The sequence below is a fragment of the Microvirga sp. jy35 genome, assembly GCF_056148915.1.
In genome coordinates this window covers 111,844-169,514 of sequence record NZ_JBWBEW010000001.1, presented here as the reverse complement: position 1 = coordinate 169,514, position 57,671 = coordinate 111,844, and the positions used below count along the sequence as shown (strand labels likewise).

The 57,671-nt window shown below is 64.9% G+C and carries 48 protein-coding genes and 1 other RNA gene (2 of these 49 only partly in view); 43 read left to right on the top strand and 6 right to left on the bottom strand.

Features of this window, described 5'->3' with window-relative positions; all coding sequences use genetic code 11:
• The 25 genes from AC0QTX_RS00775 to metH form a co-directional block, all read left to right on the top strand.
• Window positions 1-36, top strand: the 3' portion of a protein-coding gene (locus AC0QTX_RS00775; protein WP_474601905.1) for a hypothetical protein. It extends 840 nt beyond the left edge of the window; the window shows 36 of its 876 coding nt (coding positions 841-876); its start codon lies beyond the left edge, outside the window; its stop codon occupies window positions 34-36.
• 78 nt (window positions 37-114) lie between these two features.
• Window positions 115-1,365, top strand: a complete 1,251-nt coding sequence (locus tag AC0QTX_RS00770; RefSeq protein WP_474601904.1) for an extracellular solute-binding protein — start codon at window positions 115-117, stop codon at window positions 1,363-1,365.
• A 217-nt stretch (window positions 1,366-1,582) separates the two neighbouring features.
• Window positions 1,583-2,515 carry a carbohydrate ABC transporter permease gene (locus tag AC0QTX_RS00765; RefSeq protein WP_474601903.1) on the top strand — a complete coding sequence of 311 codons (933 nt, stop codon included), beginning with the start codon at window positions 1,583-1,585 and terminating at the stop codon, window positions 2,513-2,515.
• Window positions 2,512-3,366 carry a carbohydrate ABC transporter permease gene (locus AC0QTX_RS00760; protein WP_329796966.1) on the top strand — a complete coding sequence of 285 codons (855 nt, stop codon included), beginning with the start codon at window positions 2,512-2,514 and terminating at the stop codon, window positions 3,364-3,366. The genes AC0QTX_RS00765 and AC0QTX_RS00760 overlap by 4 nt, the downstream gene beginning before the upstream one ends.
• 1 nt (window position 3,367) lies before the next feature.
• On the top strand, window positions 3,368-4,036 hold the full coding sequence (locus AC0QTX_RS00755; RefSeq protein ID WP_474601902.1) for an N-acetylmannosamine-6-phosphate 2-epimerase: 669 nt from the start codon (window positions 3,368-3,370) through the stop codon (window positions 4,034-4,036).
• 94 nt (window positions 4,037-4,130) lie between these two features.
• Window positions 4,131-5,075: a protein-methionine-sulfoxide reductase catalytic subunit MsrP gene (msrP, locus tag AC0QTX_RS00750; protein WP_474601901.1), complete on the top strand. Its 945-nt coding sequence runs from the start codon at window positions 4,131-4,133 to the stop codon at window positions 5,073-5,075.
• The gene (msrQ, locus tag AC0QTX_RS00745; protein WP_474601900.1) at window positions 5,075-5,716 is read left to right on the top strand and encodes a protein-methionine-sulfoxide reductase heme-binding subunit MsrQ; all 642 of its coding nucleotides are present in this window, start codon (window positions 5,075-5,077) and stop codon (window positions 5,714-5,716) included. Before msrP ends, msrQ begins: the two co-directional genes overlap by 1 nt.
• A 51-nt stretch (window positions 5,717-5,767) precedes the next feature.
• A complete protein-coding gene (modA, locus tag AC0QTX_RS00740; RefSeq protein WP_474601899.1) occupies window positions 5,768-6,598 on the top strand; it encodes a molybdate ABC transporter substrate-binding protein in 831 nt (276 codons plus the stop codon).
• Complete coding sequence (gene modB, locus AC0QTX_RS00735) at window positions 6,598-7,290, top strand: molybdate ABC transporter permease subunit (RefSeq protein WP_474601898.1); 693 nt, start codon at window positions 6,598-6,600, stop codon at window positions 7,288-7,290. The genes modA and modB overlap by 1 nt, the downstream gene beginning before the upstream one ends.
• Complete coding sequence (modC, locus tag AC0QTX_RS00730; RefSeq protein WP_474601897.1) at window positions 7,290-8,396, top strand: molybdenum ABC transporter ATP-binding protein; 1,107 nt, start codon at window positions 7,290-7,292, stop codon at window positions 8,394-8,396. Before modB ends, modC begins: the two co-directional genes overlap by 1 nt.
• An 83-nt stretch (window positions 8,397-8,479) precedes the next feature.
• A complete protein-coding gene (locus tag AC0QTX_RS00725; RefSeq protein ID WP_474601896.1) occupies window positions 8,480-9,745 on the top strand; it encodes an aminopeptidase in 1,266 nt (421 codons plus the stop codon).
• 169 nt (window positions 9,746-9,914) lie between these two features.
• Window positions 9,915-11,789 (top strand): ABC transporter ATP-binding protein, encoded by a 1,875-nt coding sequence (locus AC0QTX_RS00720; RefSeq protein ID WP_474601895.1) that lies wholly within the window; start codon window positions 9,915-9,917, stop codon window positions 11,787-11,789.
• A 27-nt stretch (window positions 11,790-11,816) separates the two neighbouring features.
• A complete protein-coding gene (locus tag AC0QTX_RS00715; protein WP_474601894.1) occupies window positions 11,817-13,343 on the top strand; it encodes an ABC transporter substrate-binding protein in 1,527 nt (508 codons plus the stop codon).
• 100 nt (window positions 13,344-13,443) lie between these two features.
• On the top strand, window positions 13,444-14,367 hold the full coding sequence (locus AC0QTX_RS00710) for an ABC transporter permease (RefSeq protein WP_474601893.1): 924 nt from the start codon (window positions 13,444-13,446) through the stop codon (window positions 14,365-14,367).
• A gap of 5 nt (window positions 14,368-14,372) precedes the next feature.
• Window positions 14,373-15,230, top strand: a complete 858-nt coding sequence (locus AC0QTX_RS00705; protein WP_474601892.1) for an ABC transporter permease — start codon at window positions 14,373-14,375, stop codon at window positions 15,228-15,230.
• Window positions 15,227-16,975 (top strand): M14 family zinc carboxypeptidase, encoded by a 1,749-nt coding sequence (locus AC0QTX_RS00700; RefSeq protein WP_474601891.1) that lies wholly within the window; start codon window positions 15,227-15,229, stop codon window positions 16,973-16,975. Before AC0QTX_RS00705 ends, AC0QTX_RS00700 begins: the two co-directional genes overlap by 4 nt.
• Window positions 16,976-17,211: 236 nt before the next feature.
• Window positions 17,212-19,569 carry a glycoside hydrolase family 113 gene (locus AC0QTX_RS00695; RefSeq protein WP_474601890.1) on the top strand — a complete coding sequence of 786 codons (2,358 nt, stop codon included), beginning with the start codon at window positions 17,212-17,214 and terminating at the stop codon, window positions 19,567-19,569.
• Window positions 19,570-19,722: 153 nt separating this feature from the next.
• A complete protein-coding gene (locus AC0QTX_RS00690) occupies window positions 19,723-21,066 on the top strand; it encodes an erythromycin esterase family protein (RefSeq protein ID WP_474601889.1) in 1,344 nt (447 codons plus the stop codon).
• Between the two features lie 907 nt (window positions 21,067-21,973).
• Window positions 21,974-23,626: an energy-dependent translational throttle protein EttA gene (ettA, locus tag AC0QTX_RS00685; RefSeq protein ID WP_474601888.1), complete on the top strand. Its 1,653-nt coding sequence runs from the start codon at window positions 21,974-21,976 to the stop codon at window positions 23,624-23,626.
• Between the two features lie 46 nt (window positions 23,627-23,672).
• Window positions 23,673-24,359: an SDR family oxidoreductase gene (locus tag AC0QTX_RS00680; RefSeq protein WP_474601887.1), complete on the top strand. Its 687-nt coding sequence runs from the start codon at window positions 23,673-23,675 to the stop codon at window positions 24,357-24,359.
• A gap of 78 nt (window positions 24,360-24,437) precedes the next feature.
• Entirely contained in the window at window positions 24,438-25,916 is a 1,479-nt protein-coding gene (locus AC0QTX_RS00675; protein WP_474601886.1) for an AMP nucleosidase, read from the top strand.
• 11 nt (window positions 25,917-25,927) lie between these two features.
• Window positions 25,928-26,809 carry a DMT family transporter gene (locus AC0QTX_RS00670; RefSeq protein WP_474601885.1) on the top strand — a complete coding sequence of 294 codons (882 nt, stop codon included), beginning with the start codon at window positions 25,928-25,930 and terminating at the stop codon, window positions 26,807-26,809.
• A gap of 67 nt (window positions 26,810-26,876) precedes the next feature.
• On the top strand, window positions 26,877-27,890 hold the full coding sequence (locus AC0QTX_RS00665; RefSeq protein WP_474601884.1) for an ArsR/SmtB family transcription factor: 1,014 nt from the start codon (window positions 26,877-26,879) through the stop codon (window positions 27,888-27,890).
• Window positions 27,890-28,795, top strand: a complete 906-nt coding sequence (gene metF / locus AC0QTX_RS00660) for a methylenetetrahydrofolate reductase [NAD(P)H] (protein WP_474601883.1) — start codon at window positions 27,890-27,892, stop codon at window positions 28,793-28,795. Before AC0QTX_RS00665 ends, metF begins: the two co-directional genes overlap by 1 nt.
• A gap of 104 nt (window positions 28,796-28,899) precedes the next feature.
• Window positions 28,900-32,655: a methionine synthase gene (gene metH / locus AC0QTX_RS00655; protein ID WP_474601882.1), complete on the top strand. Its 3,756-nt coding sequence runs from the start codon at window positions 28,900-28,902 to the stop codon at window positions 32,653-32,655.
• 271 nt (window positions 32,656-32,926) lie between these two features.
• Here the strand turns inward: metH and AC0QTX_RS00650 are convergent, their stop codons facing one another.
• The 6 genes from AC0QTX_RS00650 to AC0QTX_RS00625 form a co-directional block, all read right to left on the bottom strand.
• Entirely contained in the window at window positions 32,927-34,159 is a 1,233-nt protein-coding gene (locus AC0QTX_RS00650; RefSeq protein ID WP_474601881.1) for an ABC transporter permease, read from the bottom strand.
• A complete protein-coding gene (locus tag AC0QTX_RS00645) occupies window positions 34,156-34,878 on the bottom strand; it encodes an ABC transporter ATP-binding protein (protein ID WP_474601880.1) in 723 nt (240 codons plus the stop codon). The genes AC0QTX_RS00650 and AC0QTX_RS00645 overlap by 4 nt, the downstream gene beginning before the upstream one ends.
• Window positions 34,879-34,889: 11 nt before the next feature.
• Entirely contained in the window at window positions 34,890-36,407 is a 1,518-nt protein-coding gene (locus AC0QTX_RS00640; RefSeq protein ID WP_474601879.1) for an efflux RND transporter periplasmic adaptor subunit, read from the bottom strand.
• An 81-nt stretch (window positions 36,408-36,488) separates the two neighbouring features.
• Window positions 36,489-37,256 carry an N-acetylmuramoyl-L-alanine amidase gene (locus AC0QTX_RS00635; protein ID WP_474601878.1) on the bottom strand — a complete coding sequence of 256 codons (768 nt, stop codon included), beginning with the start codon at window positions 37,254-37,256 and terminating at the stop codon, window positions 36,489-36,491.
• Window positions 37,257-37,260: 4 nt separating this feature from the next.
• Window positions 37,261-37,986 (bottom strand): TerB family tellurite resistance protein, encoded by a 726-nt coding sequence (locus AC0QTX_RS00630; protein ID WP_474601877.1) that lies wholly within the window; start codon window positions 37,984-37,986, stop codon window positions 37,261-37,263.
• A gap of 84 nt (window positions 37,987-38,070) precedes the next feature.
• Window positions 38,071-38,349 carry a glycine zipper domain-containing protein gene (locus AC0QTX_RS00625; RefSeq protein ID WP_474601876.1) on the bottom strand — a complete coding sequence of 93 codons (279 nt, stop codon included), beginning with the start codon at window positions 38,347-38,349 and terminating at the stop codon, window positions 38,071-38,073.
• A gap of 308 nt (window positions 38,350-38,657) precedes the next feature.
• Here AC0QTX_RS00625 and AC0QTX_RS00620 point away from each other — a divergent pair, with 308 nt between their 5' ends.
• The 18 genes from AC0QTX_RS00620 to ftsZ all read left to right on the top strand — a co-directional run.
• Complete coding sequence (locus AC0QTX_RS00620) at window positions 38,658-39,437, top strand: transglycosylase SLT domain-containing protein (RefSeq protein WP_474601875.1); 780 nt, start codon at window positions 38,658-38,660, stop codon at window positions 39,435-39,437.
• A 47-nt stretch (window positions 39,438-39,484) separates the two neighbouring features.
• Window positions 39,485-39,877: RNase P RNA component class A (gene rnpB / locus AC0QTX_RS00615), an RNA gene on the top strand.
• A 310-nt stretch (window positions 39,878-40,187) separates the two neighbouring features.
• A complete protein-coding gene (gene mraZ / locus AC0QTX_RS00610; RefSeq protein ID WP_474601874.1) occupies window positions 40,188-40,685 on the top strand; it encodes a division/cell wall cluster transcriptional repressor MraZ in 498 nt (165 codons plus the stop codon).
• Complete coding sequence (rsmH, locus tag AC0QTX_RS00605) at window positions 40,682-41,731, top strand: 16S rRNA (cytosine(1402)-N(4))-methyltransferase RsmH (RefSeq protein WP_474601873.1); 1,050 nt, start codon at window positions 40,682-40,684, stop codon at window positions 41,729-41,731. The genes mraZ and rsmH overlap by 4 nt, the downstream gene beginning before the upstream one ends.
• The gene (ftsL, locus tag AC0QTX_RS00600) at window positions 41,728-42,123 is read left to right on the top strand and encodes a cell division protein FtsL (RefSeq protein ID WP_474601872.1); all 396 of its coding nucleotides are present in this window, start codon (window positions 41,728-41,730) and stop codon (window positions 42,121-42,123) included. Before rsmH ends, ftsL begins: the two co-directional genes overlap by 4 nt.
• A gap of 95 nt (window positions 42,124-42,218) precedes the next feature.
• The gene (locus AC0QTX_RS00595) at window positions 42,219-44,006 is read left to right on the top strand and encodes a peptidoglycan D,D-transpeptidase FtsI family protein (RefSeq protein ID WP_474601871.1); all 1,788 of its coding nucleotides are present in this window, start codon (window positions 42,219-42,221) and stop codon (window positions 44,004-44,006) included.
• On the top strand, window positions 44,003-45,472 hold the full coding sequence (locus tag AC0QTX_RS00590; RefSeq protein WP_474601870.1) for a UDP-N-acetylmuramoyl-L-alanyl-D-glutamate--2,6-diaminopimelate ligase: 1,470 nt from the start codon (window positions 44,003-44,005) through the stop codon (window positions 45,470-45,472). The genes AC0QTX_RS00595 and AC0QTX_RS00590 overlap by 4 nt, the downstream gene beginning before the upstream one ends.
• Window positions 45,469-46,902, top strand: a complete 1,434-nt coding sequence (locus AC0QTX_RS00585; protein ID WP_474601869.1) for a UDP-N-acetylmuramoylalanyl-D-glutamyl-2,6-diaminopimelate--D-alanyl-D-alanine ligase — start codon at window positions 45,469-45,471, stop codon at window positions 46,900-46,902. The genes AC0QTX_RS00590 and AC0QTX_RS00585 overlap by 4 nt, the downstream gene beginning before the upstream one ends.
• Before the next feature lie 3 nt (window positions 46,903-46,905).
• On the top strand, window positions 46,906-47,991 hold the full coding sequence (mraY, locus tag AC0QTX_RS00580; protein WP_474601868.1) for a phospho-N-acetylmuramoyl-pentapeptide-transferase: 1,086 nt from the start codon (window positions 46,906-46,908) through the stop codon (window positions 47,989-47,991).
• 5 nt (window positions 47,992-47,996) lie between these two features.
• Window positions 47,997-49,388, top strand: a complete 1,392-nt coding sequence (gene murD / locus AC0QTX_RS00575; RefSeq protein WP_474601867.1) for a UDP-N-acetylmuramoyl-L-alanine--D-glutamate ligase — start codon at window positions 47,997-47,999, stop codon at window positions 49,386-49,388.
• Between the two features lie 2 nt (window positions 49,389-49,390).
• The gene (locus AC0QTX_RS00570) at window positions 49,391-50,530 is read left to right on the top strand and encodes an FtsW/RodA/SpoVE family cell cycle protein (RefSeq protein ID WP_474601866.1); all 1,140 of its coding nucleotides are present in this window, start codon (window positions 49,391-49,393) and stop codon (window positions 50,528-50,530) included.
• Complete coding sequence (gene murG / locus AC0QTX_RS00565; protein WP_474601865.1) at window positions 50,527-51,651, top strand: undecaprenyldiphospho-muramoylpentapeptide beta-N-acetylglucosaminyltransferase; 1,125 nt, start codon at window positions 50,527-50,529, stop codon at window positions 51,649-51,651. Before AC0QTX_RS00570 ends, murG begins: the two co-directional genes overlap by 4 nt.
• Window positions 51,648-53,063 carry a UDP-N-acetylmuramate--L-alanine ligase gene (gene murC, locus AC0QTX_RS00560; RefSeq protein WP_474601864.1) on the top strand — a complete coding sequence of 472 codons (1,416 nt, stop codon included), beginning with the start codon at window positions 51,648-51,650 and terminating at the stop codon, window positions 53,061-53,063. The genes murG and murC overlap by 4 nt, the downstream gene beginning before the upstream one ends.
• Window positions 53,060-53,983 carry a UDP-N-acetylmuramate dehydrogenase gene (murB, locus tag AC0QTX_RS00555; protein WP_474602077.1) on the top strand — a complete coding sequence of 308 codons (924 nt, stop codon included), beginning with the start codon at window positions 53,060-53,062 and terminating at the stop codon, window positions 53,981-53,983. Before murC ends, murB begins: the two co-directional genes overlap by 4 nt.
• A 165-nt stretch (window positions 53,984-54,148) precedes the next feature.
• Complete coding sequence (locus tag AC0QTX_RS00550; RefSeq protein WP_474601863.1) at window positions 54,149-55,072, top strand: D-alanine--D-alanine ligase; 924 nt, start codon at window positions 54,149-54,151, stop codon at window positions 55,070-55,072.
• Window positions 55,039-56,025, top strand: coding sequence for a cell division protein FtsQ/DivIB (locus AC0QTX_RS00545; protein WP_474601862.1), 987 nt, complete (start codon window positions 55,039-55,041; stop codon window positions 56,023-56,025). The genes AC0QTX_RS00550 and AC0QTX_RS00545 overlap by 34 nt, the downstream gene beginning before the upstream one ends.
• On the top strand, window positions 56,022-57,344 hold the full coding sequence (ftsA, locus tag AC0QTX_RS00540; RefSeq protein ID WP_474601861.1) for a cell division protein FtsA: 1,323 nt from the start codon (window positions 56,022-56,024) through the stop codon (window positions 57,342-57,344). Before AC0QTX_RS00545 ends, ftsA begins: the two co-directional genes overlap by 4 nt.
• A gap of 105 nt (window positions 57,345-57,449) precedes the next feature.
• Window positions 57,450-57,671, top strand: the 5' end (the start) of a protein-coding gene (gene ftsZ / locus AC0QTX_RS00535) for a cell division protein FtsZ (protein ID WP_474601860.1). The gene runs 1,458 nt beyond the window's last position; only the first 222 of its 1,680 coding nucleotides appear in the window; it begins with the start codon at window positions 57,450-57,452; its stop codon lies off the right edge, out of view.

Sequence of the window (57,671 nt, the reverse complement as noted above, 5' to 3'; positions counted from 1 at the left end):
ACCTTTCTCGTCATTGCAGCCGAGCAATCGGGCTGAACGAGTTCCGCAAGGTCTGTTCGAAGAGCGGGCCCTGCGGTGGGAGGAAAAAGGACTTCAACAATGAGGGAAACGACAATGAAACTGACCCGACGCATTCTGATGGGCGCTGCCGCCGGCAGCCTCCTGTTCTCGTCCGGCGCCGCCATGGCCCAGCAGACCGAGCTGACCTTCTGGAGCTGGCGCCAGGAAGACCGGGCCTTCTATCAGGACACCATCAAGAAGTTCCAGGCGAAGGAACCCGGCATCACGGTCAAGTTCGAGACCTATGCGCCTGAGAACTACCAGACGATCCTCTCCACGGCGCTCGCCGCCGGCCGCGGCCCGGACGTGATCCAGGTGCGCGCCTACGGCAACCTGGAGACGATCGCGACCCCGGGCTACCTGCTCGCCCTCGACCAGCAGAACGTTCCGGAGCTGGCGAACTTCCCCGAACCGGCGCTCGCGGCCGAGACCCTGCGCGCCGACGGCAAGGTCTATGCCGTGCCCTTCGCCATGCAGGCCCAGCTCGTGGTCTACAACAAGAAGATCTTCACGGATAACGGCGTGAACCCGCCGAAGACTTGGGACGAGCTGATGACCCTCGCCCAGGCCCTGAAGGCCAAGAACATCACGCCGTTCGCCAACGGCACGGCCACCGCCTGGCAGAACGAGACCATCGTCGGCGGCCTGCTGTCGTCCATGATGGGCAAGCAGTTCGAGGCCGATATCGTCGCCGGCAAGGCGAACTTCACCGATCCGCGCTTCGTCGGCGCGCTCGCCAAGCTGAAGGACGTGAGCCAGTACTTCTCGCCGAACTTCACCGGCGTCGACTATCCGTCCTCGCAGCAGCTCTTCGTGGCTGGCCGTGCGGCCATGTTCGCGGGCGGTTCCTACGAGGTGGCGAACTTCAAGAACCAGAACCCGACCCTCGATCTCGGCGTGTTCCCGGCTCCCGTCCTGAAGGCCGGCGATCAGCACCTGATCGCCACCTATTACGATGGTGGCTATGCGGTGAACGCCAAGACCGAGAAGAAGGACGCGGCGCTCAAGTTCGTGCGCTTCCTCGCCACGCCGGAATACGGCACGGCCTTCACCAATACGCTCAAGAACCTGTCGCCGATCAAGGGCATCAAGATCGAGGATGCGATCACCCAGGAGGTGGCGAAGCTCGCCGAGAACTCCATGTCGTACCTGATGCTCGTACGCTTCCGCTATCAGGAGCCGAGCGGCTCGGTGCTGCTGCAGTCGAACGTGCAGAAGATGCTCGCCGGCCAGCAGACCCCGGAGCAGGCCGCGGCCGAGATCAACAAGGGCATCGCGACCTACTACAAGCCGTTCCAGAAGTAAGCTTGTGACACAGGGGCGGCGGGCTCACCCGTTCGCCGCCCCTTGAGTTCTGACAAACGTATCCAAAAGCCCTCATCCTGAGGAGGACCGTCAGGTCCGTCTCGAAGGATCGGGGCGTCTCCAGTGCCCGCTGGAGCCTCCATCGAGACGCAGCCTGAAGGCTGCTCCTCAGGATGAAGGCGGTGTTTGTTGCGAACGTTGAAAAGGTTTTGAGTGGATGCTCGTCTCGCGCAAACAGGCCCCGTCGCTGAAGCGGCAATTATGGGTGGCGTTTCTCGTCGTTCCGCCCATCGTGTTCATGTCGCTGTTCGTGGTCTATCCGATCCTATCGGCCTTCGCCTATGCCTTCTATGACTGGCAGGGGCTGGCGCGCGGCGAGTTCGTGGGCCTGAAGAATTTCAAGGAAGTGCTGTTCGGCGCCACCATGGCGCCCGTGGTGTGGAACGCCTTCCTGCACAATGTCTATGCGCTGGTTGCGCTAATGATCATCCAGAACGGCGGCGGTTTCGTCCTCGCCTGGCTGCTCTACAAGGAGCCCTTCGGCTTCCGCTTCCACCGGATCGCCGTATTCGTTCCGGTGGTGCTCTCAACCATCATTGTGGGCTTTCTCTGGAAACTCTTCCTCAATCCGAATTTCGGCATCATCAATCAGGCTCTCTATTCGCTGGGCCTGGATTCTTTAGCCAAGCCCTGGCTCGGAGACTCATCGACGGCCCTGGGCGCGCTCATCCTCGCCAATGCCTGGCACTTCGTGGGCTTCCCGACCCTCGTCTATCTTGCCGGCATGCAGCGCATTCCCCCTGAGATCATAGAGGCGGCGCGGCTCGACGGCACCAATGAGTGGCAGTTGTTGAAGAACATCGTGTGGCCCCTGGTGGCGCCGAGCACCACCATTCTGTTCACGCTGCTCTTCATCGGCGCGTTCAACTGGTTCGAGATCCCGTACGTGATGGTGGGCCTCGACGGCTCGCCCTTCGGCACCACGGACGTGCTGGGTCTTGTCTTCTACCGCACGGCCTTCGGCAACCAGAGCGCCAGCATCCAGAACTTCGGGTTGGGCTCGGCGCTCGCCACGCTCCTGTTCCTCTTCATCGTCGTCTTCGCGTCCATGCTGACCCTGTGGCTGCGCCGTCGGGAGATCCAGTTTTGACCGCCATTGCGTCCGATACCCGCGCCTCGCGCCAGCCGATCTCCTTCGCGCTGCTGGCGCAGGTCATCCTGATCGCCAACTCCTTCATCATGCTCTATCCGGTCGTGGTGATGGTGCTCTCCGCCTTCAAGACCACGGGCGAAATCTTCGAGCATCCCTTCGCGCTGCCCGATTTCACGCAAGTGGGGAACTTCGCCAAGGTGCTCGGCGAAACCGCGATGCCGACCTACTTTATGAACTCGATCCTGGTGACGGGCACGTCGGTTCTCCTCATCCTCGTGCTCGGCACCATGGCGGGCTATGCGGTGGCGCGCTACGAGTCGCGCACCAACACCTTCATCCTGCTGTTCTTCCTCGCGGGCCTGATGCTGCCCCTGAAGCTCGCCGTCATTCCGCTCTTCATCCTGCTGCGCGATCTCGGCCTCCTCGACAGCCGCTGGAGCCTGATCGTCACCTATACGGCCATCGGCCTGCCGTCCGCCGTCTTCATCATGGCGGGGTTTCTGCGCACGCTGCCGTCGGAGCTTGAGGATGCGGCCCGCATCGACGGCGCCTCGGAGCCCCGGATCATGTGGTCCGTGATGCTGCCGCTGGCCCGCCCGCCCATGGCCATCGCGGCGATCCAGAACGCGGTGCCGATCTGGAACGACTTCTTCTTCCCGCTGGTCTTCATCCAGACCGACGCGCGCAAAACCCTGCCGCAGGGGCTCACCACCTTCATGGGCGAGTACACCACCGACTGGGGCATGCTGTTCGCCGGCCTCACCATCGCGGCGGCGCCCATCACGCTCCTCTACATCGCCCTCTCGCGCCAGTTCATTCAGGGCATGACGGCCGGCGCGGTGAAGTAGCATGCTGATCCCGAAGGGCGCGCTCGTCGTCTCCTGTCAGGCGCGAGCCGACAATCCGCTCCACGGGCCGCTCCACATGGCCGCCATGGCACAGGCGGCGGAGGCGGGGGGCGCGAGGGGCATACGCGCCAACGGCGCAGACGATATTGCAGCGATCCGCGCCGTGACGGCGCTCCCGATCATCGGCATCGCCAAGGTCTGGGACGACCGCTTCCCGGTCTACATCACGCCGGGCTTCGCGCAGGCTGCCGAGATCGCCAGGGCCGGTGCCGACATCATCGGGCTCGATGCCACTCCGCGCCACCGCGATGGTGAGCCCGTGGAGCATCTCATCGGGCGGATCCGCGGGGAACTCAACAAAGAGGTCTTTGCCGACATCGCCACGCTGGAGGAGGGAAGGGCGGCCCATGCCGCCGGCGCGACCTATGTGGCGACCACGCTCGCCGGCTACACGGAGGAGACGGCATCCCGCAAGACGGCTGGTCCCGATCTGGAACTCCTGTCCGCCCTTGTGGCCGAGCTGCCTGTGCCCGTCATAGCGGAAGGGCGCTTCGACACGCCCGACCTCGTTTCGGAAGCGTTCGAACGCGGGGCCCATGCGGTCGTGGTCGGCACCGCGATCACCAATCCGCGCGAGATCACGAGAAAGTTTGTTCGGGCAGCATCCTGAGCGCCCACAAGGCAAGTTTGTAACGGAAACGTGAGAGCATCTCTGGCGTTCTCGGGTGTACCCCTTCACAATGGGTTCCAACCGAGGTGATGCCGTGCTGATCCGCCGCCCTTCCGATATCCTGCCATCCGAGATCACGCCTCGTGAGGTCTACTTCAATCGCCGCCAGTGGATGGCCGGTGCCGCCGGGCTTTCCCTCGCGGCGGCGCTGCCGAGGGGCTCGGTGGCGGCCCCGCTGCCGGCGGTCAAGAGCCCGTTCTCGACCGACGAGAAGCTGACGAGCCGCGAGGACGTCACGAGCTACAACAACTTCTACGAGTTCGGCACCGGCAAGGACGACCCGGCCGCCAAGGCCAAGTCGTTGAAGACCTCGCCCTGGACCGTCAAGGTGGACGGCATGGTCGGCAAGCCCGCCGAGTTCGCCATCGAGGATTTGATCAAGTCCTCGGCGCTCGAGGAGCGCATCTACCGCATGCGCTGCGTCGAGGGCTGGTCCATGGTGATCCCCTGGGTGGGCTTCCCGCTGGCGGACCTCATCAAGCGTGTGGAGCCTCTTGGCAGCGCGAAGTACGTGGCCTTCGAGACGGCCTACCGGCCCGAGGAGATGCCGGGGATGGACTCCATCTTCCCTGTGCTTGAATGGCCTTATGTGGAGGGGCTGCGCCTGGACGAGGCCATGAACCCGCTGACCATCCTGGCGGTCGGGCTCTACGGGGAAACGCTGCCGAACCAGAACGGCGCGCCCATCCGCCTCGTGGTGCCGTGGAAATACGGCTTCAAGGGCATCAAGTCGATCACCCGCATCAGCTTCGTCGACAAGCAGCCGGCAACCGCCTGGAACAAGCAGGCACCCAGCGAATACGGCTTCTACGCCAACGTGAATCCGAGCGTGGACCATCCCCGCTGGAGCCAGGCGACCGAGCGGCGCATCGGCGAGGGCGGTCTGTTCGTGAAGCGCCGCCCGACCCTGATGTTCAACGGCTATGCCGAGCAGGTGGCGAGCCTCTATACGGGCATGGACCTGCGGAAGCTCTACTGATGGCCGGAAGAGCCACTGCGCCTGCCGCTAAGGGCTTCACCCTGCCTCAGGTGCCCAAGATCCTTGTCTACATCGTCGGCTTCATCCCGGCCGTGTGGCTGTTCTATGCCGGCATCATGGATCAGCTCGGCGCTGACCCCATGCGGTATCTGGAGCAGGCGCTCGGCCTCTGGGCATTGCGCTTCCTCATCGCGTCGCTGGCGGTCACCCCGCTGCGGCAGCTCTTCAACGTCAACCTGCTGCGCTACCGCCGGGCCATCGGGCTGCTGGCGTTCTATTATGCCGCCCTGCACCTCACCACCTATCTGGTGCTCGACCAGGGGCTCGACGTGGCGGCCATCGTGGCCGACATCGTCAAGCGGCCCTACATCACCATCGGCATGGCCACCTTCGTCATCCTGGTGCCGCTAGCCGCCACCTCCAACAATGCAGCGATCCGGCGCATGGGCGGGCAGGCCTGGGCCAAACTGCATAAGCTTGTCTATGTGGCGGCCGTCGGCGCGGTGCTCCACTACATCCTCGTGGTGAAGTCCTGGCCGACCGAGCCCCTGGTCTATGCGGCCATCGTGGCCGTGCTCCTCGGCTACCGGCTGTTTCGTTCCGTGGTGAAGAAGCCGTCGCCCCGGCGGCGCCCCGCTTGAAGAGCCCGCCCACTCGGCTAGGATGCGCCGGATAGCAGCAGGGCTTCTCCTTTGAGCAACAGGACCATCCAACGAACGAGCCTCATCGTCCGCGCAGCCGTGCGGACGCTCCTGGCAGGACTCGTGTGGGCAGGCCTTGCATTGCCGGCTGGAGCTTCGGCCAAGACCCGGGATGTGGTGGTCTTCGCTGCGGCCAGCCTGAAGAACGCGCTCGATGAGGCCGGCGCTGCCTGGACGCGCGACACCGGCAAGCGGGTCGTCATGTCCTACGCGGCGAGCAACGCGCTCGCCAAGCAGATCGAGTCCGGAGCGCCAGCCGACCTCTTCTTCTCCGCCGATCTCGATTGGATGGATTACGCGGCCGCCAAGGGGCTCATCAGAACCGAAAGCCGCGTCAGCCTCCTGGGCAATTCCCTCGTGCTCATTGCGCCGAAGAATGCGACGGTACAGGTGGAGCTCAAGCCCGGTCTCGATCTCGCAGGGATCCTCGGCGGCAATCGCCTGGCCATGGGCCATGTGGATGCGGTGCCGGCAGGCAAATACGGCAAGGCTGCGCTCGAACATCTCGGCGCGTGGGCGGGCGTGAAGGACAGGGTCGCCCAGACGGAGAACGTGCGGGCCGCGCTCCTGCTCGTCTCGCGCGGCGAGGCGCCCCTCGGGATCGTCTACAGGACCGATGCCGCATCCGATCCGAACGTGACGATCGTTGCCACCTTTCCGGAAGGCAGCCATCCACCGATCACCTATCCGGCGGCATTGACGAAGGACTCGAGCCATCCTGATGCTCAGCCCTTCCTCGCCTTCCTGCGCTCGGATAGAGCCAGACCGTTCTTCGAGAAGCAGGGTTTCACCCTGTTGACCAGGGCGGGCTCGGGCTCGTGATGGAGGGGCTTTCTCCGGAAGAATGGACGGCGGTTCGCCTCAGCTTGAAAGTCGCCTTCGTGGCGATGATTGCAAGCCTTGTTCCGGGGCTCGCCATCGCCTTCCTGCTGGAGCGCGGGCGCTTCTGGGGGCGGCAGGCCCTCGATGTGCTCGTGCACCTGCCGCTGGTTCTGCCGCCTGTTGTCGTCGGCTGGTTCCTGCTCATCGGCTTCGGGCGCCGCGGACCCGTCGGGGCGTTTCTCGCCGAGCAGTTCGGCATCGTGTTCTCGTTTCGCTGGACGGGCGCGGCGCTCGCCTGCGCCATCATGGGTTTTCCCCTGCTGGTGCGCGCCATCCGGTTGTCCATCGCGGCTGTGGACCGAAAGCTCGAAGATGCGGCCGGCACCCTCGGTGCGCATCCCGCCTGGGTGTTCGGCATGGTGACCCTGCCGCTCATCCTTCCCGGAATCATCGCCGGCATGGTGCTGTCCTTTGCCAAGGCCATGGGAGAGTTCGGCGCGACGATCACCTTCGTGTCCAGCATCCCCGGCGAGACGCAGACCGTCCCGTCTGCGATCTACGCCTACACCCAGGTGCCGGGAGGCGAGGGCGGCGCGATGCGGCTGACGCTTGTGTCCATCGTCATCTCCATCGGAGCGCTCTGGTTGTCCGAGTGGCTGGCGCGGCGGGTGCGTCGAAGGGTTCATGCCTGATGATCCTCGACGTCGACATCCGACATGACCAGGGCGATTTCGCCTTACAGGCGCGCTTCCAGTCCGATGGGAAGCTTACGGCTTTGTTCGGTCCGTCCGGTTCAGGCAAGACCACGGTGGTGAATGCGATCAGCGGGCTCGTGCGGCCGGAACATGGCCGCATCGCCGTGCAGGGGCGGATCCTGTTGGATACGGGGAAGAACGTCTTCGAGCCGAAGCACAGACGGCGGATCGGTTATGTCTTCCAGGAGGGGCGGCTCTTTCCGCATCTCAATGTGCGGAACAACCTGGTCTTCGGCCGCTGGTTCACGCCGAAAGGCGAGAGAAAGGCGAGCTTCGATCATGTGGTGGACCTTCTCGGCATCGGCCACCTGCTCGACCGCCGCCCGTCGACCCTGTCCGGCGGCGAGAAGCAGCGCGTGGCCATCGGCCGTGCGCTGCTCGCCGATCCCCAGCTCCTGCTGATGGACGAGCCGCTTGCCTCCCTCGACGAGGCGCGCAAGGCCGAGATCTATCCTTATCTCGAGCGCCTGCGGGACGAGGGCGGCGTGCCCATCGTTCTCGTCAGCCATTCGGTCGCCGAGATCGCGCGCCTGGCCACATCCGTCGTCGTTCTCTCCGAGGGGCGGGTCGTCGCGTCGGGACCCGCCGCTGACGTGCTGCGGCACACGAGCTTCTTCGAGCAGGGCGGCCTCACCGAAGCCGGCGCGCTGATCGAAGCTCGCGTGTGGAGGCATGACGAGCGGCATGAGCTCACGGAGCTGCAGGCCCGAGCCGGCGCATTGATCGTCCCCCGTCTTCCGCATCTGATCGGCACGAGCCTGCGGGTGCGTCTTCGCGCCCGCGACATCATCCTGTCGCTGACGGCGCCCCACGGCCTGAGCGCCTTGAACGTGCTGCCGGGCTTCATTTCCTCGATCGATGATGCCGAGGGGGCGAGCGTGGACGTGCAGCTCGATTGCGGCGGCGACCCTGTCGTGGCCCGCGTGACCCGCAAATCGGTGGAGGAGCTTGGCCTCAAGCCCGGTCTCCCGGTTCACGCCATCATCAAGAGCATCGCCTTCGACCAGGGAGCCCTTGGCGTCGCCGGGCTGGAGAATATCTGAGACCCGGGCCCGTTGAGGTTGCATGAGCGGCAAGGCCGTGTAGCCTCTCCAACCATCCTTTTCAGTCCTGAGAGACTCACATCATGAACGAACAAGTCCGGAATTTGCCCGATGCCGCCTCCCATGCCCAGCTTCTGGACCGTATGGCCGAGGTTGCCGTCCGGGTCGGCTTGGGGCTGAAGCCGGGCCAGGAACTGGTCATGACAGCACCGCTCGATGCCGTCGCCCTGGTGCGGCGCGTCACGGAGCATGCCTACCGGGCCGGTGCCTCCCTCGTCACCACAATCTTCTCGGATGAGGAGAGCACGCTGATGCGCTTCCGCCACGGCCACGACGAGGGCTTCGACACGGCTCCGGCCTGGCTCTACGAGGGCATGGCCGAGGCCTACAAGAAGGGCGCTGCCCGGCTCGCCATCGTGGGCGAGGACCCTTCGCTTCTCGCCAAGGAGGATCCGGAGAAGGTCTCCCGCGCCAACCGGGCGCGCTCGAAGGCCTATATGCCGGCCCTCAACATGATCGCGGGCTTCGACATCAACTGGACCATCGTGGCTGCCGCAACGCCCGCCTGGGCCAAGACCGTGTTCCCGGACGATCCGGAGGAGGTGGCGCTGGCCAAGCTGTGGCAGGCGATCTTCTCCGCTTCGCGGGTCGACACCCCTGATCCGATTGCCGCCTGGGAGAAGCACAACGCAGCCCTGCAGGCGCGCACGCGGATGCTGAACGAGAAGAACTACGCGGCACTGCATTTTCGCGGTCCCGGCACGGATCTGCGCGTTGGGCTGGCCGATGGGCATGAGTGGAACGGCGGCTCGGCTAAGGCCAAGAACGGCATCGTCTGCAACGCCAATATCCCCACTGAGGAGGTCTTCACAACGCCGCACAAGGACCGGGTGGACGGCACGGTGACGAGCACGAAGCCGCTTTCCTACAACGGCACCCTGATCCAGGACATCCAGGTGCGGTTCGAGGGCGGGCGGATCGTGGAAAGCCGGGCACGCACCGGCGAGGCCGTGCTGGGCAAGGTGCTCGATACCGACGAGGGGGCGCGGCGTCTCGGCGAGGTGGCTCTCGTGCCGTATTCCTCGCCGATCTCGAAGAGCGGGCTGCTGTTCTTCAACACCCTGTTCGACGAGAATGCCTCGAGCCATATCGCGCTCGGCCAAGCCTACAGCAAGTGCATCCGGGGCGGCGGCGGCATGAGCGAGGACGAGCTCGGCTCGCGCGGCTCCAACAAGAGCCTCATCCATATCGACTGGATGATCGGCTCCGAACAGGTGGATGTGGATGGTATCACACAGGACGGCAGGGCCGAGGCGCTCATGCGTGGCGGCGAGTGGGTGACATCGTAACAAAGGACTCGCGCTTTGCTTAGCGCTGGATCTATGATCCAGGTGATTGCCTGATCTGACGCAAACGGTGCTTGACGTAGCGGCATCGTGACTGTGATGGATAACAGGTATCAAAGAGGTACCGGTCTGATCGGGGATCATGCCGGTGCTGCCTCAAGAGCGTGGATGGATGTCGGACACAGCCAATCGTCAATCTGAAGCTCTCCTGTCGGTCCGCTCCCTGTCGGTGGAGTTCGGCACGGAGAATGGAGCCTTCAAGGCCGTCAAGGAAGTAAGCTTCGACGTGCAGCCGGGCAGGACCCTGGCGGTCGTCGGCGAGTCGGGATCGGGCAAGTCCGTCACCTCACTGGCGATCATGCGCCTGACGGACTATACGGGCGGGCGCATCACGAGCGGGCAGGTGCTGTTCCGCCCCGACGGGGCTGAGGCGATCGACCTCGTCCAGGCCTCCGACACCAGAATCCGGGAGATCCGCGGCAACGACATCGCCATGATCTTCCAGGAGCCCATGACGTCCCTTAATCCGGTCTTCACGGTCGGCAACCAAATCGCGGAAACCCTGATCCTGCATCAGGGCCTGAACGGGCGCGAGGCGCGGCAGCGCGCGAAGGACCTGCTGCAGAAGGTGCGCCTGCCGGATGCGGACAGGCTGCTCGACCGCTACCCGCACCAGCTCTCCGGCGGCATGCGCCAGCGCGTGATGATCGCCATGGCGCTCGCCTGCAATCCCAAGCTCCTGATCGCCGACGAGCCCACCACCGCCCTCGACGTGACGATCCAGGCGCAGATCCTCAACATCATCCGCGACCTGCAAGCCGAGATGGGCACCGCCGTCATCTTCATCACGCACGACATGGGCGTGGTGGCCGAGATGGCCGACGACGTGGTGGTCATGTGGAAGGGCGAGAAGGTGGAGCAGGCGCCGGTGCGCGACGTCTTCGCCTCGCCGCAGCACCCCTATACCCGCGCGCTGCTCTCGGCCGTGCCGCGCTTAGGCTCCCTCAAGGGTCAGCCGCTGCCGAAGCGCACGCCCGTCATGGTGATGGATGGCAACGTGGCCAAGCCCGTGGGCGGCACGCACGAGCAGGACACGGCCGATTACACCAAGCCCGTTCTCCAGGTGGAGAAGCTCACCACGCGCTTCGACGTGGGCAAGACCTTTTTCGGCCGCGTGACGCACCGCGTCCATGCGGTGGAGGAGGTGAGCTTCGACATCTATCCCGGCGAGACGCTGGCGCTGGTGGGTGAATCCGGCAGCGGCAAGTCCACCATCGGGCGCACGCTTCAGCAGTTGGTTGAGCCCACAGGCGGCACGGTGCGGTTCGACGGGCGCGACATGGGGGCCATGAGCCAGGCCGATCGGCGCCGGCTGCGGCAGGAGATCCAATACATCTTCCAGGATCCCTTCGCGTCCCTCGACCCACGTCATTCCGTGGGCTACAGCATCGCCGAGCCGATCATCGTTCACGGGCTGATCAAGGATTCCAAGGCACGCGAGCGGCGCGTGCACGAGCTTCTGGATCAGGTCGGCCTGCTGCCGCAGCATGCCAAGCGCTATCCGCACGAGTTCTCCGGCGGACAGCGCCAGCGCATCTGCATCGCGCGGGCGCTCGCCAGCAACCCCAAGCTCGTCATCGCGGATGAATCCGTATCCGCTCTCGATGTGTCCATCCAGGCGCAGATCATCAATCTGCTCATGGAATTGCAGGAGAGGCGGCGCCTGTCCTATCTCTTCATCACCCATGACATGGCCGTGGTGGAGAAGATCAGTCATCGGGTTGCGGTGATGTATCTGGGCCAGATCGTCGAGCTCGGGCCCCGGCAGGCGATCTTCGAGAACCCGCAGCATTCCTATACCCGCAAGCTGCTTGCGGCGGTTCCCATCGCCGATCCCCAGCGGGAGCGGGCGAAGGTGAGGATCGAAGGCGAAATCCCAAGCCCCGTGCGCCCGGTCGGGCAGGAGCCTGCCATCCATCGCATGCGCGAGGTCGAGCCGGGACACTGGGTGGCCATCGAGGCGGACTCGCTTCGCGGGGCAGCGTAACAAAACTTTTCCAGAGGGAGACAACACATGAAGTTCTCGACAACACTGAAGGCACTCGGCCTGACGACCGCAGTGGCCCTGGCGCCGCTGATGGCGTCCGGAGCGCAAGCCGCCGGAACCCTGACCGTCGCGGTGGCGATCGATCCCGGCAGCTGGGACCCGATCGACACCTTCCTGGTCAACTGGTCGTCCGCCGCCAACAATCTCTTCGACGGGCTGACCGCCCGCGGCGCGGACATGAAGCTGAAGCCGGGTCTCGCGACCTCCTGGGAGCTGATGGACAACAACAGCCGCATCCGCTTCAAGCTGCGCGAAAACGTGAAGTTTCACAATGGCGAGCCGTTCAACGCGGCGGCCGTGAAGTTCACGTTTGATCGCCTTCTCGGCGAAGAGGGCAAGAAGGGCCCGCAGCAGTCGAACTACACCAGCATCGACCGTGTCGAGGTGGTCGACGACAAGACGGTCGACTTCATCATGAAGCAGCCCGATCCGGTGCTGCTCACGAAGCTCGCCGGCTACGGCGCGATGATCGTGCCGCCGAAATACATCCAGGAGAAGGGCGACGCCCACTTCAACATGAACCCGGTCGGCACCGGACCGTTCAAGTTCGTGGAATACAGCCCGAAGGTCAGCCTGACCTTGGAGGCCTTCCCCGAGCATTGGGGCGGCGCTCCTAAACTCGACAAGGTGGTGACCCGCTTCATCTCCGAGGCGAACACCCAGGTGGCCGAGCTGCAGTCCGGCCGCATCGATGTGGCGACGCTCATTCCCTTCGGGCTTGCTCCGACGGTGGAGAAGAGCCCGAACCTGAGCCTGATGAGCATCACCGGTCCCACGGTGGTTTCGCTGCGCCTGAACACCAAGGAAGGCATCACGAAGGACGTGAATGTCCGCAAGGCGCTGATCATGGGCATCGATCGCGATGCCATCATCAAGGCGGTGCTGCTCGGCCACGGCAAGCCGATCGCGAGCTTCCAGTCCGAACTGTCGTTCGGCAACGACCCTGCCATGAAGCCGCTGCCGTTCGATCTCGCTAAGGCGAAGCAGATGCTGCAGGAGGCGAAGGTTCCGGCCGGCGCTCCGGTGCGGATCGACTTCCGCGGCAACGACGCGACCTTCCGCGAGGTGGCGCAGGCGGCGGCCGGCTTCCTCCAGGCGCTCGGCCTCAAGCCGGCGCTGCAGCCGCACGAGCCTCCGGTTCTCCTCAACGACATCATCCCGAACGGCAAGACCGGCGAGGCATGGCATCAGGCCTGGGGCGGCTGGACCTTCGACTACGACAACACCGCCTACCTGATGTATCACTCGGGCGAGAAGTGGAACCCTTACGACAACGATCCCACGCTGAACGCCCTGCTTGAGAAGCAGCGCACGATCTATGACGTGAAAGAACGTGAGAAGGTTCTGCAGGAGATCGCCCGCTACGTGGCCGACAAAGCGCTCGAAATCCCGCTCTACAACCAGAACACGATCTTTGGCGTGAACAAGCGGGTGAAGAATTTCGATGCGCCTGCGGACAGCCGCTTCCGCTTCATCGAAACGTCGGTGGAGTAAGCAGGCGCCCTGGCGCTTGAAAGCTTCAATGCGACGAGGCCCCGCGCGAGCGGGGCCTCGTTCCAGATACAGAAGACAGAGAGAAGGGTAAGTTCACGGCATGGCAGGCTTCATTCTCAAGCGATTGCTGCAGGCCATCTTTGTCGTCCTGGCAGTGACCCTCATCGTCGCGTTCGCCATTCGGCTGTCCGGAGATCCGGCGATCATGATGCTCGGGGGCGGCGGCAACATCACCGAGCAGGATCTGCAGAACATCCGCCAGGCCTTGGGTCTCGAGAGGCCGTTCTTCGTCCAGTACTTCAGTTTTCTTCAGGGCATCCTGACCGGCGATTTCGGCAAGAGCTTCATGGGCGGCACCCCCGTGTCCCTGCTCATATCCCGCGCCTTGCCTGCGACCCTGCTTCTGGCCTTCGCGTCTCTTCTAACGTCCATCCTGCTCGCGGTGCCGCTCGGCATCTACGCGGCCGTGCATCGCGGCCGCTGGCCGGATCAGCTCATCCGCATCCTGTCGCTGGTGGGCCTGTCGTTTCCGAACTTCTGGCTCGCCATCATGCTGGTGCTCCTGTTCTCCATCGTGCTCGGGCTGCTGCCGCCGAGCGGCATGGAGGGGCCCGAGAGCTTCATCATGCCCGCGCTCACCATGGCGATCATCCTCACCGCCACCAATGTGCGCCTCGTGCGCACGTCGATGCTGGAGACGCTCTCGCAGCAATACATCATGGTGGCGCGCTCCAAGGGTCTGCGCGACCGGGTCGTGCTCTACAAGCACGCGCTGCGCAATTCGGCGATCCCGCTCGTCACCTATATCGGCCTGCAGTTCGGCGGCCTTATCGGCGGCATCGTGATCGTGGAGCGGGTGTTCAACTGGCCCGGCATGGGCACGCTCGCTTTTGACGCCATCTCCAACCGCGATTACCCGGTGCTCCAGGGCACCATCACGGTGCTGGCGCTCTTCATCGTTCTCATCAACCTCCTGGTCGACATCGCCTACGGGCTGATCGACCCCCGCATCCGGACGGAGTGACGCTCATGGCTGCCGCTCAGGCTGTGTCGTCGGCACGCCGGCACTTCAGGTCCCTCGAACTCGTCCTCGGCCTCCTGCTCGCCGGCGGAATGTCCCTGGCCGTGCTATTCTCAGGCTTTCTCTTCCCCGATGGCGGCGAGAGCATGGACCTGATGGCGCGGCTTACACCGCCCTTCCAGAACCTCGCCCATCCCCTCGGTACGGATCCGCTCGGGCGCGACGTGCTGGCCCGCGTCATCGTCGGCGGCAGGATCTCGCTCACGGTCGGGGTGTTCTCGGTGCTGGGGGCCGTCGTCCTGGGAACGCTCATCGGCTTGGTCGCCGGCTACTACCGCGGCATCACCGAAATCCTGCTGATGCGCTTTGCCGACATTCAGCTGGCGCTGCCCTTCATCCTGCTGGCGATCATGTTCCTCGCCATCCTGGGAACCGGTGTGGACAAGATCATCTTCTTCATGATCGTGGCGCAATGGGTGCAGTATGCGCGCCTCGTACGCGGTTCGGTTCTTGCTCTGCGGGATCGGGAGTTCATCCTCTCCGCCCGCGCCATCGGGGTCGGGAACGGACGCATCATCTTCACCCACATCCTGCCCAACGTGCTCGGCCCCATCATCATCCTGATGACCCTGCAGGTGGCCAACAACATCCTGCTGGAGAGCAGCCTGACCTTCCTCGGCCTCGGCGTCGATCCGCTGATCCCAAGCTGGGGCGGCATGCTGGCCGACGGGCGCACCTATCTGCAGACCGCCTGGTGGGTCAGCGTGTTTCCCGGGCTTGCCATCATGTTCACCGTGCTCGGCCTCAACCTTCTGGGCGATTGGCTGCGCGATCTCCTCGACCCGACAGGACAAACCTCGAAATGACGATTTTGCTCGACGAGCGGATTCCGCGCACTCTCGATGTCCTGGTGCGCGAATGGGCGAGTGACCATCATAAGGGCACGGTCCTCGAAGCCTGGCTGTTCGAGGACGAGGCGGCGCGTCGCGCGGCGGAACGCATTCTTGCCGATGCGGGCATCCATGCCCGCCTGCGCAGCGCCTACAAGCCGCTCGTCCATGCTTTTCTCGAAGAACTCGACCTGGCGAGCGTGACGCGGGCAACCGTGCGCTATCCCGTGCATGAGAAGGCCGACCGCCTGCGCTTCCTCTCCGAAGCCTATCCCCTGGCGGCCCTGCTCGAGGGCGTCGAGACCCGCTTCGAGCCCGGCGAGACCGATCTGACCTATGAGGTCACGCTGGAATACGCGGATGAAAGCATCGGGAAGCATGAGGTCTTCGCTCCCAACCGCCTGCGCACCAACCATCTCGATCAGGTGGATCTCACCCCAACCGGCTGGCTGAAGATCACGGCGCGCGCCGATGGCGGCCCCGATCTGGATGAACCGATCGAGGCCGAGATCGAGCAGGTGTTCCACAAGGTCATGGCCGCCGTCACGGCTCATGACTGGCCTGAAACGGAGCCCTATGCCGAGACGCTGGCCATCGATGTGGCTATTCCCGGCATCGAGCGGCCGCTTGCTTACGGCGACGAGGTCATGAGCACCCGCGAGGCGCTTCACGAGGACTTCTATTTCTCGATTCTCGAATTCTTCAAGCACCGCTCGGGCCGTCCGCCGGAGGATCGCGGCCTGCAGCCTGGGCAGATCGTGCCGGACATCCGGGCCGGGGAGGGCGATGCAGGGGTTCGCGTGACCCTGCGCGCCTTCGGGGTGCCGGCCGATCCGGCCCGCCCGGAGCAGGATATCGAAACGGCGGAAGCCGCCCCCTCTCTTGCTCAAATCCACCGGGAGCTCGCGGAGCTTCCGGGCGAAACCTTCGAGGGCGCTTCCCGCGAGGGACGCCCGGTGCGCGGCATCTACCGGGCCGGATCGCGCCCGGCCGTCCTCGTGACGAGCGGGCAGCACGCCAATGAAACCTCGGCCCCCGTCGGTACCTTAAGGGCGGTGCGTCGGCTCCTCGCCAATCCCGAGGCTAACATCGCCTATATCCCGGTCGAGAACCCGGACGGCTACGCTCTGCATGGCCGCCTGTGCGAGGGCAGCCCACGCCACATGCACCACGCCGCACGCTACACGTCCCTCGGCAACGATCTGGAATATGGCCGCGGCGAGCCGCTCTACGAGATCGGCGCGCGCAACCAGGCCCTGGCCCTGTCCGGCGCGCAGCTGCACCTCAACCTTCACGGCTATCCGGCCCATGAATGGACCAGGCCCTTCACCGGCTACCTGCCGCGCGGTTTCGAGCTCTGGACGATCCCGAAAGGCTTCTTCCTGATCGTCCGCCATCACCCCGCCTGGGCCGGGACGGCCAGAACCCTGATCGAGGCCGTCACGAAAGGGCTGTCGGCCGTGCCGGGCTTGGCCGAGTTCAACCGCCGCCAGATCGAGATCTGCTCCATCCATTCCGGCGGAACGCCCTACGAGATCATCAACGGCGTACCCTGCTTGCTGACGACCGACGAGCGCCATCCGACGCCGCTGACCCTCATCACGGAATTCCCGGACGAGACGATCTACGGCGAACCCTACCGCTTCGCCCATACGGTGCAGATGGCCACCGTCATTGCCGCAGAGGAAGCTTTCGCCACGATCATGGCCGGAGTCGCCTGAACCCGCTGCAGGCCTTCCGATCTGCCGCAGAATGACGCTGACGTTGCGTCATCTCGGCTGCCCAGTGAGCGCCTCCATCGGAGAAATGCACTGCCCTTTCGACCGGAGCCCAGCAAGGGAGCCTTAACGCTGACCCTTCATCGCGCTTGCGAGAACATACTTTGAACGTTATATCGGAAGAATAATACTATAAGCGCATCATCGCAGATGATCATTCCCGCAGGGGCCTTGTCACCATGCCTAAGCTGTTCGATTTCCAGGCCGAGAGCCTTCCTTCCTGGTATGACGGCAATTTCCGGATGCCGTGGACCCAGACCAATCTCGACCTGATCCAGGGCGATGGCGCCTCCCAGGTCGTGATCGTTCCGACGGTCTACATGGACAGCCTGACATCGACCCGTGTTTATCGCGACAACAGTGACCTTGGCGGATACAACACGGACGGTGCTCCCCGCACCGAGAGCGACGGCTCCATTCGAGAGGTCATCTCCCAAGCTAAGGCCCGTGGTCTTGAGGTAATCTTCAAGCTGCACGTGAACATCCAGAGCCCTGACTGGAATGCCCTGATCGGTCCTCCCAAGCATGCGGACGGCACGCTGCCCACTGAGGCGGAGTGGATGGAATTCGGCAATGCGTGGTTTGCTTCATACAAGGAGCAAGTTCTGCACTATGCCCGTCTTGCGAAGGAGCAAGGCGTCACGGCTTTCGCTATCGGCAACGAATGTGAGAGCATGACACATCCGCGCTTCACGGAGCATTGGAAGGACATCGTCAAGGCCATTCGTGAGGAGGTGGGCTACGCCGGCAAGCTCACTTACGCCGCCACCTGGACGGAGGCGCTCCATGTCGACTTCTGGGATGTTCTCGACTATATCGGCGCTAATCCCTACATTTCGTTTACAGACAACCCTAATCCAACGGTGCAGCAGCTTATCGACGGCTGGACGAAGCCATCGAAGTTTGAACATGTCACTCAACCGATCGTCGCCAGGTTCGGCGAGAACATTTCAGCCATCGATGCGCTGCAGCGCATCGCGGAGCAGTTCGGCAAGAAGCTGATCTTCACCGAGACCGGCTTCCGCAGCCTCGACGGCAGCAACTACGATCCCTGGACCTGGCGCAGCGGAACGGTCGACGTTGTCGAGCGGGCCAACATGTTCAGGGCCTTCTACAAGATCATGACCGATGAGGCCAATGAAGGCTGGGTGGGCGGCTACTGGCTGTGGAACTACGACGCGGGTCAGTTGCCGGCCGATCCCAGCCCGGACGACGGCTACTACACTCACGGCAAGCCAGCCGACGAGCTCGTCGAGCAGTATTTCAAGGATCCGCAATCCGTGAAGGGCCGGCTGATTTCAGGCACGGCTGCCGGTGATGTGCTGCGGGGAGGACTCAACCACGACACCTTCGTCGGGGGAGCCGGAAACGATACTCTGCAGGGCAACGGCGGCGCGGATGTCTATCTGTATACCGGTGGAGACGGCAAGGACACGATCCTCGACTTCAATGCCGCACAGAATGACCGGATCGTCCTGAACAATGTCGGCGCGATCCGTTTCGCCGATCTGCAGATCAGCCAGATCAGCGGCGGCTATGTGATCGCCTTCGCGGATGGCGGCAGCCTCACCATCATGACCGCCCAGGCGCCTGCCGCCGAGTGGTTCCTGTTCAACGGGAATGGCCAGACCGGCGCCTCCACCAAGCCGTCGTCCGGCAACGATGAGATCACCGGCACGGACAAGGCCAACGTGATCAAGGCGCAGGACGGCGACGACCTCATCAACGGTCTCGGCGGCAACGACAACCTGAGCGGCGACAAGGGTGACGATACCGTCTATGGCGGTGCCGGAAACGATGCGCTCTACGGCAATGACGGCGACGGTTACATCGAGGCCGATCTGGGCAACGACCGTCTGTATGGCGGCAACGGTCTCGATATCCTCTATGGCGGAGCGGGCAACGACCAGCTGCGCGGCGAGGAAGGCGACGACATGCTGTATGGCGACGAGGGCGTCGACATGCTGCGCGGCGGCAACGGCGTTGATCTTCTCGATGGGGGCAACGGCAACGACAAGCTCTACGGCGACGGCGGCAACGATCAGCTTCAAGGTGGCGGCGGCAGCGACCTCATCCAGGGCGGCGCCGGTGACGACAGCATCGAGGGCGACACCATGTCGGATCCCGCTGGCGACGACAAGCTTTACGGCGGCGCCGGGAAGGATGTGATTTCGGGCTGGTTCGGCAAGGATCAGATCTGGGGCGGATCGGGCGACGACGTTCTCGACTCCGGGGCAGGCAACGACAAGCTCTGGGGCGGCTCGGGCTCAGACCGCTATGTCTTCAACTCGGACATGGGCCAGGACGTCGTCTACGACTTCAAGGTGAAGCAGAACGAGATGCTGCTCATCCGCCACGACATCAACCATTCCGGCATCGTCGACTTCGACACCCTCAAGCCGCACATGAAGCAGGTGGGCAAGAACGTCGTCATGGATCTCGGCACGGGCGAGTGGCTGAGGGGCGATGATCAGCTGACCCTGGTCAATGTTCGGATGACGGATCTGAAGGCCGAGCATTTCTATTTCTACTGGTAGGCGATCCCTCCATCAGAAGACATGAAACAGCCGGGGTTCTTGCCCCGGCTGTTTCACTTTGTCTGTCCTCGGCTTGATCGGGAACAAGGCGAGTCCTGCTGCCGTTTTCGGCGAGAGCCGGGCATCGCCGCCCGGACGGCGGGAGGCGGCATCATGGCCCGGTTGTCCTGGAAGCAGAACGAGAACGACGCATCCATCAAGGAGGCGGTCGATCTCGTGCGTGAGCATGGCGAGCCTCTGCCGCCGATTGCGGATGAGGAGGCCTTCGGCACCATGTTCGACCGCTTTGCCGACGCCAAGGTTGTCCTTCTCGGCGAGGCAAGCCATGGGACCTCGGAGTTCTATCGCGCTCGTGCCGCCATCACGAAGCGTCTGATTGAGCAGCACGGCTTCACCATCGTGGCAGTGGAGGCCGACTGGCCCGATGCGGCGCGCATCGATGCCTATGTGCGCCATCGCCCGGTTCCCGACGGCGACGATGCAGCCTTCGAGCGCTTTCCCACCTGGATGTGGCGCAACGAGGAGGTGGCCGATTTCGTCAACTGGATGCGCGCGCACAACAGGGATCGTGCGGAGGATGAACGCGCCGAGTTCCGCGGGCTTGATGTCTACAGTCTGAACGGATCCATCCGCTCCGTTCTCGACTATCTCGACAAGGTCGATCCGGAAGCCGCCAAGGAGGCGAGGGGGCGCTACGGCTGCCTCAGCCCCTGGCAGTCGGATCCGGCCCGCTACGGCCGCGCCGTTCTCACCGGGCAGAAGAAGCCCTGCGACGAGGCCCTGCTGCGCCAGCTCCAGACGATCCTCGACAAGCGCCTGGAGTATCTGCAGGCCGATGGCGGCGAGGCATTCTTCGACGCGGTCCAGAACGCCAAGATCGTCCATGCGGCCGAGCACTATTACCGGATCATGTACGAGGGCGCGACCGAGTCCTGGAACCTGCGCGACAGGCACATGTTCGAGACGCTCCAGAGCCTGCTCGCCCGGCGCGACAATGCCAAGGCCGTAGTCTGGGCGCACAACTCCCACATCGGCAATGCCGCCGCAACCGCCATGGGCTGGCAGGGTGAGTTCAACATCGGCGAGCTCTGCCGCAAGACCTATCGCGACGAGGCCATTCTGATCGGGCTCGGTACGGATCGCGGCACCGTGGCGGCGGCGGACGATTGGGATGAGCCCATGCAGGTGAAGAGCGTCCGCCCCGCGCGGCCCGACAGCCATGAGCGGATCTTCCGCGACGCAGGCCTCGGCTGCTTCCTCACCGACTGGCGCGAGAACGGCCAGGCCGACCTCACCCAGGTTCTCTCCAGGCCCCGCCTGGAGCGGGCCATCGGCGTGGTCTACCGGCCGGAGACGGAGCTCTACAGCCATTACTTCGAGGCCGTCCTGGCCGAGCAGTTCGATGCCTTCGTCTGGTTCGAGGAGACCAAGGCCGTGACGCCGCTGACCCACGCCCGCGGGAAGGGCATGCCGGAGACCTACCCGTTCGGGCTTTGATGCGGATAGCCTTCTCCCGCAGAGGGGAGAGGGTACTGGCGCCAGTCTCGTCCTTCGATGACAATCCCCTTCTCGTCATAGCCGGGCTTGTCCCGGCCATCCCGCTGCGGTGATGCTCGACGGGTCGGGATCACCGGCACGAGGCCGGTAATGACGAGCGGGTGTCATCCCCGGCGGCCGCAGGCTGGGAAGGGATCCACTCATAGACGCGCCGCTATGGATCCCCTTTCCTTTCGCTGCGCTCCGGCCGGGAATGATACGCTCACTGTCATTCCGGGGCGCCAAAGGCGAGCCCGGAATCCATAAACGCTAACGGTGCAGAAAGAGGCGCAACGCTGACTTCTCTTTCCTGAGATGTCGCGGTTATGGATTCCGGGGCCGCACAGCGGAGCCCGGAATGACAGTAGCCGGCAGGATTTATGTTCTTGCTTTGTTCTTGACAGCTCTCTTAAGCTCGGCTATATCGTTGTGCAGACCTGTTCCTGTCGAGGGGCGCACTCGCGAGGCGTCGCAGTGTGGGAGCAGGCACGGTCCTGTGGTGCAGCCTCGCAAGCGGCACCGACAGGAGGCCCAGGCTTTCGTGCCGGTGGTCGGAATCGGCTCCAGGCCCCCGTCGAGCAGACGGACCCCGCCTGGAGCGGTCACCGGGCTGGCATCGCCTGAACGCCTAAACAAGCCGTGCGCGAAGAGGCATCTCGGCTCTTCCCTTCACCACACATCATCGAGCCGGGCTGCCCATCGCGCCACCCTCGATCTCACCACAGGCCCGCAGCCCACAGGCTGCGGGCCACAAGGTGCTGGCTTTTTGGAACTCTGCTGGCGACACTCCCCCGCCTTGCCCCCGCCGCCCGCCCCTGCTAACTGACGGCCAACTCCATTCACATCTCGACCAAGCAGGGCTTTTCCCGTGTCCCGTCAATTCATCTACCATATGCGTGGCCTCACCAAGACCTATTCGGGCGGCAAGAAGGTCCTGGACAACATCCATCTGTCCTTCTATCCGGACGCCAAGATCGGTGTGCTCGGCGTCAACGGCGCCGGCAAGTCGACCCTGCTGCGGATCATGGCCGGGACCGATACGGACTGGAACGGCGAGGGCTGGGTGGCCGAGGGCGCCCGCGTGGGCTACCTGCCGCAGGAGCCCCAGCTCGATCCGTCGAAGAACGTCCGCGAGAACGTCATGGAGGGCGTGGCCGCCAAGAAGGCGATCCTCGACCGCTACAACGAGCTCGCCATGAACTACTCGGAGGAGACGGCGGACGAGATGACCCGCCTCCAGGACGAGATCGAGGCCAAGGGCCTGTGGGATCTCGACTCCCAGGTCGACCAGGCCATGGACGCCCTGCGCTGCCCGCCGGACGACTGGTCCGTGGACAAGCTCTCGGGCGGCGAGCGCCGCCGCGTGGCCCTGTGCAAGCTGCTCCTGGAGCAGCCCGAGCTGCTGCTGCTCGACGAGCCCACCAACCACCTGGACGCCGAGACCACCGGTTGGCTGGAAGGCCACCTGCGCAGCTATCCGGGCGCGATCCTGATCGTCACCCACGACCGCTACTTCCTCGACAACGTCACCGGCTGGATCCTCGAGCTCGACCGCGGCCGGGGCATTCCTTACGAGGGCAATTACTCGTCCTGGCTCACGCAGAAGCAGAAGCGCCTCGAGCAGGAGGGCCGCGAGGACGAGGCGCACAAGCGCACCATCGAGCGCGAGCGCGAGTGGGTGTCGGCCTCGCAGAAGGCCCGCCAGGCCAAGTCGAAGGCGCGTATCCAGCGCTACGAGGAACTCGTGGCCAAGGCCAACGAGAAGGGCCCGACGACCGCTCAGATCGTCATCCCGATCGCGGAGCGCCTCGGCAACAACGTCATCGAGTTCGACAATCTCAAGAAAGCCTTCGGCGACAAGCTCCTCATCGACGGCCTGTCGTTCAAGCTGCCGCCGGGCGGCATCGTCGGCATCATCGGCCCGAACGGCGCCGGCAAGACCACGCTCTTCCGCATGATCACCGGCCAGGAGCAGCCGGACGAGGGCACCATCAAGATCGGCGAGAGCGTCAAGCTCGGCTACGTCGACCAGAGCCGCGACTCGCTCGATGCCAACAAGACCCTCTACGAGGAAATCTCCGGCGGCAACGAGATCCTCTATCTCGGCAAGCGCGAGATCAACGCCCGCGCCTATTGCGGCGCGTTCAACTTCAAGGGCTCCGACCAGCAGAAGAAGGTGGGCGTGCTCTCGGGCGGCGAGCGCAACCGCGTGCATCTGGCCAAGATCCTGAAATCGGGCTCGAACGTGCTGCTCCTCGACGAGCCCACCAACGACCTCGACGTGGACACCCTGCGCGCGCTGGAAGAAGCGCTGGAGGATTACGCGGGCTGCGCCGTGATCATCTCGCACGATCGCTGGTTCCTCGACCGCATCGCCACCCACATCCTGGCCTTCGAGGGCGAGAGCCACGTGGAATGGTTCGAAGGCAACTTCGCCGATTACGAGGAGGACAAGAAGCGCCGCCTCGGCACGGATTCCACGATCCCGCACCGGATCAAGTACAAGAAGTTCTCGCGATAAGCAGTCAAACGCCCCTCTTGGAGGGGCGTTTTGTTTAGGGGCATGCATGAAGACTTATGTGATCACCGGCGTCGGTCGGGGCATCGGCTGCGAACTTGCCAGGCAGCTTCTTCTTCGTGGCGACAGGGTCATCGGAACTGTGCGCGACAGCGCGTCCATTCCAGAGGAGTTTCACGATGCGCAGACCCAAGGTCTATTTAAAACATTGGTTTTCGACGTTCGGGATCAGGCCTCGATTGAAGCAGCTGTCCGACAGCTTGACGAACCCGTGGACGTTCTCGTCAGCAACGCGGGCGTGATTGGCCCGAAGCAGCAATCCACCCTTGCCATGGATTTCAAGGGCTTTCTCGATACTCTCGACATCAACACCCTCGGACCGTTGCGGGTAGTACAGGCATTTCTCCCGCTCCTGCAGAGGGCAGAAAGCGCGAAGATCGTAACGATCTCCAGCCGAATGGGCTCACTCTCCTACGCGAAGTCCGACCGCATTGCCTATCGCGCTTCGAAGGCTGCCGTGAACAAGGTGATGCAGGGCCTTGCCATGGATCTGCGGGAGGAAAGAATTGTTGTGGTGTCCGTGCATCCGGGCTGGGTCCGAACGGATATGGGGGGCTCGGGGGCCGACATCGCGGTCCAGGAAAGCGCTGCCGGCCTGTTGAGGCTGATGGACGGGCTCACGCTCGAGGATACCGGAGGCTTTTTCGACTGGACAGGAGCCCAGGTTCCATTCTGATCGATCAAGCAGGTTGGGTTCTTCGACGAAACAGTGTATGACCCTTGAGGCACGAGACAGAAGAAGAGAAGACATTCCGTGCCAGTCGACAACATTTCCAGCTTCGAATCCGTAGCCACGCCTCAGGAAGCCGTCGAGCGGCTCATCGACCTTCACGACAGCGCCATCGAGGCGCAGCGTCATGCGCTGGAGCATTTCTTCGCCACCGGCACGGCCCCCACGCCCCTGGAGCGCTCCCGCTTCCGTTATCCCGAACTGCGCCTGGACTACAGGGCGGCCTCGGTGCCGCCGATCAAGCAGCGCGCCTACGCCAAGTTCCAGGGACCGGGCGTCTATGCCACGACGATCACGCAGCCGACGTTCTACCGGAACTACCTGCTGGAGCAGCTGAACTTCCTCGTGCGCGACTATGGCGCCACCATCGAGGTCGGGGTCAGCGACCAGGAAATCCCCTATCCCTACGTGTTCGAGCGCGGAGACGAACTGGGCCGGGGCGCGCATTCCGCCTCCGAGCTCGCCCAGCACTTCCCGACGCCGCTCCTGGCCAAGGTCGGCGACGAGATTGCCGACGGCACCTGGAACTTCCATGATAACGAGGCGCGGCCGCTGGCGCTGTTCGACGCGGCGCGGGTAGACTATTCGCTGCGCCGACTCGTCCACTACACGGGCAGCGACTGGCGCTGCGTGCAGCCCTGGATCCTGCTCACCAACTATCACCGCTACGTGGACCAGTTCATCCGCTGGGCCGTGAAGGAACTCGCCGACGAAAACGGGCCCTACACGAGACTCGACCTGCCCGGCGGCGTCAGCATCGAGCGGGGGCTGGACGAGGCTGCGGTCGAGGATCTCATCGGTTCGTCCCCGTGGCACCGGTTCCAGATGCCGGCCTATCACCTCATGCGCAAGGACGGGCAGGGAGTGAGCCTGGTCAATATCGGCGTCGGCCCGTCGAACGCGAAGAACATCACGGATCACCTGGCGGTGCTGCGGCCGCATTGCTGGCTCATGGTCGGCCATTGCGGGGGCCTGCGCCAGTCGCAGTCCATCGGCGACTACGTGCTGGCCCACGGCTATCTGCGGCGCGACCACATCCTCGACGGCGCCGTGCCGCCGGAGATCCCGATCCCGGCCCTGGCCGAGATCCAGGTCGCTCTGCAGGAAGCCGCCGTTCAGGTCACCGGAGAGCGCGGCGAGGAGCTGAAGCGGCGCCTGCGCACCGGTACCGTCGTGACCTACGATGACCGGAATTGGGAGCTGCGCTGGAGCCAGGAGCGGCGCCAGATCAACCTGTCCCGCGCCATTGCTGTCGACATGGAGAGCGGCACCATCGCGGCTCAGGGCTATCGTCTGCGCGTGCCCTACGGAACCCTGCTGTGCGTGTCGGACAAGCCGCTCCACGGGGAGATCAAGCTGCCGGGCGCGGCCAATGCCTTCTACGAGCGGGCGGTGAGCGAGCACCTCATGATCGGTCTGGCAGCCCTGGACATCCTGAGGGGACAGCGGACCTCCCTCCACTCGCGCAAGCTCCGCAGCTTCGACGAACCGCCCTTCCGGTAAGCTGGCGCTCGGTGTCCCGCCAAACGCTCGGCCTGCTCCTGGGCTTCATCGGCGTGTGCATTTTCGCCGGCACGCTGCCCTTCACGCATATTGCCGTCGAGCATCTGAGCCCGCTCTTCATCACGGCGGGCCGGGCGGGGCTCGCCGGGCTCCTTGCACTGGCAACGCTTCTTCTGCTTCGAAAGCCCTGGCCGTCTCTGCGGCAGGCCGGGACCCTCCTGCTCGTTGCCCTGTGCCTGGTCGCAGGCTTCCCCGGCTTCACGGCGCTTGCCATGCAGACCGTGCCGGCCTCCCACGGGGGTGTTGTGCTCGGGATCCTGCCGCTCGCCACCTCGGCCATCAGCACCCTGATTGCGGGCGAGCGCCCGAGCCCGGCCTTCTGGCTGGCGTCCCTCGCGGGGGCTGCCCTGGTCATCGGATTCACCCTGCACGAAGGCGGCGGGTCGCTGGGGCAGGGGGATGTCTTCCTCCTTGGGGCGGCCCTGTCGTCTGCCCTGGGCTATGTGCTGTCCGGCAAGCTCGCCCGCGCAGGCTTGGCCGGCTGGGAGGTGATCTCCTGGGTTCTGGTCGTGGCCCTGCCGGTCACAATTCCGCTCGCACTCTGGAGCATGCCGCCGGAGCCGGGCGCGGTTCCCGCCTGGAGCTGGATCAGCTTCGCCTATGTCGCCCTGATGAGCCAGTATCTGGGCTTCTTCGCCTGGAATGCGGGGCTTGCCATCGGCGGCATCGCCCATGTGAGCCAAGTCCAGCTCCTGCAGACCTTCGTGACCCTGCTGATCGCCTCAATGCTGAACCGGGAGGATATTGCGCTGTCTGCATGGTTTGTCGCCGGGGCCGTGTTCGTGCTGGTCGTCCTGTCAGGGCGTGCGAAGGTGCGCCGAGAAAAGTCCTAAAGCCTTGCTTGCTCCTGCTGCAGAAAAGATATAAACATATCTTTATATGTAAGAGCGAGATTTGGCCGTGCCCGACACTCCGTCTCCATCGTTGGACCTGACCCTGGACGTCCTGCGGGCTGCCGCGGAGGAGACGCGCCTGCGGATCCTGGCACTTCTGACGGAAGGCGAACTCTCCGTTTCCGACCTCACCGACATTCTGGGACAATCCCAGCCGCGCATCTCCCGCCACCTGAAGCTTCTGGTCGAAGCCGGTCTTGTGGAGCGTCACCGGGAGGGAGCCTGGGCCTTCTTCCGGCTCACCGACCGGGGCGTGGCTCTGGGCATCATCCGTCCGACCCTCGAGAGCCTCGACAGGTCCGATCCAAGACTGCTGGAGGATCGGACCCGGCTTCAGGCGGTCCGCGCCCAGCGTTCGCAGGCGGCGCAGGCTTTCTTCTCGCGTCTGGCGCCTGAATGGGACCGGATCCGCTCCCTGCACGCGCCGGAAACGGTGGTCGAGGCCGCCGTGCTCGATGCCCTGGGCACGCGCTCGATCCGAAACCTCGTCGATCTCGGCACCGGCACCGGGCGCATGCTGCAGCTTCTGGCGCCCCGCGCCATGCGCACCGTAGGCCTGGATGCCAGCCATGCCATGCTGTCGGTGGCTCGTGCCAATCTGGAAAAGGCGGGCCTGAGGGGCATCGAGCTGCGGCAGGGGGACATCTATGCCCCTCCGTTTCCGCGCGACACCTTCGACCTCGTCGTCATCCATCAGGTCCTGCACTACCTCGACGATCCGGCTCGGGCGATCCGCGAGGCGGCGCGCCTCGTGGCTCCGGGCGGGCGCATCCTCGTGGTGGATTTTGCGCCCCACAGCCTCGAGTTCCTGCGTGAGGCTCAGGCCCATCGCCGCCTCGGCTTCGCCCCGGCTCAGGTTGCCGGCTGGCTCGACGAGGCGGGGCTCGACTGCACCCTCACCCGGGAGATTGCTCCGCCCAAGAAGGGCGACGAGCATCTGACCGTATCCCTTTGGCTTGGCCAGGATCGCCGCGTGGTGACGGATTGGCCTTTGAGTGAACCCGACAGAGAGGTCGCCTGATGTCACCGCTCACCCTTCGTCCCAGTCGCCAGGCCTCCCGCCCGATCAAGGTCTCGTTCGAGTTCTTTCCGCCGAAGACGCCGGAGATGGAGGCGACCCTGTGGTCGTCGATCCAGCGTCTTGCTCCTCTTGACCCGCAGTTCGTCTCCGTCACCTATGGCGCGGGCGGCTCCACCCGCGAGCGCACCCACGCCACGGTTTCGCGCCTCGTGCAGGAAACGCAACTGAAGCCTGCGGCGCATCTCACCTGCGTGGCAGCCACGAAGGACGAGGTGGACGATGTCGTGCGTTCCTACTGGGATGCAGGCGTGCGCCACATCGTGGCCCTGCGGGGCGATCCGGTGGGCGGCATCGGCACGGCCTACGAGCCCCATCCGGGCGGCTACCGGCAGACCTGCGATCTGGTGGCCGGGATCAAGGCCATCGGCGACTTCGAGGTCTCCGTTTCGGCCTACCCGGAGAGGCATCCCGAAGCGTCATCGCTGGAAGCAGATATCGACGTGCTGCAGGCCAAGGTGGATTGCGGCGCCGACCGCGCCATCACGCAGTTCTTCTTCGATAACGATCACTACTTCCGCTTTCTCGACCGCGTGCGCGCCCGCGGCATCAGCATCCCGATCGTTCCCGGCATCGTGCCGGTGCAGAACTTCAAGCAGACGGCGAGTTTCGCCTCCAAAACCGGCGCGAGCGTTCCCGCCTGGCTGGCAGCCCGCTTCGATGGCCTCGACAACGATGTGGAGACCCGCAAGCTCGTGGCCGCCGCCGTGGCCGCCGAGCAGGTGATCGACCTCGTCGACCGCGGTGTCAGCGAATTCCACTTCTACACCATGAACCGCGCCGATCTGGTCTATGCCATCTGCCATCTTCTCGGACTGCGCGACCAGAGCGTGAAGGCCGCCGCCTGACATGATTGCGGTGCCCGGCAGACCGCCGGGCATTGGCCTGTGCCCATCACAATCACCGTTGGCGGCTGGAGCGAACCGGCCGCGATGCAAAGAGAACAGATCGAATGATTGCGTTCACTCCTCGCCCTGCGAATGGTCCCGACGTGCTCAAGGCGCTCCGGGAAGCCGCTTCGATGCGGATACTCGTGCTCGATGGTGCCATGGGCACGGAGCTGCAGCGTTCGCGCTTCTCGGAAGAGGACTTCCGGGGCGAGCGCTTCAAGAACTGGAAGCAGGACGTCAAGGGCAACAACGACCTGCTCATCCTCACGCAGCCCGATGCAGTGCGCAGCGTGCACCTCGACTACTTCCGCGCCGGCGCGGACATCGTCGAGACCAATACCTTCTCCGGCACCTCCATCGCCCAGGCCGATTACGGCATGGAGGAGATCGTCTACGAGCTGAACTTCGACGGCGCGCGCCTCGCCCGTGAAGCCGCGCTGATCGCCGAGAAGGAGGATGGTCGCCGCCGTTTCGTGGCCGGCGCCGTCGGTCCGACGAACCGCACCCTCTCCATTTCGCCCGACGTGAACAACCCCGGCTACCGCGCCGTCACCTTCGATCAGGTGCGCGAGGCTTACGCCGAGCAGGTGAGGGGGCTCGTCGACGGCGGATCCGAGATCATTCTGATCGAGACCATCTTCGATACGCTGAACGCCAAGGCCGCCATCGTGGCCACGCAGCAGGTCTTCGCTGAGAAAGGCGTGAAGCTGCCCGTGATGATCTCGGGCACGATCACCGATCTCTCCGGCCGCACGCTCTCGGGCCAGACGCCGGAGGCCTTCTGGTATTCCGTGCGCCACGCGGAGCCCTTCTCCATCGGCCTCAACTGCGCGCTTGGCGCGCGCGAGATGCGGGCGCATGTCCAGGAGATCGGCCGGGTCGCCGACACCCTCGTCTGCGCCTATCCGAACGCTGGTCTGCCGAACGAGTTCGGTCTCTATGACGAGCGCCCCGAAGCCACGGCCTCGATGCTGGCGGAGTTCGCCGATGCCGGTCTCGTGAACGTGGTCGGTGGCTGTTGCGGCACGACCCCGGAGCATATCCGCGCGATTGCGGAGGCTGTGGCCGGAAAGGCGCCGCGCAGGGTTCCGACGATGCAGCCGCTCATGCGCCTGTCGGGGCTCGAGCCGTTCACGCTGACCTCAGACATTCCCTTCGTGAACGTGGGCGAGCGCACGAACGTCACCGGCTCCGCCAAGTTCCGCAAGCTCATCACCAACAACGACTATGCTGCCGCCCTCGATGTGGCGCGCGATCAGGTGGCGAACGGCGCGCAGATCATCGACGTCAACATGGACGAGGGCCTGCTCGATTCCGAGAAGGCCATGGTGGAGTTTCTCAACCTCGTGGCCGCCGAGCCCGACATCGCCCGCGTGCCGGTGATGGTGGATTCGTCCAAGTTCCACGTGATCGAGGCGGGTCTCAAGTGCATCCAGGGCAAGGCCATCGTGAACTCGATCTCCATGAAGGAGGGCGAGGCGGCCTTCATCGCGCAGGCGAGAATCTGCCGCGCCTATGGGGCCGCCGTCGTGGTGATGGCTTTCGATGAAGTCGGTCAGGCTGATACTCTGGAGCGCAAGGTCGAGATCTGCACCCGCGCCTACAAGATCCTAACCGAGCAGGTGGGCTTTCCACCCGAAGACATCATCTTCGATCCGAACGTGTTCGCAGTGGCAACCGGCATCGAGGAGCACAACGGCTACGGCGTCGACTTCCTTGAGGCGACACGGATTATCCGCGAGACGCTGCCGCATGCCCATATCTCCGGCGGCGTGTCGAACCTGTCCTTCTCGTTCCGCGGAAACGAGCCCGTTCGCGAGGCCATGCACTCGGTGTTCCTCTTCCACGCCATCAGGCTCGGCATGGATATGGGCATCGTCAATGCCGGCCAGCTCGCGGTCTATGACGAGATCGATCCGGAACTTCGTGAGCTGTGCGAGGACGTGGTGCTCAACCGCCGTCCCGATGCCACGGAGCGCCTGCTGGAAGCGGCTCCGCGCTTCAAGGGCGATGGCTCAGGTGCCGTGAAGGCTGCCGATCTCGAATGGCGTTCGTGGCCGGTCGGGAAGCGCATCGAGCATGCCCTCGTCAACGGCATCACCGAGTTCATCGAGCAGGATACGGAGGAGGCACGCCAAGAGGTCGAGCGTCCGCTGCACGTGATCGAAGGCCCGCTCATGGCCGGCATGAACGTGGTGGGCGATCTCTTCGGCGCCGGAAAGATGTTCCTGCCGCAGGTGGTGAAGTCCGCCCGCGTGATGAAGCAGGCGGTCGCCTATCTCATGCCGTTCATGGAAGCCGAGAAGAAAGCCAGCGGCTCAACTGAGCGCTCGGCCGCCGGCAAGGTGCTGATGGCGACCGTGAAGGGCGATGTGCACGACATCGGAAAGAACATCGTCGGCGTGGTTCTCGCCTGCAACAACTACGAGGTCATCGACCTCGGCGTCATGGTGTCGGCCCAGAGGATCCTGGAGACGGCACGCCGGGAGAACGTAGACGTGATCGGCCTCTCGGGCCTCATCACGCCGTCCCTCGACGAGATGGTGAACGTGGCGAGCGAGATGGAGCGCGAAGGCTTCGAGATTCCGCTGCTCATCGGTGGCGCGACCACGAGCCGCGTGCATACGGCGGTGAAGATCCACCCGAACTACCACAAGGGCCAGGCGGTCTACGTGACGGATGCGAGCCGCGCCGTCGGCGTCGTGTCATCGCTGCTCTCCCCCGACATGAAGGACGGTTATGTGGAGACGCTCCGGGCCGAGTACCGGAAGGTGGCGGATGCGCATGCGCGCTCGGAGGCCGACAAGCAGCGCCTCCCCATCGAGAAGGCGCGCGCCAACCGGCTGGCCTTCGACTGGGCATCGTATCAGCCGCCGAGGCCCACCTTCACCGGCGCCCGCGTGTTCCGCAGCTACGATGTGGGCGAGCTGGTTCCCTATATCGATTGGACGCCGTTCTTCCAGACCTGGGAGCTGAAGGGACGCTTCCCGGCAATCCTCGAGGACGAGAAGCAGGGCGAGGCCGCGCGCCAGCTCTGGGAAGACGCGCAAGGGATGCTCAAGCAGCTCGTCGAGGAGCGCTGGTTCAACCCGAAGGCGATCATCGGCTTCTGGCCGGCCAATGCGGTCGGCGACGACATCCGGCTCTTCACCGGCGAGAGCCGCAAGGACGATCTAGCGACGTTCCACGGCCTGCGCCAGCAGCTCTCCAAGCGCGACGGCAAGCCGAATGTGTGCCTATCCGACTTCGTGGCGCCCGTCGAGAGCGGCAAGCCCGACTGGATCGGCGCCTTCGTGGTGACGTCCGGCATCGAGGAGGTGCGGATCGCGGAGAGGTTCGAGCGTGCCAACGACGATTACCGCTCGATCATGGTGAAAGCGCTGGCCGACCGCATCGCGGAAGCCTTCGCCGAGCGCATGCACGAGCGCGTGCGCAAGGAATTCTGGGCCTACGCGCCGGACGAGAATCTCACGGGTGATGGTCTGATCGGCGAGGAATACCAGGGCATCCGCCCGGCTCCCGGCTATCCGGCGCAGCCCGACCACACGGAGAAGGCGACGCTGTTCAGCCTGCTCGAAGCCGAGCGCCGCATTGGCGTGAAGCTCACGGAATCCTATGCCATGTGGCCGGGTTCGTCCGTGTCGGGCCTCTACCTGTCGCATCCGCAGTCCTACTACTTCGGCGTGGCCAAGGTCGAGCGCGATCAGGTGGAGGATTATGCCGAGCGCAAGGGCATGAGCGTGACGGAGGTCGAGCGCTGGCTCAGCCCCATCCTCAACTACGATCCGGCAAGCTATCGGGTGATGGCGGCGGAGTAATTCTTGGCCGCCATCCCGGGGCTGCGGAGCAGAACCCGGGATCGCTGGATCAGTGTGGTGCTGGAACCTCGACATTGTCATTCCCGCGAAGGCGGGAATCCATAACCGCTGACGGCGCAGGACAGGACAAAGCGGCTTCCCTAGGCAACTCAACAGAGTTCGTGTTTATGGATTCCAGGCTCCGCTGCGTGGCCCCGGAATGACACTGCTGGATTGGTCTTGCGATCCCGGATCTTCATTGCGCTTCGTCCGGGATGACGTATTATGACAACTACTCCCGCCGCAACGCCTCGATCGGATCGAGCTTTGCCCCGCGCTGAGCCGGATAGAACCCGAAGAAGATGCCCACCAGCGCCGAGAAGCCCACGGCCATGAGGATGGCATTCGTCGATACGAGTGAGGGCCAGCCGGCGAGCTGCGCCACGAGATAGGCGGCGCCTACGCCAAGGGCGATGCCGAGCGCTCCGCCGATGGTGGAGAGCGTCGTCGCCTCGATGAGGAACTGGCTGAGGATGTCGCGCGGGCGGGCACCGACGGCGAGCCGCAGGCCGATCTCGCGGGTGCGTTCGGTGACGGAGACCAGCATGATGTTCATGATGCCGATGCCGCCCACGAGCAGTGACACGGCTGCGACGGCCGCGAGCAGCATCGATAACGTATTGGCGGAGGCCGAAGCCGTGTTGGCGATCTCGGTCAGGTTGCGGATCGAGAAATCGTCCTCCTGTTCAGCGGTGATGCGGTGGCGCTGGCGCAGCAGCTCCGACATGCCCTCGATGCCCGGCTCGATGTCGCTCTCATTGGCGAACTTCACGAAGATCGACCCGACGGAGCCGTCCTTGGCATAATTGCGGCCGATCACGCGGCGGCGGCCTGCATCGAGCGGCACGAAGACCACGTCGTCCTGATCCTGGCCGAAGGCCGATTGGCCCTTCGAGGCCATCACGCCGATGACCCGGAAGGGCACGTTGCGCACGCGCACGATCTGATCGACGGGATCGTCTTCGCCGAAGAGGTTGCGCGCCACGGTCTGGCCGAGAAGGATGACGATGTCGCCGCGGCGGACCTCCTCCGGATCGAAGGTGCGGCCGGTGGCGACATCCCATTCGCGGGCTGAGAACCAGTCGCTATCGATGCCGTAGATCCGCGTGCCCCAGTTGCTGCCGCCAGCCACCACCTGCGCGCCGCCCTGCACGAAGGGCGCGGCCGCCACCACGCCGTCGATCTCACGCCGGATCGCCTGCGCGTCCTCGTCGGTCAGCGATGAGGCGGCGCCTGCACCAAGGCGTGCCCCGCCCTGCGTTACGTTGCCGGGCGTGACGATGGCCAGGTTGGCGCCGAGCGAGCGGATCTGCTGGTCGACGAGATTGCGCGCGCCGGAGCCGATGGCCACCATGGCGATCACGGCCGCCACGCCGATCACGATGCCGAGCATGGTGAGCAGGCTGCGCAGCGCATTGGCCATGATGGCAGAGAGCGCGGAGCGGATCGCCTCGATCAGCCTCATTCGGCGGCCTCCGGTGCGAGGTCGCGGGCATCGACGGGCGTTTGGACACGATCTTCGATTACGCGGCCGTCACGAAAGCGGACAAGCCGGCGTGCGTGGCGACCCACCTCCGCATCGTGCGTCACGAGAACGATGGTGGCGCCCTCGCGGTTGAGTTCCTGGAACAGAGCCATGATCTCGTTCGCCGTGCGGCTGTCGAGAGCGCCGGTCGGCTCGTCGGCAAGAAGCAGACTCGGGCTGTTGACGAGAGACCGCGCAATCGCCACGCGCTGCTGCTGCCCGCCGGATAACTGCATCGGGCGGTGATGGGCACGATCCTGAAGCCCGACCCGGCCGAGCGCCTTCAGGGCATGCTCGCGGCGGGTTCTGCGGTCGAAGCCCGCGTAGATCATGGGCAGTTCCACATTGCCCAGGGCATCCACGCGCGGCAGCAGGTTGAACTGCTGGAACACGAAGCCGATCTCGCGATTGCGCAGGCGCGCCAGGCCGTCCGCATCGAGGCTCTCGACGGCGGTGCCCGCCAGCCGGTACTGGCCCCCCGTCGGGCGGTCGAGGCAGCCGATCAGGTTCATGAAGGTGGACTTGCCCGAGCCGGACGGTCCCATCACGGCGACGAAGTCGCCCTGGTCGATGTGGAGGGACACGCCGTCGAGCGCCACGACGCGTCCGGCATCGAGATCGTAGACCCGGCTGAGATCGCGCGTTTCGATGAGAGCCACGGCACGCGTTCCTAGAACATCCGCGGCGGGCGCGGGCGGCGATTGACGCCGCCGTTCGTAGCATCGCCTGCCGCATCAGCGCGTGGCGCACCGATGATGACGGCAGCGCCTTCCTGCAGGTCGCCGCGAAGGATCTCCGTATAGGCTCCATCGGTCACGCCAAGCCGCACGGGGAGGGGCTGCGGATTGCCGTCGGATCCGACACGGTAGATGCGTGCTCTGGTACCCTCGTCCTGAAGGGACTGAGCCTGTTCGCCACGGGGCCGCCGACGCGGTCCTTGGCCATCCGGCGCCGCGCTCCTTCCCTCGCCGTTGCCGGCCTGCTCATCCGGCAGACGAGGCCGCCTTCTTGGCGTCTGCTCATCCGTCGTAGCGTCTCTTGCCTCGGTCGTTGCCATCGTGGTGGCGGGCCGGAAGCGCAGGGCCGCATTCGGGATGCGCAGCACGTCCTCGCGCTCGTCGGTGATGATCTGGAGATTTGCCGTCATGCCGGGCAGCAGCGCCTGGTCCCGGTTGCGCACGCTGATGACCGCCGTATAGGTCACCACGTTCTGCACCGTCTGCGCGGCAAGACGCACCATGCGCACCCTGCCGTCGAAGGTGCGGTTCGGATAGGCGTTGACCGTGAAGGACACTTTCTGCCCTTCCCTGAGGCGACCTACATCCGCCTCGTCGATATTGGCGTAGATGTCGATCTCGCTCAGGTCCTGCGCGATGGTGAACAGGGTGGGCGAGGAGAGCGAGGCGGCCACCGTCTGACCGAGCTCCACTTCGCGCTTCACGACCACGCCGTCGACCGGCGACTTGATCTCGGTGCGGGCAAGATCGATCTCGATGTCCTTGAGCTTGGCCTGCCGCTGCAGAATGATCGCCTCGGCGGATTTCACGCCGGCCTCTGCAAGGGCGAGATCGGCTCCGAGGCCCGCTGCCTCCGCCCGATTGGACGCGATCTGCGCATCGGCCGAGGCGAGATTCGCCGTCTGGATCTCCACCTGGGTGCGGGCCTGCTCGAGCGCCGTCTGGGTTCCGACCGCACGCGCGTTGAGTTCAGTCTGCCGTTCGAGACCGCGCCGGGCTTCCTCCAGCTGGGCCTGCGTGCGTTCACGCTGCGCCCGAAGGTCCGCGGCCTGCGCGTCGGCGCGCTGGAGCGCGGAGCGGGCCTTGTCGATCTGGGCGCGCTTGGTGTCGAGATCGGCTTTCGCCTGGGCGAGGTCCGCCAGCGCGGCCTCCCGGCGCGACTTGATCTGCTCCGCATAGAGGCGGGCCACCACCTGGCCCTCCTTTACGGGCGTGTTGTAGTCGGCCATGATCTCGACCACCTGGCCTGAAAGCTGCGAGCCGACGAGAACCGTCGTGACGGGGTTGAGGGTACCGGTCGCCCGCACGCTCGCGGTGATCGGGCCGCGATCCACCGTCCCGAGGCGATAGGACTGGTCTGAGGCGTTGCTGCCCGTGGGCTTCCACAGCACGAAGCCTGCGCCTCCCGTCACCAGAAGAATGCCGATCAACCACAACCAGACGCGTCGCAACGAAAAACCCTCTGCAGGACATGGGGTGTCATCAGGGGCGATTGTGGCCGATTTCCTATAGCGTTGCGAGTTAACTCTTTGTCATGTGGCCGCTTGCGGCCGGGCTGCGATCAGATTGCGCAGGGTCATGATGGTGGAGGCGTCCGCCACGCCGTCGACGCGCTCGGGCCTGAAATGGCGCTGGAAGGCGGTCACCACCTTCTCCGTATCCTCGTCGAAGGTGCCGTTGATCTTCAAACCGTAGCCGTACATCACGAGCATGGCCTGCAGGGCCTCGATGGGCATGCCCTGGTCGCCGCGCGAGAAGAAGCGGCCGTCGCTGGTCGCGGCCGGCGCGACCCAGTGGCCGACGCCCGCCTCGTGCAGAATCTTCCACGGAAAGAGCTCGCCGGGATCGACCTTGCGGCCGGGGGCCACATCCGAGTGGCCGAGCACGCGGGTTGCCGGAATGCGCCAGCGGGTGACGATGTCCTTCGCCAGCGCAGCCACGCTCTCGATCTGTCCCTCGGGGAAGGGCGGCAGGCCGCCCGGATGACCGGAATTGGCGATCTCGATGCCGATGGAGCACGAATTGATGTCGATCTCCCCGTCCCAGGAGGAGAGGCCCGCATGCCAGGCGCGGCGCGATTCCGGCACCAGCTGCAGCACGCGACCGTCGCCGAACACGAAGTAATGGGCCGAGACCTGCGAGACCGGATTGCACAACCACTGCAGGGCTTCGCCCTCGTCCGGCATGCCCGTGTAGTGAAGGATGAGCATGGTCGGGCGCTGACCGTTCTTGCGCTCTCCGTGATTGGGAGACGGAAACACCTTGGCGGCGAGGGGGCTTTCCGGTGTCAGCGCGCTCATGCGGTCACCTGAGATTGCGCTCGGCGGCGACGCGTTCCCAGGCCGCGTTGATGGTGGCAAGGCGCTCGGTGGCGATCTTCACGGCCTCCGGCGGCAGGCCGCGGGCGATCTCCCGGTCGGGGTGGTTGTCGGCGACGAGCCTGCGGTAGTGCCGCTTCAGCTCCTCGTCGCTCATGCTCCGCTCGGCCTTGAGAATGAAATAGGGATCGTCCTCGCGCTTCACGTGGCGGGCGGCGATGCGCTCGAAATCGGTGTCCGAGAAGGCGAAGATCGTCGCCACGTCCTTCAGATAGGCGTATTCCGCCTCGTGAACGGCCTCGTCGGCCTTGGCGATGTGGAACAGGCCGTCGAGCACGTCCTCCAGAAGCGCGGGCTCCTCGTTGAACTCTTCGTAGATCTGTCGGGCGTAGGCCTCGAACCCGTCCGAGGTCTGCATGGCAAGGTTGAACAGGCGCTCGACGCGTTCGTGCTCGCTGTCGGGCACTTCGACGATCTGCTCGAAGGCGCGGACCTCCACGTCGACCACGACACCATCGGCCTTCGCCATCTTGGCGGCGAGCGCCACAAGCCCCATGGTGAAAACGACGTCGCGCGGCGGCTTTCCGAACAAAGCGCCTTCGCGGTCGACGAGAACATGGCCGGCTACGCCGCCCAGGAGAGCGCCGATCGGCCCGCCCAACGCGAGCCCGATGCCGGCACCACTGAGCTTACCCCAAATGGACTGAATCATCTTAGGTAAGTGGTACGCTCAAGTGCAGGAAAAAGAAAAGGGGCCGAGAATGTCTCGGCCCCTTAAATTCGCTTTCAGGCGAGATTAGCGGCAGTACACGTTGCCGTAGACGTCCTGGTAGGTGCCGTAGGGGCATGCCGGGCCGCGCGGAGTCGTGGCTGCGCCGACGACAGCACCGCCGGCTGCACCGATGGCCGCACCGGCCAGCGCGCCACTCGCACGGCCGGTCGCCGCTCCGCCGATGGCTGCGCCAGCAAGGCCGCCGACCGCAGCGCCGCCGACTGCTCGCTCGCCAGGAGTATTGCAGGCTGCCATGGAGAGGGTGAGGGCACCGGCGGCAATGGCTGTCATGATCTTCTTCATGGAGGCTTCCCTGTTGTTGAGCGGGCTAGAGGCAGCCCTGTTTAGCTTGACCTTACGCAGTCGCCAACTCCTGTGCGGAGAAAGAGTTCCTCCCATCCCCCGGAGGGGACGAAAAATTCGAGCCCGCCGGATGAAAAACCGTCCTCTCCCAAGGCTAGAATCATGGCCGAAAAGCCAAGCGCCGCAGAGGGAACACGGTCAAGCTTGAACGAATTCTGAACAAAAATGCGGCCGAATGCGTCACATCTTCGCCTCATTTCGCCGTCACCCACCGCGCCCTTACGGGTATATCCGGATGGAGTTTCGGTTTGACTTGGCAACACTTCCTCAGAACGCTGGCGATTGCAGGCCTTGGCGCAGCGGCGCTGTCCTTGGCATCACAGGCCCGGGCCGAGGGAGGGGAGGCCCCCATCTCGCCTGACAGGGCCGAGGAGTTCCTCGGCGCGGCGGCAGCGGAAGCGGCAGCCTTCGCCGAGGAAGTGGCTGCCGAGGCCTCTGCGGTGGAAGCGTCGGAGCAGGACGCAAAGGGAGCGGACAAGAAAAAGCCGAAGGAGGCATCCAAGGGCGCCAAGATCCAGGCAGCCAAGGTGGAAACGGGCCTGCCCGAGAAGACCGCAAGGGCAGCAGTGGTGCCGAAGGAAGCCGACCAGGAGACCGCGTCCCTCCCTGCGGCGTCTGTCGGGTCCAGGGTCCACAGGTCCGACACGGCTCGTGCCGGAGCGCTCAAGCCTCTGATCGCCCGCTATGCTTCCGAGAATGGGGTGCCTTACGATCTGGCCGATGCCGTGGTACGGCTCGAGAGCCGCTATAATGTCGGCGCGCGCAACGGCCCGAACGTCGGCCTCACCCAGATCAACGTCCGCACGGCCCAGTCACTGGGCTACCAAGGTCCCGCCGCGGGTCTCTTCGATGCGGAAACGAATCTCCGCTATGGCCTCAAATATCTGGCCACCGCCTACAGGCTTGCCGGAGGGGACACCTGCGGCACGATCCTGCGTTACCAGTTCGGCCACCGTACCCAGACCATGACCGCAGCGTCCCGGGCCTATTGCGCCAAGGTGAAGGTGATCACGGCCGCAGCCGATTGATCGGCTGGCCTTGACGGCAGGACCCTTTTGGCACCACATCCCCTCCGTCAGCCGGCCGGGCGGCCGCTTCGAGTTCAGCTCGGGGAGGAAAGTCCGGGCTCCATGGAAGCAAGGTGCCGGATAACGTCCGGCGGGGGAAACCCTAGGGAAAGTGCCACAGAAAGCAGACCGCCCCGCAAGGTCTTCGGACCCCGGGGTCAGGGTGAAAGGGTGCGGTAAGAGCGCACCGCGGACGCAGCAATGCGGACGGCATGGTAAACCCCACCAGGAGCAAAACCGAATAGGGACGACAGGCGTTCGCGCCAGGCCTGCTTCCAGGCTGGTCGTCCGGGTTGGTTGCTAGAGGCGGTCAGCAATGATCGTCCCAGAGGAATGGTCGCCACGTCCAGGGTCTTAGACCTTGGGCCCTACAGAACCCGGCTTACAGGCCGGCTGACCCCATCTTTCCACAGGCCGGATTTTGCATGAATCGTGAGCAAAGCTTTGCTCTGCTTACGATTCATTAACCGTAAATGCGTCTCATGGGGAACGCATGCCAAGAGGCCTGCGCTCCCTCTCCGTTCCGTTGACGACCATTATATCCCATGTTATCCCAAACCATCCCGTCGACGGTGTCTTCCGAAGAGGGCGTCAAGCACCCGAGAAGTGCTGCCGTTCTGCTTCGGAAAGTAGCGTCCCCACCGAGAGCGGGTGGCGGATCGTCAAGATCCGCCGGGGGGCTGACAATCAGGAGCGTGCGAGCTGCGGCCAATGAACCGCTTCGTGTCCAATTTCAACAACAAGTTGGATTCGAAGGGTCGCGTCTCGATCCCCGCATCCTTCAGGGCCGTGTTGGCCCGGGATGGATTCGAGGGGCTCTACGTGCATCCGGCGCTGGACGCGCCGGCGCTGGACGCAGGCGGCAACGTGCTTCTGAACGAGATCGATGCGTTCTTGTCGACGCTGTCGCCCTATTCGGACGAGCGGGATCAGCTGTCGACGGCATTGTTCGGGACCAGCGAGATTTTGAAGGTCGATCCGGAGGGGCGTGTCATCCTGACGGATACGGTAAAAGTCCATGCCGGGATCGGCGATACGGTGACGTTCGTCGGACTTGGTCACAAGTTCCAGATTTGGGAGCCCGAGCGCTTCCGTGCGCACTTGGAGGAGGCGCGCACGAAGGTCCGAGACCTGAAGAAAGCGTTGGGCAATCGAGTTGTGGAACCGAGGCTAGTGCAGAACACCTCACCAGGAGTACGGGAGCGATGATGGGACGCGGCGACGGCCCAGGAGCCGGAGCCGCTGGCGGACCGTCCCGTCACGTTCCTGTTCTCCTGGCGGAGGTTGGCACGGCACTCGATGTAAGTCGCGGTGGCGTTTTCATCGACGGCACGTTCGGCGCGGGCGGCTACACGCGCGCCATTCTCGACGCCCATCCGCACAACAAGGTCATTGCCATCGACCGCGATCCCGATGCGATCGCAGGCGGAGCAGCACTCGCGGCCAAATTCAAGAAACGCCTGATCCTCGTGCCCGGGCGCTTCGGCGACCTCGACGAAATCGCACGCGAGCAGGGGTTCGAGAACGTCGACGGCATCGTGCTCGACATCGGCGTGTCGTCCATGCAGCTCGATCAGGCTGAACGCGGCTTCTCGTTCCGCAACGAAGGTCCGCTCGACATGCGCATGGAGCAGTCGGGCCCCAGTGCGGCGGACCTGGTCAACGAGGCGTCCGAGGCCGAACTTGCGGATATCTTCTATCATTATGGCGAGGAGCGGCGCGCCCGAGCCGTCGCGCGCGCCGTGATCGAGGCACGGCGGCGCCAGCCCTTCGAGAACACGCGGCAGCTCGCCGATCTCGTGGCCTCGCTGATCCGCCAGGAACCCAGCGGGATTCATCCCGCCACTCGGGTGTTCCAGGGGCTGCGGATTGCCGTCAACGACGAACTCGGCGAGCTGGCCCGCGCCCTCCACGCGGCCGAACGCGTACTCAAGCCCGGCGGACGTCTCGTGGTCGTCACGTTCCATTCGCTGGAAGACCGCATCGTGAAGCAGTTCTTCGCCGCCCGCACCGGACGCGCGCCCACCGGCTCGCGTCATCTGCCGACAGCAGCGGCACCGGAAGCCACCTTCGATGCGATCACCCGCGGTCCCGTCACCCCGACCGAGCAGGAGATGGCGCGCAATCCGCGGGCACGCTCGGCGAAGCTGCGGGCCGGGGTACGCACGGATACGCCGCCGCAGGAACCTTTGAGCGCCATCACCATGTTGGCCGAACTGCCGCAAACGTCCGAGAAGAAGGGAGGGCGCCGGTGATCCGACTGCTCCATATCATCGCGATATCCGCCCTCATCGCATCGGCGGGCTACGCCTATTCGATCAAGTACGAGACCCTCTACTATGTGGAGCAGGTGGCGAAGCTGAAGGCGCAGGTGGGCCGCGAGCGCGAGGCCATCGCCGTGCTCCAGGCCGAGTGGCAATACCTCGATCGCCCCGACCGCCTTCAGGAGGCTGCCGACAAGCACCTCGATCTGCAGGCTCTGAAGATCCAGCAGCTCGCGCGTCTGTCCGACTTGCCGAACCGTCCCTCCCGCGAGGATGAGATCGGCCGCAAGCTCGAGGCTCTCGGATTGCTCGAGCCGACCTCGACTCCGAAGGACAGGAATTCGGACGCCCGCACCCCGACGACTCAAACTCCGAAACGGTGAGCCTCGTGTCGCAAGAGCCCCAAACCGAATGGCAGGGTGAAACCACCCATGGAGCATCGGACCCAAAAGTGGATTCCACTTTTGGGACGAATCCGATGCTCACTCCTTTGAACAGCACGTCGTATGAAGCGGAAGACCGGGGCCACTTGTCCGCGCGACGTGCCAAGCGCGGCGTTCTCGGCCACGCCCGCGAGCTGTTTCGCCTGCGCCATGACAAGAGCACGTCGCGCGTCGGTCTCGCGGCCGTGTGCTTCGTCGGCCTGTTCGGGCTGATCGGCGGACGCCTTGTCCACCTCGCGGTGACCAGCGAGAACACGAGCGAAGTGCGTCGTGCGGCATCATCCGAAATCTCCGCCGCGCGTCCCGACATCGTCGATCGGAACGGTGAGATCCTCGCCACCGACGTGAAGATGGTGTCGGTCTTCGCCGAGCCGCGCAACATCGTCGACAAGGACGAGGCGGTCGAGCTCCTCACCGCTGTGCTTCCCGACCTCGATGCCACGGATCTGCGCAACAAGCTCGGCACGAAGAAGGGCTTCGTCTGGGTCAAGCGCGAGATCACGCCGCGCCAGCAGGCGGAGGTGCACCGTCTCGGCATTCCCGGCATCGGCTTCCTGCCTGAGAACAAGCGCGTCTATCCCAACGCAGAGGCGGCCGCCCACGTGCTCGGCTTCGCCAACGTCGACAACGTCGGCATCGCGGGAATCGAGAAATACATCGACAGCATGGGCCTGCAGGACCTCAACGGCGCGGGCTTCAACATCTCCGCGGCCGACCTGAAGCCCATCCAGCTTTCCCTTGACCTGCGCGTGCAGCACGCCCTTCGCGACGAGCTGGCGAAAGGCATGGCGAAGTTCAAGGCCAAGGCCACGGCGGGTGCGATCCTAGACGTGAACACGGGCGAGATCATCGCCCTCGTGTCGCTGCCCGACTACGATCCCAACAACCCGGTCGATGCCCTCGACAAGGACCGGATCAACCGCATCAATGTCGGCGTGTTCGAGATGGGATCGACCTTCAAGGCGCTCACCGTCGCGATGGCGCTCGATTCCGGCAAGTACAACATCAACTCAACCTTCGATGCGCGCTCAGGCCTGCGCTACGGCCGCTTCACCATCGGCGACTACCATCCGACCCGGCGCGTTCTCAGCACGCCGGAAGTGTTCGTGCATTCCTCGAACATCGGCACGGCCCGCATGGCGCTCGGCATCGGCGTCGAGGGTCACAAGGCGTTCCTGCGCAAGATGGGCCAGCTCTCCCGGCTCGAGACCGAGATGCCGGAGAACGCATTGCCGATCATCCCGCCGCGCTGGGGCGAGCTCAACACCATGACGATCGCCTTCGGCCATGGTCTTGCGGTCGCGCCGCTCCAGGCTCTCATGGCCGTGGGTGCGCTGGTCAATGGCGGCGCGCTGATCAAGCCGACCGTCCTCAAGCGCTCGGAGGAAGAAGCGCGCCAGAACGCCCTGCAGGTCATCAAGCCGGAGACCAGCGAGGCCATGCGCTATGTGATGCGCCTCAACGCGTCGACACCGGAAGGTTCGGCGGGCAATGCCTCGATCGCCGGCTTCTTCGTCGGCGGCAAGACCGGCACCGCCGAGAAGGTGATCGGCGGCCGCTACGCCAAGAACAAGAACCTCACCACCTTCACGGCGGTGGTGCCGTCCGACAAGCCGAAATACGTGTTCCTGACCATCCTGGACGAGCCGCAGGCAGTGGAAGGCACCTATGGTTTCTCGACGGCAGGCTGGAACGCAGCTCCCGTGACGGGCAATATCATCGAGCGCATCGCGCCCCTGCTCGGCGTGCCGCCGCGCTTCGAGCCGCCGGCTCAGCCCTTCCCGCTCATGTCGCGCCTCGGCGCCTGGGGCAGCAACCGATGAGCGCGCAGACCATGTCTCTCGGCGAACTTCTCGACATCCCGGCAGGCGACGCTCAGGCGTCCCTTTCCGTATCGAAGATCGCCTCCGACAGCCGCAAGGTGGAGCCCGGCACCCTGTTCTTCGCCGTGCCCGGCACCAAAGTGGACGGGATGAGCTTCGTGCCTCAGGCAGCGTCCGCAGGCGCGGTCGCCATCGTGGGCGAGGCCGAGCGACCGATCGATCTGCCGGAGCACGTCGCCTATGTGCCGGTGAAGGATGTGCGCCGGACGCTGGCTCTCGCGGCGGCGCGGTTCCATCCGAGGCAGCCCGAGAAGGTCGTCGCCGTCACGGGCACGAGCGGCAAGAGCTCGGTGGCCGACTTCACACGTCAGCTCTTCGCTCATCTGGGCCACAAATCCGCGAGCGTCGGCACCCTCGGCATCATCACGTCGGACGGTGCGGCCTACGGTTCGCTCACCACCCCCGATCCGATTTCCCTGCACCAGACCTTCGACCGCCTGACAGGTGACGGCGTCACGCGCCTTGCCATGGAGGCTTCGTCGCACGGCATCGACCAGCGCCGCCTCGACGGGGTGCGCCTGAGTGCTGCAGGCTTCACCAATCTCGGCCGCGACCACCTCGATTATCACGCCACCACGGAAGCCTATGCGGCGGCGAAGCTTCGCCTCTTCGATACGCTTCTGCCGCAGGACGCACCGGCCATCATCAACGCGGACGGTCCCTATGCGGACGTGTTCCTGCATGGTGTGCAAAACCGCGGCCTGAAGGTCATCACCACCGGCAGCATGGGCGAGACCATCCGTCTCGTCGAGGCGCGCGGGGAAGGCTTCACGCAGGCGCTCACCATTGAAGCTTATGGGACGACGATCCAGACAACCTTGCCGCTCCTCGGCGCCTTCCAGGTCGAGAACGCCCTCGTCGCGGCTGCTCTCGTGCTGGCGGTCGAAGGCGAGGGCAGGGCGGCCGAGGTGTTCGAGGGCTTCAAGACCCTGAGGGGTGTCTCCGGCCGGCTGGAGCAGGTGGGCGAGGTGGATGGCGCCATCTGCATCGTCGATTATGCTCACAAGCCCGATGCCCTCGCCCATGTGCTCGATGCCCTGCGCCCCTTCGTGAAGGGAAAGCTGTTCTGCATCGTGGGTTGCGGCGGCGACCGGGACCGGGGCAAGCGCCCGCTCATGGGCCGCATCGCCAACGACAAGGCGGATGTGGTCATCGTCACGGACGATAATCCCCGCTCCGAGGATCCTGCCGCCATCCGGGCCGAGGTCATGAAAGCTGCGCCGCGCGCTCGAGAGATCGGCGACCGCGCTCAAGCCATCCGCACCGCCGTGAGCGAGCTTCGCCAGGGCGATATTCTGGTCGTGGCCGGCAAAGGCCATGAAACGGGCCAAATCATCGGCGACCGGACCCTGCCGTTCTCGGACCACGACGAGGTCCGGGCGGCCATTGCAGCGAGGCAGGGATGAATTCGCCCCTTTGGACATCGGACGAGATCGCAGCCGCCACAGGCGCCCGCATCGGCAGCGGCTTCGCGCAGGCGACCGGGGCCTCCATCGACACGCGGACGCTCGAGCCCGGCGATCTCTACTTCGCCATCAAGGGCGACGTGCATGACGGCCACGATTTTGTGCCGGCGGCCCTGGAGAAGGGGGCATCCGCGGCAATCGTGTCAGAGGAAAAGGCTCCTGAATTCGCGGGCTCCGACAGGCTGATCGTGGTGCCCGATGTGCTCGAGGCCATGCGCCAGATGGGCCGTGCCGCGCGCAAGCGCACGAATGCCAGGATCGTCGCCGTCACCGGCTCGGTCGGCAAGACCGGCACGAAGGAGGCTATGCGCCTTGCGCTCTCCCGCCAGGGCGCGACGCATGCTTCGGTTGCCTCCTACAACAACCATTGGGGCGTGCCGCTCACGCTCGCCCGCATGCCGCGGGAAGCCGAGTTCGGGGTGTTCGAGATCGGCATGAACCATGCCTGCGAGATCCTGCCGCTCACCGGCATGGTCCGCCCGCATGTGGCGGTGATCACCACGGTCGAGCCGGTCCATATCGAGTTCTTTCCCTCGCTCTGGGGCATTGCTGACGCCAAGGGCGAGATCTTTTCAGGCCTGGAGCCCGGCGGCACGGCGGTCATCAACCGCGACAATGCCTATTTCGAGCGCATGCGCGCCCATGCCCATACCTCCGCTGCGGGTCGCATCATCAGCTTCGGCGAGCACGAGGCGGCGGATATCCGCGCGAACCGCATCATCGTGAAGCCCGACCACTCGGTGGTCGACGCCACGATCTTCGGCCAGCCCCTGACCTACAGGATCGGCACGGCGGGCCGCCATCACGCGCTCAATTCCCTGAGCGTTCTCGCAGCCTCCCATGCGCTCGGCGCCGACCTGGCGCTGGTGGCGCTCTCCTTCGCGGAGCTCAAGCCGCCGGTCGGGCGCGGCGAGCGCACCATGCTGGCGATCGGTGAGGGCGAGGCCCTGCTGATCGACGAGAGCTACAACGCCAACCCGGCCTCCATGCGCGCCGCGCTGGCCAATCTCGGGGCTGTGGAACTCGGCCGCGGGGCGCGGCGGATTGCCGTGCTGGGCGACATGAAGGAATTGGGCGAGACAGGGCCGCGACTTCACGCGGAATTGGCAGAGGCGGTGCACACCAACAGGATCGATCTGGTCTTCGCTGCGGGTGCCCTGATGCAGAACCTCGTGGACGAATTGCCGAAAGCACTTGTGGCCGCTCATGCGGATACCTCCGCCGATCTGGTCGACGCGGTCAGCGCGGCGGTTCGGCCCGGCGATGCAATCACCGTCAAGGGCTCGCTCAGCATGAAGATGGCCCTGGTTGTCAAAGCTCTGAAAGAACGTTACGGCGCGAGCCCAGCGGCCCACGCGCTGAAAGGATAATCGATGTTAACCTGGTTGGCTGAGCTCAGCCCCTATTTCAGCCCCCTCAACATCTTCCGCTACATCACGTTCCGCACCGGGGGCGCGACGGCCACGGGCATGCTGTTCGTGTTCCTGTTCGGCCCGGCGATCATCTCGCTCCTGCGCGTGCGCCAGGGCAAGGGGCAGCCTATCCGCGAGGACGGACCGCAATCGCATCTTCTGACGAAGCGCGGCACGCCCACCATGGGCGGCCTGATGATCCTCGCGGGCGTGCTCGTCTCGACGCTGCTGTGGGCGAACCTCGAGAACCACTATGTCTGGATCGTGCTGTTCGTCACCGTGGGCTTCGGCGCCATCGGCTTCTATGACGACTACCTGAAGGTGACGAAGCAGTCGCATAAGGGCTTTTCCGGCCGCTCCCGTCTCACCATCGAGGCGATCATCGCCGTCGTTGCCTGCCTGGCGATCTCCTACATGGCCACGCCAGGATTGGCGAACAAGCTGGCTCTGCCCTTCTCGAAGGATCTGATCCTGAACCTCGGATGGTTCTACGTGATCTTCGCCGGCTTCGTGATCGTCGGCGCCGGCAACGCGGTGAACATCACCGACGGTCTCGACGGTTTGGCCATCGTGCCCGTGATGATCGCGGCCGGTACCTTCGGCTTCATCGCCTATCTCGCCGGCAACGCAGTGTTCTCCAACTACCTGCAGATCCACTTCGTGCCCGGCACCGGCGAACTTGCCGTGCTCTGCGGCGCGCTGATCGGGGCTGGCCTCGGCTTCCTCTGGTTCAACGCGCCGCCGGCGCAGATCTTCATGGGCGACACGGGCTCGCTGGCGCTCGGCGGCATGCTCGGCGCCATTGCGGTTGCGGCCAAGCACGAGATCGTGCTGGCCATCGTGGGTGGCCTGTTCGTGCTGGAGATCCTGTCCGTCATCATCCAGGTCACGTCGTTCAAGCTCACGGGCAAGCGCGTCTTCAAGATGGCGCCGATCCACCACCACTTCGAGCAGATGGGCTGGACCGAGCCGCAGGTGGTGATCCGCTTCTGGATCATCGCCGTCATTCTGGCCCTCACCGGCCTCGCCACCCTCAAGCTCCGGTAAAAAGCATGATTCCCGTCACCACCTTCGCAGGCAGGACAGTCGCCCTCTTCGGCCTCGGCGGCTCGGGGCTGGTGACGGCGCTTGCCTTGAAGGAGGGTGGGGCGCGGGTGATCGCCTGCGACGACAATCCGGCGAAGATGGCCGAAGCGGAAGGGAAGGGCATCGAGACTGCCGACCTGCGCCAGGTCGACTGGCAGCAGTTCTCGTGCTTCATCCTGTCGCCCGGCGTGCCGCTCACCCATCCGGAGCCTCACTGGTCGGCGAAGCTGGCGCGTAACGCCGGCATCGAGATCATCGGCGACATCGAACTGTTCTGCCGCGAGCGGGCCAGGATCGCCCCGAATGCGCCCTTCGTGGCGATCACCGGCACCAACGGCAAATCCACCACCACGGCCCTCATCGCGCATATCTTGCGGGAGGCGGGCCGCGACGTGCAGATGGGCGGCAACATCGGCACGGCGATCCTCTCGCTCGCGCCGCCGGCGGACAATCGCATCCATGTAATCGAGTGCTCCTCGTTCCAGATCGATCTCGCGCCTTCGCTCAACCCCACCATCGGCGTCCATCTCAACCTCTCGCCCGACCACATCGACCGCCATGGGACGATGGAGCTTTACGCGGCGATCAAGGAGCGGCTGGTGGCGAAAGCGGGCCTTGCGGTCATCGGCGTCGACGATCCGATGAGCCGCGCGATCGCCGATGCCTGCGAGGCCAAGGGCGTGAACGTTGCCCGGATTTCGGTCGAGCCGCTTGGGGTAAAGGGGGTCTTTGCGGATGGCGAAACGCTTGTGGGCGTGACGGGAGCCGATGCTGCTCCGATCGCCGATCTGTCGGGCATCGGTACGCTTCGCGGCGCTCACAATGCTCAGAACGCCGCTGCGGCTGTCGCCATCGCGCTCGCTTTGAACGTTTCGCCGGAAGCGATCCGCTCCGGCCTTCATACGTTCCCGGGACTGCCGCATCGCATGGAAGAGGTCGGTCGCATTCGGTCAACCCTCTACATCAACGATTCCAAAGCCACCAACGCGGACTCCACCGAGAAGGCACTGAAGTCCTTCGACGACATCTTCTGGATTCTCGGCGGCAAGGCGAAGGAAGGCGGCATCGAGCCGCTGACCTCCTATTTTCCTAAGGTCCGCAAGGCCTATCTCATCGGCGCCGCTGCGGATGAATTTGCCGGAACGCTCGGCGCCGACGTTCCGCACGTCCATTGCGGCACCCTCGACAAGGCCGTGGAGCAGGCGGCCTCCGATGCGCAGGCGCTGGGCAGACACGCCGTCGTGCTGCTGTCGCCGGCCTGTGCGTCCTACGACCAATTTGCCAATTACGAAGTGCGCGGAAACCATTTCCGCGATCTGGTCCGGGCATTACCCGGCATCGAAGCCAGGGGGGCTTGAAGATGGTGTCACGCGCGGAACGCTCGGCTTTCGGCGATTGGTGGTGGACGGTCGACCGTTCGCTCCTCGCAGGCCTCGCCATTCTCATGCTGGCAGGCCTTGTCTTCCTCATGGCGGGCGGCCCGCCCGTCGCGGAGCGGCTCGGGCTCTCCACCTTTCATTTCGTGAACCGGCAGGTGATGTTCCTCGTCCCGGCTCTTTTGATCATCGTCAGCGTCTCGTTCCTGTCTCTGCGCCATCTGCGGCGGTTGGCTCTCATCGTCTATGCGGCGGGAATGGTCCTGATCCTGCTCGCGTTCCAGTACGGTCCCGAGATCAAGGGTGCTCATCGCTGGATCATGATCGGCCCGCTTGGTCTCCAACCCTCGGAGTTCGTGAAGCCTGCCTTCGTGGTGCTCTCGGCTTGGGCCTTCTCGGAAGGCGCGCGGCGCAAGGACGTGCCGGGCACGCTGCTGGCCTTCCTGCTTCTGCCCGCCACCATCATCCCGCTCATCCTGCAGCCTGATTTCGGTCAGACCATGCTCGTCACCATCGTGTGGTGCGGCCTGTTCTTCGTCGCCGGCCTGCACTGGTTCTGGGTGATGGGTCTCGGCGCAGGCGGACTCGTGGGCATCGGCGCGGCCTATCAGTTCCTGCCGCACGTGCGCGCCCGCATCGAGCGCTTCCTCGACAAGGATTCCGGCGACACGTTCCAGGTCGACACGGCCATGGAATCCTTCTCCCGCGGCGGCTGGCTCGGGCGCGGCCCAGGCGAAGGCTCGGTCAAGCGCATCCTGCCCGACGCGCATACCGACTTCATCTTCGCCGTCACGGCGGAGGAGTTCGGCATCATCGTGTGCATCGCGCTGCTCATGGTCTTCGCCTTCATCGTGCTGCGCGGCCTCACGCTCGCCCGCCGCAACGAGGATACCTTCTGCCGCCTTGCGGCCACGGGCCTCATCTTCATGTTCGGCCTGCAGGCCTGCATCAACATGATGGTGAACGTGCACCTCATGCCGGCCAAGGGCATGACGCTGCCCTTCATCTCCTATGGCGGCTCCTCGCTGCTGTCGCTGGCCATCGGCATGGGCTTCCTCATCGCACTCACGCGGCGTCGCCCGCGCGCCGAGATGATGGATCATTTCGGCCAGGATCGGGTTTGAGGATGAACGCGCCTCTCATCCTCCTGACCGCCGGAGGCACCGGCGGTCATCTGTTTCCGGCCGAGGCGCTTGCCAATGCGCTCAAGGCGTCTGGTGCTCGCGTGGCACTCGCCACCGATAAGCGCGCCAATGCCTATGCGGGCTCGTTCCCGGCCGACGAGATCGTCGAGATTCCCTCCGCCACTCCCTCGGGCCGCTCCATCCCGAAGATGGCGCAGGCCGCGTTCATGCTGGGACAGGGGACCCTGAAGTCCATGTCGGCGATCCGCCGGATGAAGCCCGCCGTGGTGGTGGGGTTCGGCGGCTATCCCACCGTGCCGCCGGTCATCGCCGCCTCACTCCTCAAGGTCCCGACCGTGATCCACGAGGCGAACGGCGTGATGGGGCGGGCCAACCGCCTGCTCGCCCGCCGCGCCACCGTGATCGCCATGGGCTTCGCCGACACCAAGGGCATTCCAGCCCAGGTGCCGGGCAAGACCATCCATACCGGCAACCCGATCCGTCCGGCGGTCCTGGAGGCGGCGAAGCAGGCTTATGCCCCGCTGGGTCCGGGGGACAAGCTGCGCCTTCTCGTGGTCGGCGGCAGCCAGGGCGCCCGCGTGATGAGCGACGTGGTGCCGCCTGCCATCGGGCTTCTGCCGCCCGAGCTTCGATCCCGCATCGCCGTCACCCAGCAGGCGCGGGGCGAGGATCTGGAGCGGGTTCGCGACCATTACCGGCGCATGAATGTGGAATTCGAGGCCGAGCCCTTCTTCAAGGACCTGCCGCACCGGCTGGCCCAGGCTCATCTGGTGGTCTCCCGCTCCGGCGCCTCGACCGTGGCGGAACTGGCCGTAATCGGCCGCCCCTCGATCCTCGTGCCCCTGCCGGGCTCCCTCGATCAGGACCAGGCGGCCAATGCCAAAACCTTAGGCGATCTGGGAGCCGCCATCGTTTGCCCGCAATCGGACTTCACCCCTGAGCGGCTGGCCGGCGAGCTTCAAGCCTTCTTTCAAGAGCCTGACCGCTTGACGGGAGCCGCCGCCGCCGCACATAGCGCCAGCATCACGGATGCGGCGGAGCGCCTGGCTCAGGCCGTCCTCACCCTCATTTCTGCGAATCATAACGGAAAAAGCCCATGAAACTGCCGCCGAAGCTAGGCCCCATTCATTTCATCGGCATCGGCGGCATCGGCATGTCGGGCATCGCCGAGGTCATGCACAATCTGGGCTACACGGTTCAGGGCTCGGACGCCGCCGACAACTACAACGTCAAGCGGCTGGCCGACAAAGGCATGAAGACCTTCATCGGCCACAAGGCCGAGAACGTGGACGATGCCGAGATCGTCGTGGTTTCCACGGCCATCAAGCGCGACAACCCGGAACTGGTCGTCGCCCGCGAGAAGCGCCTGCCCGTGGTGCGCCGCGCCGAGATGCTGGCCGAGCTCATGCGCTTCAAGTCCTGCGTGGCGGTGGCCGGCACCCATGGCAAGACCACCACGACCTCGCTGGTCGCAACGCTGCTCGATGCCGGCGGCCTGGATCCCACAGTGATCAACGGCGGAATCATCAATGCCTATGGCACCAACGCCCGCATGGGCGACGGTCAGTGGATGGTGGTGGAGGCGGATGAATCCGACGGCACCTTCCTGAAGCTGCCGGCGGATGTTGCCATCGTGACCAACATCGACGCTGAGCATCTCGACCATTTCGGCACCTTCGACGCGATCAAGGACTCGTTCCACTCCTTCATCAACTCGATCCCGTTCTACGGCTTTGCCGTCATGTGCATCGACCATCCGACCGTGCAGGACCTCGTGGGCCGCATCGAGGACCGTCGCATCATCACCTATGGCGAGAACCCGCAGGCCGACGTGCGGATCATGGATGTGGATCCGCGCGGCGGGCAGACCAAGTTCCGCGTGATGATCCGCGATCGCCGCCCGGGCTTCCGCCTCGAGCTCGAAGACCTCGTCCTGCCCATGCCGGGCGCGCACAACGCGCTCAACGCCACGGCGGCCATCGCGGTGGCGCATGAGCTCGGCGTCTCGCCCGATGCGATCCGCAAGGCGCTTGCCGGCTTCGGCGGCGTGAAGCGCCGCTTCACCCGCACGGGCGAGTGGAACGGCGTCACGGTCTTCGACGATTACGGCCACCACCCCATCGAGATCGCCGCGGTGCTCAAAGCCGCCCGCGCTTCCACGGACGGTCAGGTCATTGCCGTAGTGCAGCCGCACCGCTATTCGCGCCTGTCGTCCCTGTTCGATCAGTTCTGCACCTGCTTCAACGATGCGGACGCGGTCATCGTCGCGCCGGTCTATGCGGCGGGCGAGCAGCCGATCCCCGGCGCCGACCGCGACGGCCTCGTGTCGGGCCTGAAAGCCCGCGGCCATCGCAACGTGATGGCGCTGGAGAGGTCGGAAGAGCTCGCCGGTCTCGTCAAGGGCGTGGCGAAGCCGGGCGACTATGTGATCTGCCTCGGTGCCGGCAACATCACGCAATGGGCCTATGCGCTTCCGACCGAGCTCGAGGCTCTGGGCGAGAAGGCGGCCTGATGTTTGCCGATATCACCGCCGACCTGAAGGCCCGCATGCCCGAGTTGCGGGGCAAGCTGGATGCGAATGCGCCGACGGCGCCCCTGTCCTGGTTCCGCACGGGCGGCCCGGCGCAGGTGCTGTTCACGCCGGTGGACGCGGACGATCTCGCGTATTTCCTGCAGCGCCTCGACCGCAGCGTGCCGGTTCTCGTGGTGGGCCTCGGCTCCAACCTCCTCATCCGCGACGGCGGATGGGAAGGTGTGGTGATTCGCCTGGGGAAAGGCTTCGCCGAGATGTCGGTGGAGCCCGGCCTTCGCGTGCGCGCCGGTGCCGGCGCTCCCGACGTGAAGGTGGCGCGCGCGGCGGCGGAGGCCGGCATCGCTGGCCTGTCCTTCCTGCGCGGCATTCCCGGTACCATCGGCGGGGCCCTGCGCATGAACGGCGGCGCCTATGGCGGCGAAACCAAGGATGTGCTCGTCGAGGCCAAGGGCGTGACCCGCACGGGCGAGACCGTGTCCTTCACCAACGCCCGGATGGGCTTCACCTATCGCCATTCCTCCGTGCCCGACGACGTGATCTTCACCGAGGCCCTGTTCGAGGGCCGTCCGGGCAACCCGGAGGAGATCCTCGCCGAGATGAACGCCATCACCGAGGCGCGCTCCTCGACCCAGCCGGTCAACACCCGCACGGGCGGCTCCACCTTCAAGAATCCGCCGGGCCGCAAGGCCTGGGAGCTGGTCGACGCCGCAGGCTGCCGGGGGCTGCGTGTGGGCGATGCCCAGGTCTCCGAGATGCACTGCAACTTCCTGATCAACCACGGCTCCGCCTCCGCGGCCGACATCGAGGGTCTCGGCGAGGAGGTCCGCCGCCGCGTCCGCGAGATGTCGGGCGTGGAGCTCGAATGGGAGATCAAGCGGGTCGGGATTGCCATCGCATAGTGCGGCCCCAGCGGGCCGCGCTAGCGAAAAGTGGATCCGGTTTTCCCGTTCCGAACGATGCGCCAGCCAAGAGAAGGAGCATCGGACCCTCTGGGGCTGATGCTCCGGCCCTGATTCGAATCACTTTTGACCCGGCATCGCCGGGGCACATCACAGGAGAGACCTATGGCGAAGCACGTTGCCATCCTTTATGGCGGCTGGTCGGCGGAGCGCGAGGTCAGCCTGGCTTCCGGCCGGGCCTGCTGCAAGGCCCTCGAAGACCAGGGCTACAAGGTCACTCCCATCGACGTGCAGTCCGATATTGCCACCGTTCTCCAGGCGGTGGCGCCGGACGTGGCGTTCAATGCGCTTCACGGGCGCGTGGGCGAGGACGGGACCATTCAGGGCCTGCTGGAACTCTTAAGAATTCCCTACACCCATTCCGGCGTCCTCGCCTCGGCGCTCGCCATGCAGAAGGACAGGGCGAAGATCGTTATGGAGGCAGCCGGCGTGCCGGTTCCGAAGGGCATGGTCGTTAACCGTCTGGAGGCGGCGAAAAGCCACGTCATGCCGGCGCCCTATGTGGTCAAGCCGATCAGCGAGGGCTCGTCCTATGGGGTCATCATCGTCCGTGAGGACCGCTCCCACCCGCCCCAGGAACTGCTGCGCGAGGACTGGGCCTTCGGCGACCAAGTCCTTGTGGAATCATATGTTGCGGGCCGTGAGCTGACCTGCGCTATCATGGGCGACAGGGCGCTGGGAGTCATCGACATTCGTCCCGCCACCGGTGTCTTCTACGATTACGATGCGAAATATGTGAAGGGGGGCTCCATTCACGTCCTCCCGGCAGAAATTAAACCGAATATTTACCAAAAGGTCCAAGAGTTGGCGTTAACGGCGCATCAAGCGCTCGGCTGTCGGGGAATCAGCCGCGCCGACTTGCGGTACGACGACACGCCCGGAGGAACCGGGGAGCTCGTCGTTCTTGAGGTCAACACGCAACCCGGCATGACCGAGACGAGCTTGGTGCCAGAACTGGCAGCCCATGCGGGCTATACGTTTGGCGAGCTTGTGCAATGGATGGTGGAGGACGCTACCTGCAACCGATGACGGCCTATCCGGCCGGATTCGCCGTTGCGCGCGCTGCCTCCGGGAACCGGGGGCCCGCCTCCTCGTTCAAGCAGCCCTCCCGAATCAAGAAGCTGTTCGGCGCCTCGCGCGGCGTACGCCGCCGCTCCTCGGCTGCTCCGATCGAGCAGCGCCTTCCGCGCTTCCTCGGAACCGGTCTGACGCTGGCCTTCTTCTCGGCGGTCGTCGGCTACGGCCTCTGGCAAGGCGGTCACATCGACGATTTCATCCGCCAGCACGGCGAACCGCACCATGCGCTGGCGCGGGCCGTAGGCCTCGGCCTCGAACAGGTGACGATCTCCGGCATTTCGCAGATGGGCGAGAACGAGGTCCTTGCCGCGGCCGGCATCAATGCGAAGCAGTCGCTCGCCTTCCTCGACGTGAACGACCTGCGCGAGCGCCTCGAGCGCGTCCCGATGGTCAAGTCGGCCGCGGTGCGCAAGCTCTATCCAAACGGACTCGTCATCACGCTCACCGAGCGTGAGGCTCATGCCATTTGGCAGAACAACGGCGAGCTCTTCGTCATCGCGGCCGACGGCACGGTGATCGATCTGATGCAGGACGAACGCTATCTCGATCTGCCCTTCGTGGTGGGCGAGGGCGCCAACGCCCGCAGCAAGGATTACCTCGCGCTGCTCGACGCGGCCGGTCCGCTCAAGAGCCGCATCCGCGCCGGAACGCTCGTCGCCGGGCGGCGCTGGACGCTGAAGATGGACAACGGCATGGACGTGCGCCTGCCGGAGCTCAAGGCCGCCGATGCGCTGGGCCGGCTCGTGAAGCTCGAGAACGAGCAGAAGATTCTGGAAAAGGACGTGCTGGCGATCGATCTGCGGATAGTGGATCGCGTCGTCGTCCGCTTGACGGAAGAGGCCGCCTTGGCCCGCGCCGAGGCACTCAAGAAAAAATTAATGCGCGGCAAGGGGGTCGATACATGAGTCTCTCGGGTCACGGTTTGACGCCTCGCCTGAAGCCACTCTCCGCACGCAAGAGCGCCATTCTCTCGGTGCTCGACGTGGGAACGAGCAAGGTCGTCTGCGTGGTGGCCGAACTGAAGCCGGCCGACGAAGTCGAGTCGCTGCGCAGCCGCACCCATGTGGCGCGCATCCTCGGCATCGGCCATCAGCGGTCCATGGGCCTCAAGGGCGGCGTGGTCGTCGATCTGGAGGCCGCCGAGGCTGCGATCCGCCAGGCGGTGCATGCCGCCGAGCGGATGGCGAAGGTCGAGATCCAGTCGGTGATCGTGAACCTCACCGGCGGGCGGCTCGCGTCCGAGCATTTCGAAGCGCACGTTCCCGTGCGCGGTGCGGTGAGCGAGGGCGACGTGCATCGCGTGCTCGACGCCGCGTCGAGCTACGATCTGCGCCGCGGCCGCACGGTACTGCACGCGCTTCCCACCGGCTTCTCGCTCGATGCGCAGAACCACATCGTCGATCCTGCCGGCATGATCGGCGAGCGCCTCGGCGCGGATCTGCATGTGGTCACCTCCGAGGCGGCTGCTGCGCGCAATCTCATGCTCGCGGTCGAGCGCTGCCATCTCGGCGTCGAGGCGGTGATTTCCACCCCTTATGCGGCGGGCCTCTCGGCGCTCGTGGATGACGAGGCCGACATGGGCTGCGCGGTCGTCGACATGGGCGGAGGCACCACGAGCGTCGGCATCTTCTCCAACGGGCATCTGGTCCACACTGATGCCATCGCGGTCGGCGGTCATCACGTGACCATGGACATCGCGCGCGGTCTCACGACCCGCGTGTCCGCTGCCGAACGGCTCAAGACCTTCTACGGCTCCGCCATCGCTTCGAGCGCGGATGACCGGGACATGATCGCGGTGCCGCAGGTCGATGAGGACGAACGGGACGTTCCGAATCATCTGCCGAAGTCGCACCTCGTTCGCATCATCAAGCCGCGGGTCGAGGAAGTTCTCGAACTCGTGCGCGACCGGTTGAAAGGTGCGGGCTTCGCGGCCCAGGCCGGACGGCGGGTCGTGCTGACGGGCGGCGCAAGCCAGCTCGTCGGGCTGCCGGAAACGGCGCGCCGCATCCTGCAGGGCCAGGTTCGTGTCGGGCGTCCGCTCGGCATCAAGGGCCTGCCAGAAGCGGCGAAGGGCCCTGCCTTTTCGGCGGTGGTCGGCCTCCTGGTTTATCCGCAGGTGGCACACATCGAGTATTTCGAGCCGCGTTCCAGCGGCTTGTTCCAGAGTACGGGAACCGACGGCTACTTCTCACGGATGGGCCGTTGGATTCGCGACAGTTTCTAAGACGAGTAACGCGTTGGCGCGGCGGGCCATCGTGAGAGTTGAAGTCAACAAGGGTTAGCGTCCGCCAAACGCTTATCGGTATAAAGGCCAGAAGAGGCACAGGTCATGGCAATGAATCCTCAATCTCCGGACATCCGGGAACTCAAGCCCCATATCACGGTCTTCGGCGTCGGCGGCGCCGGCGGCAACGCCGTGAACAACATGATTGAATCCGGTCTGGAGGGTGTCGAGTTCGTCGTGTCGAACACCGACGCGCAGGCGCTGGCCTCCTCCAAGGCCCAGCGGGTGATCCAGATGGGCATCCAGGTCACCGAAGGCCTCGGCGCC

What these genes read in the sequence shown, in the direction of transcription:
- AC0QTX_RS00770 (WP_474601904.1), top strand. Translation starts at nt 115, where the DNA reads ATGAAACTGACCCGACGCATTCTGATGGGCGCTGCCGCCGGCAGCCTC.
- metH (WP_474601882.1), top strand. Translation starts at nt 28,900, where the DNA reads ATGATTGCGTTCACTCCTCGCCCTGCGAATGGTCCCGACGTGCTCAAG.
- ftsA (WP_474601861.1), top strand. Translation starts at nt 56,022, where the DNA reads ATGAGTCTCTCGGGTCACGGTTTGACGCCTCGCCTGAAGCCACTCTCC.
- murD (WP_474601867.1), top strand. Translation starts at nt 47,997, where the DNA reads ATGATTCCCGTCACCACCTTCGCAGGCAGGACAGTCGCCCTCTTCGGC.
- AC0QTX_RS00585 (WP_474601869.1), top strand. Translation starts at nt 45,469, where the DNA reads ATGAATTCGCCCCTTTGGACATCGGACGAGATCGCAGCCGCCACAGGC.
- rsmH (WP_474601873.1), top strand. Translation starts at nt 40,682, where the DNA reads ATGATGGGACGCGGCGACGGCCCAGGAGCCGGAGCCGCTGGCGGACCG.
- AC0QTX_RS00650 (WP_474601881.1), bottom strand. Translation starts at nt 34,159, where the DNA reads ATGAGGCTGATCGAGGCGATCCGCTCCGCGCTCTCTGCCATCATGGCC.
- AC0QTX_RS00630 (WP_474601877.1), bottom strand. Translation starts at nt 37,986, where the DNA reads ATGATTCAGTCCATTTGGGGTAAGCTCAGTGGTGCCGGCATCGGGCTC.
- AC0QTX_RS00715 (WP_474601894.1), top strand. Translation starts at nt 11,817, where the DNA reads ATGAAGTTCTCGACAACACTGAAGGCACTCGGCCTGACGACCGCAGTG.
- AC0QTX_RS00710 (WP_474601893.1), top strand. Translation starts at nt 13,444, where the DNA reads ATGGCAGGCTTCATTCTCAAGCGATTGCTGCAGGCCATCTTTGTCGTC.
- murC (WP_474601864.1), top strand. Translation starts at nt 51,648, where the DNA reads ATGAAACTGCCGCCGAAGCTAGGCCCCATTCATTTCATCGGCATCGGC.
- AC0QTX_RS00570 (WP_474601866.1), top strand. Translation starts at nt 49,391, where the DNA reads ATGGTGTCACGCGCGGAACGCTCGGCTTTCGGCGATTGGTGGTGGACG.
- msrQ (WP_474601900.1), top strand. Translation starts at nt 5,075, where the DNA reads ATGGCCGGAAGAGCCACTGCGCCTGCCGCTAAGGGCTTCACCCTGCCT.
- AC0QTX_RS00550 (WP_474601863.1), top strand. Translation starts at nt 54,149, where the DNA reads ATGGCGAAGCACGTTGCCATCCTTTATGGCGGCTGGTCGGCGGAGCGC.
- mraY (WP_474601868.1), top strand. Translation starts at nt 46,906, where the DNA reads ATGTTAACCTGGTTGGCTGAGCTCAGCCCCTATTTCAGCCCCCTCAAC.
- AC0QTX_RS00695 (WP_474601890.1), top strand. Translation starts at nt 17,212, where the DNA reads ATGCCTAAGCTGTTCGATTTCCAGGCCGAGAGCCTTCCTTCCTGGTAT.
- AC0QTX_RS00765 (WP_474601903.1), top strand. Translation starts at nt 1,583, where the DNA reads ATGCTCGTCTCGCGCAAACAGGCCCCGTCGCTGAAGCGGCAATTATGG.
- modB (WP_474601898.1), top strand. Translation starts at nt 6,598, where the DNA reads ATGGAGGGGCTTTCTCCGGAAGAATGGACGGCGGTTCGCCTCAGCTTG.
- metF (WP_474601883.1), top strand. Translation starts at nt 27,890, where the DNA reads ATGTCACCGCTCACCCTTCGTCCCAGTCGCCAGGCCTCCCGCCCGATC.
- AC0QTX_RS00680 (WP_474601887.1), top strand. Translation starts at nt 23,673, where the DNA reads ATGAAGACTTATGTGATCACCGGCGTCGGTCGGGGCATCGGCTGCGAA.
- mraZ (WP_474601874.1), top strand. Translation starts at nt 40,188, where the DNA reads ATGAACCGCTTCGTGTCCAATTTCAACAACAAGTTGGATTCGAAGGGT.
- AC0QTX_RS00755 (WP_474601902.1), top strand. Translation starts at nt 3,368, where the DNA reads ATGCTGATCCCGAAGGGCGCGCTCGTCGTCTCCTGTCAGGCGCGAGCC.
- AC0QTX_RS00625 (WP_474601876.1), bottom strand. Translation starts at nt 38,349, where the DNA reads ATGAAGAAGATCATGACAGCCATTGCCGCCGGTGCCCTCACCCTCTCC.
- AC0QTX_RS00700 (WP_474601891.1), top strand. Translation starts at nt 15,227, where the DNA reads ATGACGATTTTGCTCGACGAGCGGATTCCGCGCACTCTCGATGTCCTG.
- AC0QTX_RS00545 (WP_474601862.1), top strand. Translation starts at nt 55,039, where the DNA reads ATGGATGGTGGAGGACGCTACCTGCAACCGATGACGGCCTATCCGGCC.
- AC0QTX_RS00725 (WP_474601896.1), top strand. Translation starts at nt 8,480, where the DNA reads ATGAACGAACAAGTCCGGAATTTGCCCGATGCCGCCTCCCATGCCCAG.
- modC (WP_474601897.1), top strand. Translation starts at nt 7,290, where the DNA reads ATGATCCTCGACGTCGACATCCGACATGACCAGGGCGATTTCGCCTTA.
- AC0QTX_RS00705 (WP_474601892.1), top strand. Translation starts at nt 14,373, where the DNA reads ATGGCTGCCGCTCAGGCTGTGTCGTCGGCACGCCGGCACTTCAGGTCC.
- AC0QTX_RS00595 (WP_474601871.1), top strand. Translation starts at nt 42,219, where the DNA reads ATGCTCACTCCTTTGAACAGCACGTCGTATGAAGCGGAAGACCGGGGC.
- AC0QTX_RS00720 (WP_474601895.1), top strand. Translation starts at nt 9,915, where the DNA reads ATGTCGGACACAGCCAATCGTCAATCTGAAGCTCTCCTGTCGGTCCGC.
- AC0QTX_RS00690 (WP_474601889.1), top strand. Translation starts at nt 19,723, where the DNA reads ATGGCCCGGTTGTCCTGGAAGCAGAACGAGAACGACGCATCCATCAAG.
- AC0QTX_RS00635 (WP_474601878.1), bottom strand. Translation starts at nt 37,256, where the DNA reads ATGAGCGCGCTGACACCGGAAAGCCCCCTCGCCGCCAAGGTGTTTCCG.
- AC0QTX_RS00590 (WP_474601870.1), top strand. Translation starts at nt 44,003, where the DNA reads ATGAGCGCGCAGACCATGTCTCTCGGCGAACTTCTCGACATCCCGGCA.